Source organism: Streptomyces sp. NPDC003247 (assembly GCF_042888135.1).
In the GTDB taxonomy this organism is placed as follows: domain Bacteria; phylum Actinomycetota; class Actinomycetes; order Streptomycetales; family Streptomycetaceae; genus Streptomyces.
In genome coordinates this window covers 634,406-692,076 of the sequence record NZ_JBIAPF010000001.1, presented here as the reverse complement: position 1 = coordinate 692,076, position 57,671 = coordinate 634,406, and the positions used below count along the sequence as shown (strand labels likewise).

43 protein-coding genes and 2 pseudogenes (1 of these 45 cut by a window edge) are annotated in these 57,671 nt (G+C 72.9%); 21 read left to right on the top strand and 24 right to left on the bottom strand.

Annotated elements, in window-relative coordinates:
• Positions 1–25 precede the first annotated feature (25 nt).
• On the bottom strand, positions 26–1,282 hold the full coding sequence (locus tag ACFYWQ_RS02915; RefSeq protein ID WP_389512165.1) for an MFS transporter: 1,257 nt from the start codon (positions 1,280–1,282) through the stop codon (positions 26–28).
• Positions 1,283–1,426: 144 nt separating this feature from the next.
• Here ACFYWQ_RS02915 and recO point away from each other — a divergent pair, with 144 nt between their 5' ends.
• Both recO and ACFYWQ_RS02905 read left to right on the top strand, forming a co-directional pair.
• Positions 1,427–2,173, top strand: coding sequence for a DNA repair protein RecO (gene recO, locus ACFYWQ_RS02910; protein WP_389512162.1), 747 nt, complete (start codon positions 1,427–1,429; stop codon positions 2,171–2,173).
• A 34-nt stretch (positions 2,174–2,207) separates the two neighbouring features.
• Complete coding sequence (locus tag ACFYWQ_RS02905; protein ID WP_389512160.1) at positions 2,208–3,044, top strand: isoprenyl transferase; 837 nt, start codon at positions 2,208–2,210, stop codon at positions 3,042–3,044.
• Between the two features lie 121 nt (positions 3,045–3,165).
• Here the strand turns inward: ACFYWQ_RS02905 and ACFYWQ_RS02900 are convergent, their stop codons facing one another.
• The 4 genes from ACFYWQ_RS02900 to ACFYWQ_RS02885 are packed head-to-tail and all read right to left on the bottom strand — an operon-like array spanning position 3,166 to position 6,325.
• A complete protein-coding gene (locus ACFYWQ_RS02900) occupies positions 3,166–3,582 on the bottom strand; it encodes a Fur family transcriptional regulator (protein ID WP_389512159.1) in 417 nt (138 codons plus the stop codon).
• Between the two features lie 60 nt (positions 3,583–3,642).
• Positions 3,643–4,545 carry a metal ABC transporter permease gene (locus ACFYWQ_RS02895; RefSeq protein WP_389512157.1) on the bottom strand — a complete coding sequence of 301 codons (903 nt, stop codon included), beginning with the start codon at positions 4,543–4,545 and terminating at the stop codon, positions 3,643–3,645.
• Complete coding sequence (locus ACFYWQ_RS02890; protein WP_389512155.1) at positions 4,545–5,339, bottom strand: metal ABC transporter ATP-binding protein; 795 nt, start codon at positions 5,337–5,339, stop codon at positions 4,545–4,547. The genes ACFYWQ_RS02895 and ACFYWQ_RS02890 overlap by 1 nt, the downstream gene beginning before the upstream one ends.
• 17 nt (positions 5,340–5,356) lie before the next feature.
• The gene (locus ACFYWQ_RS02885; protein WP_389512154.1) at positions 5,357–6,325 is read right to left on the bottom strand and encodes a metal ABC transporter solute-binding protein, Zn/Mn family; all 969 of its coding nucleotides are present in this window, start codon (positions 6,323–6,325) and stop codon (positions 5,357–5,359) included.
• 217 nt (positions 6,326–6,542) lie between these two features.
• Here ACFYWQ_RS02885 and ACFYWQ_RS02880 point away from each other — a divergent pair, with 217 nt between their 5' ends.
• A complete protein-coding gene (locus ACFYWQ_RS02880) occupies positions 6,543–7,925 on the top strand; it encodes a glycine--tRNA ligase (protein ID WP_389512152.1) in 1,383 nt (460 codons plus the stop codon).
• Between the two features lie 209 nt (positions 7,926–8,134).
• Here the strand turns inward: ACFYWQ_RS02880 and ACFYWQ_RS02875 are convergent, their stop codons facing one another.
• Complete coding sequence (locus ACFYWQ_RS02875) at positions 8,135–9,670, bottom strand: FAD-dependent monooxygenase (protein WP_389512151.1); 1,536 nt, start codon at positions 9,668–9,670, stop codon at positions 8,135–8,137.
• Positions 9,671–9,785: 115 nt separating this feature from the next.
• Between ACFYWQ_RS02875 and ACFYWQ_RS02870 the strand changes: the two genes are divergently transcribed.
• Together ACFYWQ_RS02870 and ACFYWQ_RS02865 are read left to right on the top strand one after the other, a co-directional pair.
• Positions 9,786–10,808, top strand: a complete 1,023-nt coding sequence (locus ACFYWQ_RS02870; RefSeq protein ID WP_389512150.1) for an aldo/keto reductase — start codon at positions 9,786–9,788, stop codon at positions 10,806–10,808.
• A 26-nt stretch (positions 10,809–10,834) separates the two neighbouring features.
• Positions 10,835–11,434 (top strand): TetR family transcriptional regulator, encoded by a 600-nt coding sequence (locus ACFYWQ_RS02865; RefSeq protein WP_389512149.1) that lies wholly within the window; start codon positions 10,835–10,837, stop codon positions 11,432–11,434.
• A 124-nt stretch (positions 11,435–11,558) separates the two neighbouring features.
• Here ACFYWQ_RS02865 and ACFYWQ_RS02860 read toward each other — a convergent pair whose 3' ends face one another.
• Positions 11,559–13,004 carry an MFS transporter gene (locus ACFYWQ_RS02860; RefSeq protein WP_389512147.1) on the bottom strand — a complete coding sequence of 482 codons (1,446 nt, stop codon included), beginning with the start codon at positions 13,002–13,004 and terminating at the stop codon, positions 11,559–11,561.
• A 124-nt stretch (positions 13,005–13,128) separates the two neighbouring features.
• Between ACFYWQ_RS02860 and dusB the strand changes: the two genes are divergently transcribed.
• The gene (dusB, locus tag ACFYWQ_RS02855; protein ID WP_389512145.1) at positions 13,129–14,271 is read left to right on the top strand and encodes a tRNA dihydrouridine synthase DusB; all 1,143 of its coding nucleotides are present in this window, start codon (positions 13,129–13,131) and stop codon (positions 14,269–14,271) included.
• Between the two features lie 45 nt (positions 14,272–14,316).
• Here the strand turns inward: dusB and ACFYWQ_RS02850 are convergent, their stop codons facing one another.
• The 3 genes from ACFYWQ_RS02850 to ACFYWQ_RS02840 form a co-directional block, all read right to left on the bottom strand.
• Entirely contained in the window at positions 14,317–16,233 is a 1,917-nt protein-coding gene (locus ACFYWQ_RS02850) for a CDP-alcohol phosphatidyltransferase (RefSeq protein ID WP_389512144.1), read from the bottom strand.
• A gap of 397 nt (positions 16,234–16,630) precedes the next feature.
• Positions 16,631–18,568 carry a glycogen debranching N-terminal domain-containing protein gene (locus tag ACFYWQ_RS02845; RefSeq protein WP_389512142.1) on the bottom strand — a complete coding sequence of 646 codons (1,938 nt, stop codon included), beginning with the start codon at positions 18,566–18,568 and terminating at the stop codon, positions 16,631–16,633.
• A gap of 129 nt (positions 18,569–18,697) precedes the next feature.
• Positions 18,698–20,281, bottom strand: coding sequence for a hypothetical protein (locus ACFYWQ_RS02840; protein ID WP_389512140.1), 1,584 nt, complete (start codon positions 20,279–20,281; stop codon positions 18,698–18,700).
• 131 nt (positions 20,282–20,412) lie between these two features.
• On the opposite strand from ACFYWQ_RS02840, the gene ACFYWQ_RS02835 reads away from it, so the two are divergent.
• From ACFYWQ_RS02835 to ACFYWQ_RS02815, 5 genes are all read left to right on the top strand, one after another.
• Positions 20,413–21,633, top strand: coding sequence for an ROK family protein (locus ACFYWQ_RS02835; RefSeq protein ID WP_389512137.1), 1,221 nt, complete (start codon positions 20,413–20,415; stop codon positions 21,631–21,633).
• A 495-nt stretch (positions 21,634–22,128) separates the two neighbouring features.
• The gene (gene ppdK, locus ACFYWQ_RS02830) at positions 22,129–24,876 is read left to right on the top strand and encodes a pyruvate, phosphate dikinase (RefSeq protein WP_389512135.1); all 2,748 of its coding nucleotides are present in this window, start codon (positions 22,129–22,131) and stop codon (positions 24,874–24,876) included.
• Between the two features lie 271 nt (positions 24,877–25,147).
• Positions 25,148–25,573, top strand: a complete 426-nt coding sequence (locus ACFYWQ_RS02825) for a hypothetical protein (RefSeq protein WP_389512133.1) — start codon at positions 25,148–25,150, stop codon at positions 25,571–25,573.
• Positions 25,574–25,636: 63 nt separating this feature from the next.
• Complete coding sequence (locus tag ACFYWQ_RS02820; protein WP_389512865.1) at positions 25,637–26,323, top strand: ABC transporter ATP-binding protein; 687 nt, start codon at positions 25,637–25,639, stop codon at positions 26,321–26,323.
• Positions 26,320–28,620, top strand: coding sequence for an FtsX-like permease family protein (locus ACFYWQ_RS02815; RefSeq protein ID WP_389512131.1), 2,301 nt, complete (start codon positions 26,320–26,322; stop codon positions 28,618–28,620). The genes ACFYWQ_RS02820 and ACFYWQ_RS02815 overlap by 4 nt, the downstream gene beginning before the upstream one ends.
• Positions 28,621–28,754: 134 nt before the next feature.
• On the opposite strand, the pseudogene ACFYWQ_RS02810 reads toward ACFYWQ_RS02815, so the two are convergent.
• A pseudogene (locus ACFYWQ_RS02810) lies at positions 28,755–29,110 on the bottom strand (ASCH domain-containing protein).
• Positions 29,107–29,286: pseudogene (locus tag ACFYWQ_RS02805) on the bottom strand (hypothetical protein); the annotation flags it as partial. The pseudogenes ACFYWQ_RS02810 and ACFYWQ_RS02805, both read right to left, overlap by 4 nt.
• A 28-nt stretch (positions 29,287–29,314) precedes the next feature.
• Between ACFYWQ_RS02805 and ACFYWQ_RS02800 the strand changes: the two are divergent.
• Both ACFYWQ_RS02800 and ACFYWQ_RS02795 read left to right on the top strand, forming a co-directional pair.
• Positions 29,315–29,695: a hypothetical protein gene (locus tag ACFYWQ_RS02800; RefSeq protein ID WP_389512130.1), complete on the top strand. Its 381-nt coding sequence runs from the start codon at positions 29,315–29,317 to the stop codon at positions 29,693–29,695.
• Positions 29,692–30,510 (top strand): class I SAM-dependent methyltransferase, encoded by an 819-nt coding sequence (locus ACFYWQ_RS02795; RefSeq protein ID WP_389512129.1) that lies wholly within the window; start codon positions 29,692–29,694, stop codon positions 30,508–30,510. Before ACFYWQ_RS02800 ends, ACFYWQ_RS02795 begins: the two co-directional genes overlap by 4 nt.
• Before the next feature lie 100 nt (positions 30,511–30,610).
• Here the strand turns inward: ACFYWQ_RS02795 and ACFYWQ_RS02790 are convergent, their stop codons facing one another.
• From ACFYWQ_RS02790 to ACFYWQ_RS02770, 5 genes are all read right to left on the bottom strand, one after another.
• The gene (locus ACFYWQ_RS02790) at positions 30,611–31,549 is read right to left on the bottom strand and encodes a superoxide dismutase (RefSeq protein ID WP_389512127.1); all 939 of its coding nucleotides are present in this window, start codon (positions 31,547–31,549) and stop codon (positions 30,611–30,613) included.
• Positions 31,550–31,679: 130 nt separating this feature from the next.
• The gene (locus tag ACFYWQ_RS02785; protein ID WP_389512125.1) at positions 31,680–32,834 is read right to left on the bottom strand and encodes an alkaline phosphatase PhoX; all 1,155 of its coding nucleotides are present in this window, start codon (positions 32,832–32,834) and stop codon (positions 31,680–31,682) included.
• Positions 32,835–33,128: 294 nt separating this feature from the next.
• A complete protein-coding gene (gene nirD, locus ACFYWQ_RS02780; RefSeq protein WP_389512123.1) occupies positions 33,129–33,488 on the bottom strand; it encodes a nitrite reductase small subunit NirD in 360 nt (119 codons plus the stop codon).
• Positions 33,485–36,109: a nitrite reductase large subunit NirB gene (nirB, locus tag ACFYWQ_RS02775; RefSeq protein WP_389512121.1), complete on the bottom strand. Its 2,625-nt coding sequence runs from the start codon at positions 36,107–36,109 to the stop codon at positions 33,485–33,487. Before nirB ends, nirD begins: the two co-directional genes overlap by 4 nt.
• Complete coding sequence (locus ACFYWQ_RS02770) at positions 36,109–37,332, bottom strand: NAD(P)/FAD-dependent oxidoreductase (RefSeq protein ID WP_389512119.1); 1,224 nt, start codon at positions 37,330–37,332, stop codon at positions 36,109–36,111. The genes nirB and ACFYWQ_RS02770 overlap by 1 nt, the downstream gene beginning before the upstream one ends.
• Positions 37,333–37,555: 223 nt before the next feature.
• Here ACFYWQ_RS02770 and ACFYWQ_RS02765 point away from each other — a divergent pair, with 223 nt between their 5' ends.
• Positions 37,556–38,338, top strand: a complete 783-nt coding sequence (locus ACFYWQ_RS02765; RefSeq protein WP_389512117.1) for a sulfite exporter TauE/SafE family protein — start codon at positions 37,556–37,558, stop codon at positions 38,336–38,338.
• Between the two features lie 183 nt (positions 38,339–38,521).
• Here ACFYWQ_RS02765 and ACFYWQ_RS02760 read toward each other — a convergent pair whose 3' ends face one another.
• From ACFYWQ_RS02760 to ACFYWQ_RS02750, 3 genes are all read right to left on the bottom strand, one after another.
• Positions 38,522–39,163, bottom strand: coding sequence for a class F sortase (locus ACFYWQ_RS02760; RefSeq protein ID WP_389512115.1), 642 nt, complete (start codon positions 39,161–39,163; stop codon positions 38,522–38,524).
• 117 nt (positions 39,164–39,280) lie between these two features.
• Positions 39,281–39,811 (bottom strand): hypothetical protein, encoded by a 531-nt coding sequence (locus ACFYWQ_RS02755; RefSeq protein WP_389512113.1) that lies wholly within the window; start codon positions 39,809–39,811, stop codon positions 39,281–39,283.
• 244 nt (positions 39,812–40,055) lie between these two features.
• Positions 40,056–40,490, bottom strand: coding sequence for a gamma-glutamylcyclotransferase family protein (locus ACFYWQ_RS02750; RefSeq protein ID WP_389512111.1), 435 nt, complete (start codon positions 40,488–40,490; stop codon positions 40,056–40,058).
• 131 nt (positions 40,491–40,621) lie between these two features.
• Between ACFYWQ_RS02750 and ACFYWQ_RS02745 the strand changes: the two genes are divergently transcribed.
• Together ACFYWQ_RS02745 and ACFYWQ_RS02740 are read left to right on the top strand one after the other, a co-directional pair.
• Positions 40,622–42,313, top strand: a complete 1,692-nt coding sequence (locus tag ACFYWQ_RS02745) for a M4 family metallopeptidase (RefSeq protein ID WP_389512109.1) — start codon at positions 40,622–40,624, stop codon at positions 42,311–42,313.
• Positions 42,314–42,577: 264 nt separating this feature from the next.
• The gene (locus tag ACFYWQ_RS02740; RefSeq protein ID WP_389512107.1) at positions 42,578–44,377 is read left to right on the top strand and encodes a tannase/feruloyl esterase family alpha/beta hydrolase; all 1,800 of its coding nucleotides are present in this window, start codon (positions 42,578–42,580) and stop codon (positions 44,375–44,377) included.
• A 123-nt stretch (positions 44,378–44,500) separates the two neighbouring features.
• On the opposite strand, the gene ACFYWQ_RS02735 is transcribed toward ACFYWQ_RS02740, so the two are convergent.
• The 3 genes from ACFYWQ_RS02735 to ACFYWQ_RS02725 all read right to left on the bottom strand — a co-directional run bounded on the left by ACFYWQ_RS02735 (position 44,501) and on the right by ACFYWQ_RS02725 (position 48,235).
• The gene (locus ACFYWQ_RS02735; RefSeq protein ID WP_389512105.1) at positions 44,501–46,723 is read right to left on the bottom strand and encodes a molybdopterin oxidoreductase family protein; all 2,223 of its coding nucleotides are present in this window, start codon (positions 46,721–46,723) and stop codon (positions 44,501–44,503) included.
• A gap of 355 nt (positions 46,724–47,078) precedes the next feature.
• Positions 47,079–47,387, bottom strand: coding sequence for a hypothetical protein (locus ACFYWQ_RS02730; RefSeq protein WP_389512103.1), 309 nt, complete (start codon positions 47,385–47,387; stop codon positions 47,079–47,081).
• Positions 47,388–47,557: 170 nt separating this feature from the next.
• Positions 47,558–48,235: a vancomycin high temperature exclusion protein gene (locus ACFYWQ_RS02725; protein ID WP_389512101.1), complete on the bottom strand. Its 678-nt coding sequence runs from the start codon at positions 48,233–48,235 to the stop codon at positions 47,558–47,560.
• A gap of 237 nt (positions 48,236–48,472) precedes the next feature.
• Here ACFYWQ_RS02725 and ACFYWQ_RS02720 point away from each other — a divergent pair, with 237 nt between their 5' ends.
• The 5 genes from ACFYWQ_RS02720 to ACFYWQ_RS02700 all read left to right on the top strand — a co-directional run bounded on the left by ACFYWQ_RS02720 (position 48,473) and on the right by ACFYWQ_RS02700 (position 55,911).
• Positions 48,473–49,381 carry a sirohydrochlorin chelatase gene (locus tag ACFYWQ_RS02720; protein ID WP_389512099.1) on the top strand — a complete coding sequence of 303 codons (909 nt, stop codon included), beginning with the start codon at positions 48,473–48,475 and terminating at the stop codon, positions 49,379–49,381.
• A 246-nt stretch (positions 49,382–49,627) separates the two neighbouring features.
• Positions 49,628–50,938, top strand: coding sequence for a deoxyguanosinetriphosphate triphosphohydrolase (locus ACFYWQ_RS02715; protein WP_389512097.1), 1,311 nt, complete (start codon positions 49,628–49,630; stop codon positions 50,936–50,938).
• A 135-nt stretch (positions 50,939–51,073) separates the two neighbouring features.
• On the top strand, positions 51,074–52,339 hold the full coding sequence (locus ACFYWQ_RS02710) for an NAD(P)/FAD-dependent oxidoreductase (protein ID WP_389512095.1): 1,266 nt from the start codon (positions 51,074–51,076) through the stop codon (positions 52,337–52,339).
• Between the two features lie 52 nt (positions 52,340–52,391).
• Positions 52,392–54,296, top strand: coding sequence for a DNA primase (gene dnaG, locus ACFYWQ_RS02705; RefSeq protein ID WP_389512093.1), 1,905 nt, complete (start codon positions 52,392–52,394; stop codon positions 54,294–54,296).
• A gap of 289 nt (positions 54,297–54,585) precedes the next feature.
• The gene (locus ACFYWQ_RS02700) at positions 54,586–55,911 is read left to right on the top strand and encodes a sigma-70 family RNA polymerase sigma factor (RefSeq protein ID WP_389512091.1); all 1,326 of its coding nucleotides are present in this window, start codon (positions 54,586–54,588) and stop codon (positions 55,909–55,911) included.
• A 96-nt stretch (positions 55,912–56,007) separates the two neighbouring features.
• On the opposite strand, the gene ACFYWQ_RS02695 is transcribed toward ACFYWQ_RS02700, so the two are convergent.
• Positions 56,008–57,671 carry the 3' portion of an ABC transporter ATP-binding protein gene (locus ACFYWQ_RS02695; protein ID WP_389512089.1) on the bottom strand. The gene runs 265 nt beyond the window's last position, so 1,664 of the gene's 1,929 nt are visible here — the last part of the coding sequence; the start codon falls outside the window, past its right edge; it ends in the stop codon at positions 56,008–56,010.

The following is a 57,671-nucleotide window of genomic DNA, read 5'->3' as shown; positions in this document are numbered from 1 at the left end:
CGCCCCCGGACCGGACCCGGCCCGGCTAGGGTGCCGCCTTCTCCGCCTTCTCCGCCTCGGCGGCGGGCGCCGACGCGCGGAGCCCCGGTGCGCGCAGCAGCAGGGGTGTCGCGAGCAGGAGCAGACCCGCGGCGGCGACGGCGGCGCGGGCGCCGGTGAGGACCGCCAGGAGGCCCCACAGGGCCGTCAGGGCGGCGACGCAGGCCTTCTGGGAGACCGTCCACGCCGACAGCGTGCGGGTGACCCGGTCCGCGGGGGTCAGCTCCAGCCGGCTCGTCGCGAGGACGGGGTTGAAGACGCTCGCGCACCCGATCAGCCCGCACTCGACGGCCATGACGAGCGCCAGCCCGCCGGGCCCCGGCCGGACGAGGGCCAGCCCGAGCGTCCAGCACGCGCGCAGCGTCCCGGAGGTCAGCAGGACCCGGTGCCGCCCGTACCGGGCGACCAGCCACGGGGCCAGCCGGGAGCCGGCCAGGCCGGCGGCGCAGGGCACGGCGAAGGCGAGGGCGTACTGCCAGGGCGCGAAGCCGAGCGGCCCCAGCATCAGGACGGCCAGGGGCGGGGAGACGGCCAGGATCAGACCGTTGACCAGCACGGTGTTGAGGAACAGGGGCCGCAGGGTGCGGTGGGTGAGGAGATGGCGCCAGCCCTCCAGCAGCTCACCGGCGCGCGGGCGGCCCCCGGCGCCCTCGCGGACGGGCGGCGTCTCGTGCCCGCCGACCGCGCGCAGACCCGCCGCCGACAGCAGATAGCTCACCGCGTCCACCGCCACCGTCACCACCGGCCCCAGCAGACCGACCGCGGCCCCGCCGAGCGGCGGCCCGAGCACGGCGGCCGTCCAGGTCGTCGACTCGAACCGGCCGTTCGCGACGAGCAGGTCCTCCGGCGGGACCAGCGCCTTCAGGAAGGCCCCGCTCGCCGCCCGGAAGCAGATGTCCGCCGCGGCGACGACCACCGACACCACCAGCAGCTGCCCGAGCCCGAGCCCGCCGAGCGCGAAGGCCGCCGGGACGCTCAGCAGGGCCGCGCCCCGTACCAGGTCCGCGGCGACCATCACCGGCCGTTTGCGCCGGAACTCCACCCACGGCCCCAGCGGCACCGCCAGCACCGCCCCCACCGCGGGCCCCACGGCCGCCAGCGCCGCCACCCCGGCCGGCCCGGCGTGCAGCACCAGCACCGCGATCAGCGCGAACGCGTCGAACGCCAGCCAGGTACCGAACGTACTGACCGTGTACGCCCCCCACAGCCACCCGAACGACCGCCCCAGCGCACGCCCGGCCACCGCACCTCCACCCGTCCGCAGGAACCGGGCGATCCTAGTGGGTGCCGCACACGCCCCTCCCCGCGTAGGCGAGAATGGGCCCATGACCCCGCTCCGCGACGACGCCGTCCTGCTGTGCACCCAGCAGGGCCACGGCGGTGCGCGATGAGCCTCTTCCGCGACGACGGCGTCGTGCTGCGCACCCAGAAGCTCGGTGAGGCGGACCGCATCATCACCCTGCTCACCCGCAGCCACGGCCGGATCCGGGCCGTCGCCCGGGGCGTACGCCGCACGAAGTCGAAGTTCGGCGCCCGCCTCGAACCCTTCTCCCACGTCGACGTGCAGTTCTTCGCACGCGGCAGCGACCTGGTCGGGCGCGGGCTGCCGCTGTGCACCCAGAGCGAGACCATCGCCCCGTACGGCGGCGGGATCGTCAGCGACTACGCCCGCTACACCGCGGGCACGGCCATGCTGGAGACCGCCGAGCGGTTCACCGACCACGAGGGCGAGCCGGCGGTGCAGCAGTACCTGCTGCTCGTCGGGGCGCTGCGCACCCTCGCCCGCGGCGAGCACGCCCCGCACCTCGTCCTCGACGCGTTCCTGCTGCGCTCGCTCGCCGTCAACGGGTACGCGCCGAGCTTCGGCGACTGCGCCAAGTGCGGCATGCCCGGTCCGAACCGGTTCTTCTCGGTGGCCTCCGGGGGATCCGTGTGCGTCGACTGCCGGGTGCCCGGCAGTGTCGTACCGTCGCCGCGGACGCTGGAACTGCTGGGCGCGCTGCTCACGGGAGACTGGGAGACCGCGGACGCGTGCGAGGCGCGCTACGTCCGGGAGGGCAGCGGGCTGGTGTCCGCCTATCTGCACTGGCATCTGGAGCGCGGTCTGCGCTCCCTCCGGTACGTGGAAAAGTAAGCAGCGAAGAAGCAGCGAAGGAGACGAGAAGCACATGGTCGTACGCGGGTTCCTGGGGCGGCAGCGTCGGGAGTACAAGGCACCTGAGCCGCACCCGTCCGGCGCCCGTGCGCCGAAGCTCCCCGGCGAGCTGGTTCCCGAGCACGTGGCGATCGTCATGGACGGCAACGGCCGCTGGGCCAAGGAGCGGGGGCTGCCGCGCACGGAGGGGCACAAGGTCGGCGCCGAGCGCGTCCTCGACGTCCTCCAGGGCGCGGTCGAGATCGGCGTGCGGAACATCTCCCTGTACGCCTTCTCCACCGAGAACTGGAAGCGCTCGCCCGACGAGGTGCGCTTCCTGATGAACTTCAACCGCGACTTCATCCGCAAGACCCGTGACCAGCTCGACGAGCTGGGCATCCGGGTGCGCTGGGTGGGCCGTATGCCCAAGCTGTGGAAGTCGGTGGCCAAGGAGCTCCAGGTCGCCCAGGAGCAGACCAAGGACAACGACCTGCTCACGCTGTACTTCTGCATGAACTACGGCGGCCGCGCGGAGATCGCCGACGCCGCCCAGGCCATCGCCGAGGACGTGCGGGCCGGCCGCCTCGACCCGTCCAAGGTCACCGAGAAGACCGTCGCGAAGTACCTCTACTACCCGGACATGCCGGACGTGGACCTGTTCCTGCGGCCCAGCGGCGAGCAGCGCACCTCGAACTACCTGCTCTGGCAGAGCGCCTACGCCGAGATGGTCTTCCAGGACGTCCTGTGGCCCGACTTCGACCGCCGCGACCTGTGGCGGGCCTGCATCGAGTTCGCCTCCCGCGACCGCCGCTTCGGCGGCGCGATCCCGAACGAGGAACTGCTGGCGATGGAGGGCGGGACGTCCTCGTAGGGGACGCGTGCGAAGTAGGGGAAGCGTGCGAAAAAGGGGCGCCCGGTCCGGACCGGGCGCCCCTTTTTCGTGCCTCCGGTGCTTTCGGTGCCTCCGGTGACGCTTCCTGTGCTTCCTGTGCCTACTCCTGCGCCGCCGCGCAGTCGGAGCAGGTGCCGAAGATCTCCACCGTGTGCGCCACGTTGACGAAGCCGTGTTCCGCGGCGATGGCCTCCGCCCACTTCTCGACGGCCGGGCCCTCGACCTCGACGGCCTTGCCGCAGGCGCGGCAGACGAGGTGGTGGTGGTGTTCGCCGGTGGAGCAGCGGCGGTAGACGGACTCGCCGTCGGAGGTGCGCAGGACGTCGACCTCGCCCGCGTCGGCGAGGGACTGGAGGGTGCGGTAGACCGTCGTCAGCCCGACGGAGTCGCCCTTGTGCTTCAGCATGTCGTGGAGTTCCTGCGCGCTGCGGAACTCCTCGACCTCGTCGAGCGCCGCAGCCACGGCGGCACGCTGCCGGGTGGCCCGGCCCTTCACGGGCGATCCAGCGGTCGTCACCGTTGCCTCCTCACGTCTGCGCCTTGCCGGGGCCATTGTGCCAGCCCGGGCCGGGCGCGGTCAGACGCCGGCTCCGTCGCCCGCCTCCCGGGTGGCCGGAATCGTGCACTCCGAGGGGTCTCCGCCGGGCTGTGCCGCGGCGAGCGCGCGGGCGCGGCGGCGGGCCAGCGGGGCGGCCAGGGCGGTCAGGGCGATGAACGCCGCGATGGTCAGCAGCACGATCGTCGCGCCCGGCGGGACGTCCTGGTAGTACGAGGTGACCGTGCCGCCGATGGTGACGGTGATGCCGATGGCCACGGCGATCGCGAAGGTCGCCGCGAAGCTCCGGGTGAGCTGCTGGGCCGCCGCCACCGGGACCACCATCAGGGCCGAGACCAGCAGCAGTCCCACGACGCGCATCGCCACGGTCACCGTGACGGCCGCGGTGACCGCCGTGAGCAGGTTCAGGGCGCGCACCGGCAGTCCGGTGACGCGCGCGAACTCCTCGTCCTGGCTGACCGCGAACAGTTGGCGGCGCAGGCCCAGGGTGACGAGGACCACGAAGGCCGCGAGGACGCAGATCGCCGTCACGTCCGACTCCGACACCGTCGTCAGCGAGCCGAACAGGTACGAGTTGAGGTTGGCGTTGGAGCCGGTCGGCGCGAGGTTGATGAACATCACGCCGCCGGCCATGCCGCCGTAGAAGAGCATGGCGAGGGCGATGTCGCCGCGGGTGCGGCCGTACCAGCGGATCAGTTCCATCAGGATCGCGCCGAGGACGGAGACGGCCGTCGCCATCCACACGGGTGACCAGGACAGCAGGAATCCGAGACCGACGCCGGTCATCGCGACGTGGCCGATGCCGTCGCCCATCAGGGCCTGGCGGCGCTGGACGAGGTAGATGCCGACGGCGGGGGCGGTGATGCCGACCAGGACGGCGGCGAGCAGCGCCCGCTGCATGAAGGCGTAGTTCAGGAGGTCCATCAGCTCAGCAGTCCCGTGCGGATCGGTTCGGTGCCCGCCGGCGCGTGCGGGTGTACGTGGTCGTGGCCGGGCAGCGCGTGCTGGCCGACCGCGCGCGGGGGCGGGCCGTCGTGCGTCACACAGCCGTCGCGCAGGACGACCGCCCGGTCGATGAGGGGCTCCAGCGGGCCCAGCTCGTGCAGCACCAGCAGGACGGTCGTACCGGCCGCCACCTGCCCCCGGAGCGTGCGGGCGAGGACCTCCTGGCTGGCCAGGTCGACGCCCGCCATCGGCTCGTCCATGATCAGCAGTTCGGGTTCGGCGGCGAGCGCGCGGGCGATGAGCACCCGCTGGTGCTGGCCGCCGGAGAGGGCGTTCACGGAGTCCTTGGCCCGGTCGGCCATGCCGACGAGGTCCAGGGCGTGCCGTACGGCCTCGTGGTCGGCCTTGCGCAGGACGCCGAACCGGGCCCGGGACAGGCGGCCGGAGGAGACGACCTCGGTGACCGTGGCCGGGACGCCGCCGGCGGCGGTGGTGCGCTGCGGCACGTAGCCCACGCGCCGCCAGTCCCGGAAGCGCCGCCGCTCGGTGCCGAACAGCTCGATCCGCCCGGCGGTGACCGGGACCTGGCCGATGACGCTGCGCACGGCCGTCGACTTGCCGGAGCCGTTCGCGCCGAGCAGGGCGACGACCTCACCGCGGTGCACGGTGAGGTCGATGCCGCGCAGGACGGGGCGCGAGCCGAGTTCGGCGCGCACACCGCGCAACGAGATGACGGGGTCGCCCTGTGCGTCCCGTGCGGACTGTGCGTCCATGACGTCCTCCGTGGAGATCACTTGGTGCCCAGGGCCGTCTGGAGCGCCGTGAGGTTCGCTTCCTGGACCGCGAAGTAGTCGTCGCCGCGCGAGCTGTCGGTGATGCCCTCGATCGGGTCGAGGACGTCCGTCTTCAGTCCGGCGTCCTTCGCGAGGGTCTTGGCGGTCTTGTCGCTGACGAGCGTCTCGTAGAAGACCGTGGTGACGCCGTCGGCCTTGGCCATCGTCTGGAGTTCCTTGACGCGGGCGGCGCTCGGTTCCGACTCGGGGTCGAGGCCGCTGATGGCCTCCTCGGTCAGGCCGTAGCGCTCGGCGAGGTAGCCGAAGGCGGCGTGGGTGGTGATGAAGACCTTGGTCTCGGTGTTCGCGAGGCCGGTCTCGAACTTCGTGTTCAGCGCGTTCAACTTCGTGACCAGGGCCGCGGTGTTCTTCTTGTAGTCGGCGGCGTGGTCCGGGTCGGCCTTCTCGAAGGCCGCGCCGACGCCGTCGGCGACCTCGGCGTACTTGACCGGGTCGAGCCAGATGTGGGGGTCGAGGCCGCCCTCCTCGTGGTCGTGCCCGTCGCCCTCTTCCTCCGCGTGCTCGTCGGCGTGGCCGCCGACCTCGGTGCCGTGCTCCTCGAGCGTGGTGAGCGAGGCGGCGTCGATCTTCGTCCTGACCCCGGACTGGGCGACTGTGTCGTCGACGGAGGGCTGGAGGTCCTTGAGGTAGAGCACCGCGTCGGCCTCCTCGACCGTCACGCGCTGCTTGGCGCTGATCTCCAGGTCGTGGGGCTCCTGGCCGGGCTCGGTCAGGGTGCTGACCTCGACGTGGTCGCCGCCTATCTGCTCGGCGAGGAAGGCCATCGGGTAGAACGACGCGACGACGTCGAACTTGTCCGTGTTCCCGGCCGAGGCGCTCCCGCCGGAGCAGGCGGTGAGGGCGGTGAGGCCGAGGGCGGTGGCCGCGGCGACGGCGGTGCCCGGTATGAGTCGTCGTACGTTCATGACACTCATTTTCAACAAATATGGAAACCGTTGTCAACAAAGTCTTCACAGGTGCCCGGCCGGAGGCGGTACGGGGGCGTTCCGAGGGGGAGCGGGAGGCGGGGCAAGGTCATGAGGCGGTCCCCGATTTGGTCGAGGGGGAGCCCCCGCCGGTACCCTGAAGCATTCGCTGGAAGCATCTCGCTTCGTCGCCCGTCGTCGTAATGAAGAGAGCACCGTGGCCGCCGACAAGATCGACACCATCGTCAGCCTGAGCAAGCGCCGTGGCTTCGTATTCCCCTGTAGTGAGATCTACGGTGGCCAGCGCGCCGCCTGGGACTACGGACCGCTGGGTGTCGAGCTCAAGGAGAACCTGAAGCGCCAGTGGTGGCGCTACATGGTGACGTCGCGCGAGGACGTGGTCGGTATCGACTCGTCCGTCATCCTGGCCCCCGAGGTCTGGGTCGCCTCCGGTCACGTCGCCACCTTCACCGACCCGCTCACCGAGTGCACCTCCTGCCACAAGCGGTTCCGCGCGGACCACCTGGAGGAGGCCTACGAGGCCAAGCACAACCGCCTGCCGGAGAACGGCCTCGCGGACCTGAACTGCCCCAACTGCGGCAACAAGGGCACCTTCACGGAGCCCAAGCAGTTCTCCGGTCTGCTCTCCACCCACCTCGGCCCCACGCAGGACTCCGGCTCCGTCGCCTACCTGCGCCCCGAGACCGCCCAGGGCATCTTCACCAACTTCGCCCAGGTGCAGACCACCTCGCGCCGCAAGCCCCCGTTCGGCATCGCCCAGATGGGCAAGTCCTTCCGCAACGAGATCACGCCCGGCAACTTCATCTTCCGCACCCGCGAGTTCGAGCAGATGGAGATGGAGTTCTTCGTCAAGCCGGGCGAGGACGAGAAGTGGCAGGAGTACTGGATGGAGCAGCGCTGGAACTGGTACACCGGCCTGGGCCTGCGCGAGGAGAACATGCGGTGGTTCGAGCACCCGAAGGAGAAGCTCTCCCACTACTCCAAGCGCACCGCTGACATCGAGTACCGCTTCCAGTTCGGCGGCAACGAGTGGGGCGAGCTGGAGGGTGTCGCCAACCGCACCGACTACGACCTCGGCGCCCACTCCAAGGCCTCCGGCCAGGACCTCTCCTACTTCGACCAGGAGGCCGGCGAGCGCTGGACGCCGTACGTCATCGAGCCCGCGGCCGGTGTCGGCCGCGCGATGCTGGCGTTCCTCCTCGACGCCTACGTCGAGGACGAGGCCCCCAACGCCAAGGGCAAGCTGGAGAAGCGCACGGTCCTGCGCCTCGACCACCGCCTCGCCCCGGTGAAGGTCGCGGTGCTCCCGCTCTCCCGCAACCCCGAGCTCTCCCCGAAGGCCAAGGGCCTCGCCCAGGCGCTGCGCCAGCACTGGAACATCGAGTTCGACGACGCGGGCGCCATCGGCCGCCGCTACCGCCGCCAGGACGAGATCGGCACGCCGTTCTGCGTGACGGTCGACTTCGACACGCTCGAGGACAACGCCGTGACGGTGCGCGAGCGCGACTCGATGAAGCAGGAGCGCGTGTCGCTCGACCAGATCGAGGGCTACCTGGCCGCGCGTCTGATCGGCTGCTAGCCGCGACGCACACGTGATCGGCTGCTAGCCGCGACGCACACGCCGCACGCACGAGGCCGGCTCCGGCGGGGATTCCGCCGGAGCCGGCCTTTCGTCTGTCACGGGGGGTGTGTTCCCGCCCTGCTGCCGGCGGCTGGGCGGCGGGACCGGCCTGTCCTCTCGGCGCCGCCGCCCGGAACGCCTTCGCCGGTGCCGTGCGGGACGGCCGGCTACCGGTCCGAGCCGGTGAGGGCGGCCAGGGCGTCACGGAGGGCGGAGCCGTTCGGCGGGCGGTGGTCCCAGCGGGCGCCGACGTGGCCGTCCGGCCGGATGAGCAGTCCTCCGCGCCCGCCCAGGCCGCACAGGCCGGCGTGTTCGTCCGACAGCGGCTCGACGCGCAGCGGCCAGGCCGCGGCGGCCTGCTGTTCCCAGCCCGGGGGATCCGGCGTCAGCAGGGTGAACCACTCGCCGAACGCGTCGAGCGTGGAGCGGCCCGGCGCGAGCCAGAAGTGCGGCATGCGGTGGCCCGGCTCGGCGGTGGGGACGTAGTCCACGCCACCGTCGGACGCCGCGTCGGAGCCGTAGGCGACCCCGAGGACGAGGCCGAGTTGGGCGAAGTACCTCTCCGACCAGGGGAGCCCGACGCCGGCCGGCGCCGCGGCCCGGGCCAGGAGCTGTTCCCGGCGCCGGCTCAGCACCTGGAACATGAGCCGGGTGTGGGTCACCGCCTGGCGGAGCGACCGGTGGGCGACGGGCAGCCGTTCCGTCCCGTAGGTGTCCAGCAGGCCCGGTCCGGCCCACCCGCGCAGGACGCCCGCCAGTTTCCAGCAGAGGTTGTGCACATCGGCGACACCGGCGTTCATGCCCAGACCGCCGGCCGGGGGGATCGCGTGCGCGGCGTCGCCGGCCAGCAGGACCCGGCCGGCGCGGAGCCGCTCGGCGACGAACGCGTTCACCACCCAGTGCTCCACCCGCAGCACCTCGGCGCGTACGCCGGCGTCGGCGCCGAGGGCGTGTGAGACGAGGGCGGGCCAGTCGGCGCCGGCGGTGTCCTCGGGGGTGGGTGCGATCCAGGCCCAGCCTCCCTCGGGGTACAGCGGGAGGAAGGATCCGCGGGTGGTGAAGTACACCCCGGCGGGCTGGCGGGCGCGCCAGTGGCCGAGGTCGGCGTCGAACACGACGGTGGTGAGGCGCCCCACCGCGCCGGGGCCCGTGGTGCCGATCGCCAGCCGTTGCCGGACGAAGGAGTTGGCGCCGTCGGCGGCGAGGACGTGACGGGCGCGGACGCGGGTCCGCGTACCGCGCCGGCGGTCGAGGAGCACGGCCACGACGGACTCGGCCTCCTCGGCCAGGTCGACCAGCTCGACCCCGAACCGCACCGGTGCGTCCGCCGCGCCGAGAAGGGTGGGTTCCAGCCGGTCCTGCGAGGTCACCACGCCCAGCGTGGGGCTCTCGGGGACCGGTGCGCGGACGCCGATCATCGCCTCCGTGGCGAAGTCGCGTCCGTGCAGGGCGTCACGGAAGCGGACGCGGCCGTACTCGGGCGGGAACGCGCGGGCCGTGATCGCGGGGGCGACGCCGAGCCCGCGGAAGATCTCCATCGAGCGCACGTTGACCAGCCGGGACCGGGGGAAGGGCGACAGCTCGCCGTGCTTCTCGACCAGCAGGACCGGTACGCCCCAGCGGGCCAGGAGCGCCCGTGCGGTGAGCCCCACCGGCCCACCGCCGACGACCAGTACCGCCACCTCGGCGTCCGCTGCGGACATGTCGGGCTCCACCCGTTCCATCTTCCGCTCCCCGCGGCCGGCCGCAACACGATCGATGACAGATAACAGCTGACAGATATTGAAATCTGTCAGCCCTGCGTGCCAAGCTGTTCCCATGACCACACCCACGCGCACCCTAGGCACCACCGGCCCCCAGGTCTCCGCCCTCGGCCTCGGCTGCATGGGCATGTCCGCGATGTACGGCGACACCGACCGAGCCGAGTCGATCGCCACGATCCACGCGGCCCTGGAAGCCGGCGTGACCCTGCTCGACACCGGCGACTTCTACGGCATGGGCCACAACGAACTGCTCATCGGCGAGGCCCTGCGCACCGCCCCCGCGGCCCGCCGCGAGCAGGCGCGGCTGAGCGTGAAGTTCGGCGCCCTGCGCGCCCCGGACGGCAGCTGGAGCGGCTACGACGGCCGCCCCGCCGCCGTGAAGAACTTCGCCGCCTACTCCCTCCAGCGCCTGGGCGTCGACCACATCGACGTCTACCGCCTCGCCCGCCTCGACCCGGCCGTCCCGATCGAGGAGACGGTCGGCGCCGTCGCCGAGCTGGTGGAGCAGGGATACGTCCGGCACATCGGCCTCAGCGAGGTCGGCGCCGAGACCATCCGCCGGGCGGCCGCGACCGCGCCGATCGCCGACCTCCAGATCGAGTACGCGATCATCTCCCGCGGCATCGAGAGGGAGATCCTGCCGACCCTGAGCGAGCTGGGCATCGCCGTCACCGCGTACGGCGTTCTCTCCCGGGGCCTGATCTCCGGCCGCCTCACCGCGGACCGGCAGTTCGCCGCGCACGACTTCCGGGCCCACTCCCCGCGCTTCCAGGGCGACAACCTCCGGCACAACCTGGAGCTGGTGGAGGCCCTCAGGAAGATCGCCGAGCAGAAGGGGGTGACGGTCGCCCAGATCGCCTTCGCCTGGGTGCTGGCCCAGGGCCCGAGGCACGGCACGGACATCGTGCCGCTGGTCGGCGCCCGCACCCGGGAGCGCCTGGCCGAGGCGCTGGGCGCCCTGGACGTGCCGCTGGACGCGGCCGACCTGGCCGCGATCGAGGCGGCGGTCCCCGCGGACGCGGCGGCCGGCGACCGCTACCCGGCCGCGTTCATGGCCGACCTGGACAGCGAGCGCTGAGCCCTGCGCCGGGTACGGTCTCTTCCATGGCACCGACCACCGAGACCCTGACCGCCGAGCGCATCCTCGAAGCGACGGAGGAGGTGCTGCGCCGCCACGGCCCGGCCAAGGCGACCGTGGTCGACGTGGCCCGCGCGCTCGGTGTCAGCCACGGCAGCGTCTACCGGCACTTCCCCACGAAGGCCGCGCTGCGCGAGGCGGTCACCAAGCGCTGGCTGGACCGCACCTCGCGGGCGCTCGCCGGCATCGCGTCCGACGACGACCGCGACGCGGAGAGCCGGCTGCGCGGCTGGCTCGCCGCCCTGTTCGAGGCCAAGCGCCGCAAGGCCGGCGACGACCCCGAGCTGTTCGCCACCTACAAGGTGCTCGCCGGCGAGAGCGGGACGGCGGTCGACGAGCACGTCACCGACCTGATCGGCCAGCTGACCCGGATCGTCGAGGCCGGCGTGACGGCGGGTGCCTTCACCGCCGCCGACCCGGCGGACACGGCCCGCGCGGTCTTCCACGCCACGGGCCGCTTCCACGACCCGGGCTACACCCGGGAGTGGGAGCAGCCGGAGATCGAGGCGGATTTCGAGGCCGTCGTGGAGCTGGTACTGCGGGGCATACGGGCCGAAGGCCGGTGACCGGCGGTGCCGTCCCGGTGCGCCACGGCGGTGAAGGGCTCACGTGGGGTGAGGGCTCACGCGGGGTGAAGGCTCACGCCGGATGAGGGCTCACACGGGGTGAAGGCTCACGCCGGATGAGGGCTCACGCCCCCACGCCCGCCGCCTCCCGCACCTCCTGCGACTCCAGCCGGTCCGCGGTCCGCTCGGCCGTCCGCCGGGCCCATCGCCCGCTGCTGACCGCGCCCAGCACCAGCACCGCGAACCCGCACACGGCGAGGATCCACCAGGCGGGGACGGCGGCGGAGACGAAGGTGTCGCGGTAGGGCGAGGAGCCGATGCCCGCGGCCAGGACGGCGCCCACCACGGCGACCCCGAGCGTCTGTCCCAGCTGGCGGCTGGTGGAGGCGACGGCCGCCGCGACGCCGGCCTGGGTGCGGGGCATCCCCGACACCGCCGTGTTGGTGATCGGCGCGTTCACGAAACCGAAGCCGATGCCGAAGAGCACGTACCCGAGGAAGAGGGTGACGTTCGAGGTCTCCGCGTCGAAGGCGGCGAACAGGACCCCGCTCAGGGTCATCGCGAGCCCGGCCACCAGCAGCGGCAGCCGCGGCCCCCGGCTTGCGACGAGCCGCCCGGACAGGGGGGCGCACAGGAACGTCGGGACGGCCATCGGCAGCATCCACAGTCCCGCGTGCAGGGCGTCCAGGCCCCGGACGTTCTGGAGGTACAGCGTGGACAGGAACAGGAACCCGCCGAGCGCGGCGAACGCGCTCATCGCGATCACGGTGGCCCCGCTGAACGGCGCCGACCGGAAGAACCGCAGGTCGATGAGGGGATCGGCGCGGCGCGGCTCGTACCGCAGCAGGCCGAGCAGCGCGGCCAGCGCCACCACCGCGAACGGCACGCTCACCGCGGCCCCCGCCTCCGGCGCCTCGATGATCGCGTACGTCAGGGAGCCGAAGAGCACGATGACCAGCAGCTGGCCGACCGGGTCGGGGCGGCGGGCCTTGGGCGCCCGGGACTCGGGGACGTACCGCAGGGTCAGCAGGAGGGCCGCGAGTCCGACGGGCAGGTTGATCCAGAAGATGGAGCGCCAGCCCACCGACTCCACGAGCAGCCCGCCCACCAGCGGGCCGGCGGCCATCGAGATGCCGACCACCGCGCCCCACACGCCGATGGCGCGGGCGCGTGCGCGCGGGTCGGTGAAGGTGTTGGTGATGATCGACATGGCGACGGGGTTGAGCATCGAGCCGCCGACCGCCTGCACCGCGCGGGCCGCGATCAGCAGCTCCAGGTTCGGCGCGAGGGAGCAGAGCAGCGAGCCGAGCGAGAACACGACGAGCCCGGCCAGGAAGACCTTCCGGCGGCCGATGCGGTCGGCGGTGGAGCCCGCGAGCATCAGCAGCGCGGCCAGGACCAGCGTGTACGCGTCGATCGTCCACTGGAGACCGGCTGTGGAGGCGTGCAGGTCGCGCTGCATGGCGGGCAGGGCGACGTTGAGGACGGTGTTGTCGAGGCTCACGATCAGCAGGCTCATGCAGCAGATCGCGAGGACGAGCAGACGTCGGCGATGGCTGAGCTCGGGCATGGAACCCATCGTACGCCCACTTCGATAGTGCGGCTAACTAATGACTATTGCATGATCATGGCGGGGGAGGCCGGGCACCGGCCCGCGTGCGGGTGGATGGAGAATCGTGCGGGAGAATGGGGGAATGCCCACGACCGCCTCGCCCGTGCAGATCGGCCCGCACACCGTCCGGCCGCCCGTCGTCCTCGCCCCCATGGCCGGGATCACCAACGCGCCCTTCCGCACCCTGTGCCGGGAGTTCAGCGGCGGCAAGGGCCTGTTCGTGAGCGAGATGATCACCACCCGGGCGCTGGTCGAACGCAACGAGAAGACCATGCAGCTGATCCACTTCGACGCGACCGAGACGCCGCGCTCGATCCAGCTGTACGGCGTCGACCCGGCGACCGTCGGCAAGGCCGTCCGCATGATCGCCGAGGAGGACCTCGCCGACCACATCGACCTGAACTTCGGCTGCCCGGTCCCCAAGGTGACCCGCAAGGGCGGCGGATCCGCGCTCCCCTACAAGCGCAACCTGCTCCGCGCCATCCTGCGCGAGGCCGTGAGCGGCGCCGGCGACCTGCCCGTCACCATGAAGATGCGCAAGGGCATCGACGACGACCACATCACCTACCTGGACGCCGGCCGGATCGCCGTCGAGGAGGGCGTGACCGCGATCGCCCTGCACGGCCGCACCGCCGCCCAGCACTACGGCGGCACCGCCGACTGGGAGGCCATCGCCCGGCTGAAGGAGCACGTGCCGGAGATCCCGGTCCTCGGCAACGGCGACATCTGGTCGGCCGAGGACGCCCTGCGGATGGTCCGGGCGACCGGCTGCGACGGCGTCGTCGTCGGACGCGGCTGCCTGGGGCGGCCCTGGCTCTTCGCCGACCTGGTCGCCGCGTTCGAGGGGCGCACGGACGACCTCGCACGGCCCGCCCTGCGCGAGGTCGCCGACGTCATGGTCCGGCACGCCGGTCTCCTCGGCGAGTGGATCGGCGACGAGTCGAAGGGCGTCGTCGACTTCCGCAAGCACGTCGCCTGGTACCTGAAGGGCTTCGCGGTCGGCTCGGAGATGCGCAAGCGGCTCGCGATCACCTCCTCCCTGGAGGAACTGCGCGCCGGACTCGACGAGCTGGACCTCGACCAGCCCTGGCCCACCGGCGCCGACGGGCCCCGCGGCCGTACCTCCGGCAACAACCGGGTGGTGCTGCCGGACGGCTGGCTGAAGGACCCGTACGACTGCGCGGGCGTGGGCGACGACGCGGAGCTGGACACCTCCGGCGGCTGACCGGACGGGACCGGCCGCGCGGATCCCCCCACCTCGGCGGCCCGGTCAGTCCGTGCCGGGGTGCGGGGTCGAGCCGTAGGCCAGCAGGAAGCGGTCGCGGAAGGAGCTCATCTTCCACACCGGGGCGTCCTGCGCGGGCTTGAGTCCCTCCGTCCACCCCCAGTCGGCGATCTTGTCGAGGACCTTGGGGTCCTTGGCGACGATGGAGACCGGCACGTCCCGGCCGGCGTCGTTGCCGCTGACGCGGGCGATGGGCTGGTGGTCGCCGAGGAAGACCAGGACGGTGTCGTCGGTGCCGTAGCGCTCCAGCCACTGGGTGAGGGCGGTCACCGAGTACTCGATCGACCTGCCGTACTCCCGGCGGGACGCGGCGGAGTCGTCGATGACGTCGGCCGCGTCCTTCCCGGCCTTCTGGATGCCCTCGAAGACCGAGCCGTCGCCCAGTTCGTCCCAGCCGACCATCTCCGGGATCGGCGCCCAGGGCTGGTGGCTGGAGGTCAGGACGATCTCCGCCATCAGCGGCCGGTCACGGTCCTTCCCGTGCTCCAGCCGCTGGAACGCCTCCAGCGCGTACTGGTCGGGCATCGTCGACCAGCTGAACTTCGGCCCCCGGTAGCCCAGCCGGAAGGCGTCGTAGACCGTGTCGAGGCCGTAGAACGCCGCCTCGGGCCAGCCCTTCTGCACGCCGGGCATGATGCCGACGGTGTCCCAGGCGCCGGTCTTCTGGAAGGCCTTGGTCAGGCTGAGGTGGTCGCTGGCCATGACGGTGCGGTAGCGCTGCTGGGTGTCGACCCACAGGCCCGACAGCGCGGTGGAGTGGCCGAGCCAGCTGCTGCCGCCGAAGGTCGCCGAGGTCAGCCAGCCGCTCCGGGCCTGGAAGCCGGCCTTCGCCAGGGCCTTGGTGCTCGCGTCGAGGGTGCTGTCCACGCCCGGCGCGGTGACCGGGTTCTCGATCGCCACGCGGCCGTAGCTCTCGATGAAGGTGAAGATCACGTCCTTGCCGCGCAGACCGGGCACGAGCTGTGCGGGCGGGGTGCCGCCGAAGGTGTCGGTGCGGGCCTCCGCGGCGAACGCGGCCTCGTCCCGCAGGGTGTCCCGCACCCGCTTCGCCTCGGAGGTGAGCGTGTCCGCGACACCGGCGGAGGCGACCGGCAGCCCGGCGTACTGGAGGCCCAGGACGGAACACGTGATCCAGACGGTGCCGGTGACCAGCGTGGCCCGGGTCGCCCGCTGCGGGTCGCGCGCCAGCAGACCGGCCAGCCGGACCGTCGCCAGCGCCAGGACCGCGCACACCAGCACGACGAGCAGGAACACCCCGGCCGTGGCGGCGAGCGCCGTCGTACGGCCCATCGAGTCGGCGACGTACGACTGGGCGTCGTCGAGCAGTTCCCAGTCCAGGACGAGGTTGAAGTCCCGGCCCAGGTATTCCACGAACCCCATGTCGAGCAGATTCAGCACGGTCAGCGCCCCGAGGAACACCCCGGTCACCGCCGCCACGGCGACCCGCGGCCGGCGGGGCAGCGCCAGCAGCACCGCCGCCCCCACGACCACCTCCCCGGGCAGCCGCAGGAACCGGTCGGGGCGCAGCGCGAAGACCCGGTTCGGCAGCAGCACCGCCCCGAGCACCAGCACGACGGACAGCACGGTCGCCGTCCACCACACGGTCCGGGCGGCCCGCGGGTGACGGGTGCGCCAGGCACGCCGGTGCGCGATCCGGTCCCGGAAGGAGCGCGACCCGCCCTGCGGCTGGGCGGCCGCCTCCTGGGACTCCTCGGGGGCGCCCCCGGACTCTCCGGTGGAGTCCCCGGCGTCCCGGGTGGAGCCTTCGGACTCCCCGGTGGAGTCCCCGGAGTCCCGGGTGGAGCCTTCGGGCTCCTCGGGGTTCGCGGTGTTCCCGGTGTTCCCGGCGTCTTTGGGGTCCCGCAGGTCGGGCAGCTGACGAGAGCGAGTGAAGACGGGCACCCGAAGGTCCTTCCGTACGAAGCCGGGCGGAGCGGCGGATCCGGGGTGGGAACCGGATCCGCCACCGTTGCGTACGGCCTGCTCGCCGCCGGTGTTCACCCCGCCGGGCCCACGGTCGGCAAACACCCGGCAAACGCCCGGCCGAGCGGCCCGGCAAACGCCCGCCGAGCCGTCCGGCCGAGCCGCCCGGCGAGCTGTCCGGCCGAGCTGTCCGGCCGAGCTGTCCGGCCAAGCTGCCCGGCCAAGCTGCCCGGCCAAGCTGCCCGGCCGAGCTGTCCGGCCAAGCTGCCCGGCCGAGCTGTCCGGCCAAGCTGCCCGGCCGAGCTGCCCGGCCGAGCTGTCCGGCCGAGCTGTCCGGCCGAGCCGCCCGTCACCGGCGCGCGGCCGGGCTATCGCCTCACGCCCCGCCCACCGCCGTGAGGAGCGCCAGCGGGGCGGCCGCCGACCGGGACTCCCGGACGCACGCGTGCGGGTAGGGCACCGGCTCGGCGTGCGTGTCCCGGCCGTAGCCGGCGAGGACCTCGGGCAGCCGGTGGCCCGTCACGGTCGCCGCGTCGACCAGGGCGTGGGCGACCGTACGGGCCTCGTCGTGCAGGCCGTAGCGGGCCAGACCGAGCGTGATCAGCGCGTTGTCGTGCGGCCAGACCGAACCCCGGTGGTACGACAGCGGGTGGTACGCCGGCTGTCCCGCCGCCAGCGTGCGCACGCCCCAGCCGGAGAAGAAGTCGGGCTCCAGCAGGCGCCGCCCGACGACCTCCCCGTACTCCTTGTCCAGCAGCCCGGACCACAGCAGGTGCCCGGCGTCCGAGGCGAGCGCGTCGACCTGCCGGCCCCGGCCGTCCAGCGCGAGCGCCGGGAAGGAGCGGTCCCGCATCCAGAAGTCCCGCTGGAAGCGGTCGCGCAGATCGGCGGCGGCCTGCTCCAGCAGCGCGGCGTACGTCTCGTCCTGCCACACCGTGCGCGCCACCCACGCCGTGCGGCGCAGCGCGTCGTACGCGTACCCCTGGGCCCCCGCCGCCGTCACCGGGCCGCTCGGGCGGGTGCCGTCGGCGGAGCAGATGGAGCCGGGGGAGTCCTTCCAGTTCTGGTTGGCGAGGCCGCCCCGGTCGGCGCGGTAGACCAGGTAGCCGCGCGAGGTGAGCCCGCCGTGGTCGAGCATCCAGCCGACGGCGGCGCGGGCGTGCGGTTCGAGGCGGCGGGCGAGGGCGGCGTCGCCGGTCTGCTCGACGTACGCGCCGAGCAGCACGAGGAACAGGGGGGTGGCGTCGACCGAGCCGTAGTAGCGGCCGTAGGGGACCTGCCGGAAGTGGGCGAGTTCGCCGTGCCGCACCTCGTGGACGATCTTGCCGGGCTGGGCGACCGACTCGGGGCCGGTCTCGGTGGCCTGGGTCGCGGCGAGCGCCGGGAGCGTGGCGGCGGCCAGGTGGGGGCGGTACGGGAGGGCGAAGAGGGACGTGAGCAGGGCGTCGCGGCCCAGCAGCGTCAGGAACCAGGGGGCGCCCGCCGCCGGGACGCGCAGTTCCTCCCCGTCCGGGCCGGTCGCCGGCACCTGGAGCGCGGCCAGATCCGCGAGGCCGCGCGCGCACGCGGCGGCCAGCTCGGGCCAGCCGGTCGGGAAGGCGACGCCTTCCACGAACTCGCCCTCCTGCGCAAGAAGCTTTTCGGTCAAGCATGCCGGGGAGCGGGGTACGCGCAGGGCCCGCTTCTCGCCGTGCGGCCGCGCCATCACCCGGAGGGTCAGCTCGGCCGTGCCGTGCGGCTCCAGCTCCAGCGTCCACACCAGCCGGCGGGCACCGGTGCCGGTCTCCTCGACGCCCTCCGGGCCCGGCTCGGCGGTCACCGTCGTGACGGACCGCCACTCCCCGCGCCGGTAGGTGAACTCCACGCCGTGGTCCAGCACCTCGCGGCGGCGGACGGCGCCGGTCTTGGCGTAGGTGCGGTGGTCGGAGCGGAGTTCGAACTGGTCGGTGAAGTCGGCGTCGACGGTCAGCGCCAGCCGGACCGTCAGCGGCACCGGGCGGTTGCTGACGACCCGCAGCAGCTCCACGAACGAGCTGTCCCCGACCGCCTGTTCGCGGAAGAGCGTGCACGAGGGCGGCTCGGTACGGCCGCCGCGCGGGACGAGCACACAGCGCGCGGTGTCCCCGTCCGCGACCGGTGAGAGCACCTCCGGCACGGCCCCGTCGACCGTGAGCTGCCAGCGGCTGAGGTGCCGTGCGTCCCTGACGAACAACCCGTCGGGAGAGCCGGCGCTCCGTACGCCGCTGATGTCCCCGCGGTCACCGACGGCGGCGAACGTCCCGCCGTGCACGAGCAGATGATGCCGGTCCGTCATCCCCGGTCCCCTCCCTTGAGTGCGGTGTCGTTCGAGTGGTGCGGATGGTGCGGATGGTGGTGCCAGTGGTGCGGGCGGTGCGAGTGGTGCCGGTGGTGCGGGTGGTGCCGACCGGTCGGTCTGGTGGTGCTAGTGATGCGTGTGATGCCGATCGGTCTCGTGGCGCCGGCCGTGCTGATGGTCTGCGTGACGAGCGCTGTCGTCGGTGGGGTCGGTGCGGTCGGTGCGGTCGGTGCGGCCGGGGCGCTCGGGGCCGTCGAGGCCGTGCGGGGCGTCCGTGTCGTGCAGCAGGTCGAGGGCGAGGGCGGCGGTCCAGCTGAAGCCGGTCGCCCCGCAGGCCTCGCCGGTGTACGGGTCGACGTACTCGGCGAAGTCCGACGCGCCCGCGACGTCCAGCACGGCCTCGCGCAGCGCGTCCGCGTGCGCCCGCTCGCCGTGCGCCCTCAGGCCCCGCTCCAGCAGCCAGTTCGTGTTGAACCAGGCCGGGCCGCGCCAGTAGCGGTGCGGGTCGAAGGCCTCGCCGAGCAGGTCGTAACTGGCGGCGAGGCGGGTGGTGGTGCCCAGCCCGAAGCGCGGGCCGCGCAGCGTGTCCACGAGGGCGGCGGCGACCTCGCGCGGCAGGCCGGGCAGCAGCAGCGGCACCAGGCCGGAGACCCCGCGCTCCCGGATCAGCCCCCCGCCGCGCAGGTCCCGGCAGAGGAACATGCCCTCCGCCGGATCCCACAGCCGGTCCACGAGCGCCGCCGTCAGCCGCTCCGCGCGCGCGTGCCGGGCGGTGCCGGTGGCGCCCAGCTCCCGCGCGATACGGGCGAGCGCGTGCTCGGAGGCGATGAGCAGGGCGTTGAACGAGGGATCCTCCACGGCGAAACCACCGCCACCCCCGCCGCCACCGCTCCCCCCACCCGGCCCGAGGCCACTCCCCCCACCCGGCCCGCCACCGCTCCCCCCGCCCGGCCCGTCCCGGTACCCGCCGTCCCGGTAGTCCGTCGCCAGCCGCACGTACCGCCCGTAGTCCAGGTCCGTCGGCCGGTCCTCGGCGGCCCCGTGGTGCAGGTCGGCGCGGCGGAAGGAGCGGGTCGGGGCGGGGGTGATCCGGGAGAGCGGGGCGTCCCAGGAGGGGGCGTTGTCCATGCCCTGCTCCCAGGGGTGCACTACCGACACCAGCCCGCCCCCGCCCAGGTCCCGCCGGTGCAGCAGATAGCGGTGCCAGGCGGCCAGCCGGGGGTACACCCGGGCGAGGAAGCCGCGCGCCCGGGACAGGCCCGGGTCGGCGCAGTGCACCAGCCAGGCCGCCAGCGCGTGCACCGGTGGCTGCACGATGCCCGAGGTCTGTACGGTGCGCGGGGCGCCCGCAGCGCGCCCCGCGGTCGAGGAGCGCCAGAAGTCGGGGCTCGGGAAGTACGCGTCGAGCGGCACGGAAGGGTTGAAGACGATGTGCGGGATGCGCCCGTCGCCCCACTGGGCGGCCAGCAGCGTCTCCAGCTCCGTCTGGGCCCGCCGCGGCGAGACGTGCCGCAGCCCGATCGCGATGAACGCCGAGTCCCAGGACCACTGGTGCGGGTACAGCCCCCGCGAGGGCACCGTCGACGCTCCGGTCCAGTTGCCCCGGAGGACCTCCACCGCCCGGACGTGCAGCGACCCGGCCGGGACGGCAGGATCGTATACAGCGGCGCTTCCCGCGGGGCGGGCGATGAGCTGGGCGGTGCGATCCACTCGGGGCTCCCCGAAGAACGACGACGACGGCACGGTCGACCCGGTGCGGCAGTGGCTACCGTAGGGTTACGTCTATTTAACACGCAAAACCCACTATGTAATGCAAGCTTGGGAAGCACAAGGGGGTGCGCATGACCGGACGGCCGGGACGGACCGGCAGAGGCGGCGGTCAGGCAGGCGCCGGAGATCTGCTCGCACTGGTACGCACGGGACGGGCGACGACACGCGGTGCCCTCCAGCAGGCCACCGGCCTCTCCCGTGCGACGGTCGGCCAGCGCCTGGACCGCCTCTTCCGCGCGGGCTGGCTGCGCGAGGGCGCCGGCGGCCCGGTCGACTCCCCGCTGGGCGGCCGCCCCTCCATCACCCTGGAGTTCGACGACGCGCACGCCGTCGTCCTCGCCGCCGACCTGGACACCCGGCACGCGCGCGCGGCGGTGCTCTCCCTGACCGGCGAGCTCCTCGCCGAACACTCGGGCGTGCTGGCGGTCGAGGAGGGCCCGGACGTCGTCCTCGGCGAGCTGGGGGGCTGGTTCGCCGAGCTTCTGGAGAAGGCGGGCCACCGCGCGGACGAGGTCTGCGGCATCGGCATCGCCGTCCCCGGCCCGGTCGACAGCGAGGCCGGCCGGGTCGTCCAGCCGCCGATGATGCCCGGCTGGGACGGCTACGACATACGCGGCCGCCTCGCCAGGGCGTTCACCGACCGCACGGGGGCACCCCCGGTGCCGGTCCTCGTCGACAACGACGCCAACCTCATGGCGTACGGCGAACAGCGCACCGCCCACCCGGACTGTTCGGCGTTCGTGCTGGTGAAGGTGTCGACCGGCATCGGAGCGGGGGTCGTGGTCGACGGCGCGGTCTACCGGGGCGTGGACGGCGGGGCCGGGGACATCGGCCACATACGCGTCGGCACCGAGGCGCTGTGCCGCTGCGGCTCCCGGGGCTGCCTCGCGGCCGTCGCGAGCGGGGGCGCCGTGGCCCGGCGGCTGGCGGAGAGCGGGGTCCCCGCGGCCTCCGGCTCGGACGTGCGCGATCTGCTCGCCGCCGGGCACCCGGAGGCGGCCGCGCTGGCCCGGGAGGCCGGACGGCAGGTGGGCGACGTGCTGGCGACCGTCGTGACGCTGCTCAACCCCGGGGTGCTGATGATCGCCGGTGACCTGGCCGGCACCCCCTTCGTCACGGGCGTGCGCGAGCTGCTCTACCAGCGGGCGCTGCCACGCTCCACCGCCCGGCTGGAGGTGGTCACCTCGCGGCTGGGGGAGCGCGCGGGACTGGTGGGCGCCGGGGCGCTGGTCGTGGAGCACCTGTACGCGCCGGAGCGGGTGGAGGAACGCCTGCTGGCGATGGGCTTCTGATACCGGGCCGGGGGGATTCCGACACCGGGAGGGGGGATCCCGGCACTGGGAAGGGGGGCTTCCGGCACCGGGCCGTGTCGTCCGTGTTTCCGTCCCGAACCGGCGTCCGCATGGTGGAACCGGGCCATCTGTGGAAGCGTGATTCTCGCCACCCTGGAGCCTCCCTTGATAGGGGTAGCGCTCAGATGAGCGGTTCGCGCGCGACTGCACTTCTCCAAGGGGTGGCACTGAGTGCCACCCTTTGATCGTTCATCGATCGAAATCAAACGCGCCGCGACCCGCTCATCTGAGCGTAAAAACGGGGTTGTGGGCCTGTCTGTGTTCAAGAAGTGAAAACATCGGCTGCTCAGCGCTTGCTCAGCCTTGACTTTCGATCCCGTGGCGGACGACGGGTTACGAGCGTATGACGCACAAGTAGACGTACCCAGGCGCCTTCGATCTGGGTATGTTCCTGGCCGTCAGGGCAGCCACCGCGTCCTCGAGGAGTCGAGACCCGTGTCGGAAAACAAAGATCCCCACGTAGCTCAGCCGGCAGCGAGCGTTGAGGGCGTGAAGTTCGTCTACGACTTCACCGAGGGCAACAAGGACCTCAAGGACCTCCTCGGTGGCAAGGGCGCCAACCTCGCCGAGATGACCAACCTGGGCCTGCCGGTTCCGCCCGGCTTCACCATCACCACCGAGGCCTGCAAGGTCTACCTCGACAGCGGCGAGGAGCCGGCGGCACTGCGTGACGAGGTGAGTGCGCACCTCGTCGCCCTCGAGGAGCGGATGGGCAAGAAGCTCGGCCAGGCCGACAACCCCCTGCTCGTCTCGGTCCGCTCCGGTGCCAAGTTCTCGATGCCCGGCATGATGGACACGGTCCTCAACATCGGCCTCTCCGACAAGTCGGTCCAGGGCCTGGCCGCGCAGGCGGGCGACGACCGCTTCGCCTGGGACTCCTACCGCCGGCTGATCCAGATGTTCGGCAAGACGGTCCTCGGTGTCGACGGCGAGCTCTTCGAGGAGGCCCTGGAGGCGGCGAAGGCGGCCAAGAAGGTCACGGTCGACACGGAGCTGGAGGCCGCGGACCTCAAGAAGCTGGTCACCAAGTTCAAGAAGATCGTCAAGACCGAGGCCGGGCGGGACTTCCCGCAGGACCCGCGCGAGCAGATGGACCTCGCGATCAAGGCGGTCTTCGACTCGTGGAACGGCGACCGGGCGAAGCTGTACCGGCGGCAGGAGCGCATCCCGCACGACCTGGGCACGGCAGTGAACGTCTGTTCGATGGTGTTCGGCAACCTGGGGCCGGACTCCGGCACCGGCGTCGCCTTCACCCGTGACCCCGCCTCGGGCCACCAGGGCGTCTACGGCGACTACCTCCAGAACGCCCAGGGCGAGGACGTCGTCGCCGGCATCCGCAACACCGTGCCCCTGGCCGAGCTGGAGCGGATCGACAAGAAGTCCTACGACCAGCTGCTCGGCATCATGGAGACGCTGGAGAACCACTACAAGGACCTCTGCGACATCGAGTTCACGATCGAGCGCGGTCAGCTGTGGATGCTCCAGACGCGCGTGGGCAAGCGCACGGCCGGCGCCGCCTTCCGCATCGCCACCCAGCTCGTCGACCAGGGCCTGATCGACGAGACCGAGGCCCTCCAGCGGGTCAACGGCGCGCAGCTCGCGCAGCTGATGTTCCCCCGCTTCGACGAGCACGCCAAGACCGAGCAGGTCGGCCGGGGCATCGCCGCCTCGCCGGGCGCGGCGGTCGGCAAGGCGGTCTTCGACTCGTACACGGCCGTCAAGTGGTCCCGCTCCGGCGAGAAGGTCATCCTCGTCCGCCGCGAGACCAACCCCGACGACCTGGACGGCATGATCGCCGCCGAGGGCATCCTGACCTCGCGCGGCGGCAAGACCTCCCACGCGGCGGTCGTGGCCCGCGGCATGGGCAAGACCTGCGTCTGCGGCGCCGAGGAGCTGGAGGTCGACACCAAGCGCCGCCGCATGACCGTCCCCGGCGGCCACGTGGTGGAAGAGGGCGACGTCATCTCCATCGACGGCTCCACCGGCAAGGTCTACCTCGGCGAGGTCCCCGTCGTCCCGTCCCCGGTCGTCGAGTACTTCGAGGGCCGTATGCACGCCGGCGCCGACGACGCCGACGAGTTGGTCGAGGCCGTGCACCGCATCATGGCCTTCGCCGACCGCAAGCGCCGGCTGCGGGTCCGCGCGAACGCCGACAACGCCGAGGACGCGCTGCGCGCCCGCCGCTTCGGCGCCCAGGGCATCGGCCTGTGCCGCACCGAGCACATGTTCCTCGGCGACCGCCGTGAACTGGTCGAGCGCCTGATCCTCGCGGACACGGAGGCCGAGCGCGAGGAGTCCCTGAAGGAGCTGCTCCCGCTCCAGAAGCGGGACTTCGTGGAGCTCTTCGAGGCGATGGACGGCCTCCCGGTCACGATCCGTCTCCTCGACCCGCCGCTGCACGAGTTCCTCCCCGACATCACGGAACTCTCGGTCCGCGTCGCCCTCGCGGAGTCCCGTCAGGAGCCGCACGAGAACGAGCTGCGCCTGCTCCAGGCGGTCCACCGCCTGCACGAGCAGAACCCGATGCTCGGCCTGCGCGGTGTCCGGCTGGGCCTGGTCATCCCCGGCCTGTTCACCATGCAGGTCCGGGCCATCGCCGAGGCGGCGGCCGAGCGCCGCAACGCCAAGGGCGACCCGCGCGCCGAGATCATGATCCCGCTCGTCGGCACCGTCCAGGAGCTGGAGATCGTCCGCGAGGAGGCCGACCAGGTCGTCGCGGAGGTCGAGGCGGCGACGGGCGTGACCCTGAAGCTGTCGATCGGCACGATGATCGAACTGCCGCGGGCCGCGCTGACCGCCGGTCAGATCGCCGAGGCCGCGGAGTTCTTCAGCTTCGGCACGAACGACCTCACCCAGACGGTCTGGGGCTTCAGCCGCGACGACGTGGAGGCCTCCTTCTTCACCGCGTACCTGGAGAAGGGCATCTTCGGCGTCTCCCCGTTCGAGACCATCGACAAGGACGGCGTGGGCTCCCTGGTGAAGGCCGCCGCCGAAGCGGGCCGCCGCACCCGCCCCGACCTCAAGCTCGGCGTCTGCGGCGAACACGGCGGCGACCCCGAGTCCGTCCACTTCTTCCACGAGGTCGGCCTCGACTACGTCTCCTGCTCCCCCTTCCGCATCCCGGTGGCCCGCCTGGAGGCGGGGCGCGCGGCGACGCAGTCGGAGGGCAGCGACCACCGCTGACCCGGGCCCGTCCCCGACGGACCCCACCCGACCCCGGAGCCGCCGCGGTCCCCGACCCTCAGTACCGATCGGGGCGGCTCCGGCATGCAAGAGGAGGGCGACACCCTGTGCGGGGGTGTCGCCCTCTGTGCTGTTTCCGGGCGGTGGCTGGTTATCGATCACCTGATGTGATGGCGGGTCGACGACTGAAGGTTTCTTCTTGTGATTGATCCATTACCTTCTGTGATCACCCGGGGGGTGATGGAGCCTCCCGGTGACCGAGAGGTGAGGGATGAAGAAGCTCCTGGTGGGCGCGGCCGCGGCGGTGCTGTTCTGTACGGGTGTGGGGACGGCGGCTGCTGATGCGTGGCATGAGCTGCCCGACATGCATCCGGACGGGGTGCTGTTCTTCGAGGGGCAGTACCAGTTCAATCCGCCGGAGCGGAACCACGGTGCCTTCGAGTGGAGGGGGAAGTTGCAGGACGCCCTGCCGGACGACGGGCACAACGTGTACATGCAGGCGCGCGCCGAAGGACACGGCTGGTCGCGTTACAACGGCAAGCAGCGGCGCACGGTGTATCTGCACCACTCCAACTGGGACGGCGCCCAGCGCTACACGGACAACGCGGAGATCCGGGCGTGCCGTGACCGTGGAAGCCTGCGGCCCGACAACTGTTCCCCGGTGGCAGAGCGCCGCGGTCCGAAATGGACGCGCTGACACTGTCTCGGACTCCGAGGCCCGGGCGGATGTCCGGGCCTCCGCTCGCCATAGGGGAAGAAGATCAATACGTCAGAAGTCCTGTCGGCCGAAGGTGTCGAGCTCTGTTACGGCGAGACGCGAGCCGTCAGGGATGCGCAATTCACGGTCCGCCGCGGCGAGGTCGCGGCGATCACCGGGCAGAGTGGGTCCGGTAAGTCCTCGTTGCTGTACTGCCTGGCCGGGGTGCTGCCCGTGGCGCGAGGAGAGGTCCGCTTCGAGGGGCGCTCGCTCGCGGAACTGGACGACGAGGAACTCAGCGCGCTGCGCCGGGAGCGGTTCGGATTCGTGTTCCAGTACGGAGAGCTCCTGCCCGAGCTGACGGTCGAGGAGAACACGGCTCTGCCTCTGCGCCTGGCAGGCCAGCGCAAGGCCGAGGCGCTGGCCGCCGCGGGTGAGGTTCTCGGGCGGCTCGGGCTGGCGGACCTGCGTCAGCGTCGGCCTTCGCAGGTCTCGGGCGGGCAGAGCCAACGGGTGGCCGTGGCCCGTGCGCTGGTCCACCGTCCTGCCGTGGTGTTCGCGGACGAACCCACGGGATCGCTCGACAGCGCCAACGCCACGGCCGTGCTCGACGAGTTCCTGGCGCTGGCCCGGTCTCAGGGCACTGCTGTGGTCCTCGTCACCCACGATGCCGACGTGGCGGCTCGCGCGGACACGCACTACATCATGCGTGACGGTGCACTGGCCTGTCGGGCCAGGGAGGTGTCGTGAGGGAACTGCTACTGGGACTGCGCCTGTTGCTGGGCAGTGGCCGGGGCAGCCGGGCACGGTTCCTGCTGATGACGCTCGGCGCCGGGGTCGGCGTGTGCTGCCTCGCCCTGGTTCTGGCCATTCCCGGCATCCTCGCCGCGCAGGACGCACGGCAGATGGCACGCGATCCGGACTGTGTGCGAGGCCGGACACTTTGTGGGTCCGGTGATCGAGCGGCCCTCCAGCTCATGCACACGGATCCCTACGGTTCGCGCCCCCTGACCCGGGTCTTCCTCGCCAGGGGAACGGATCCCACCGAACCTCCGCCGGGTCTCGACGTGTTCCCCGCCGCCGGCGAGGTGTTCGTGTCGCCTCGGCTGCACGAGATCCTCCGGGACGAACCGAGTGCCTCGCAGCTCGTCCCGGGCAGGGAAGCCGGACAGATCGCCGCCGCAGGACTGGCTCGCCCCGACGAGCTCTACGCCTACATCGGCGTCGACCGGAGGGACCTTCCGCAGGGCGAACGCATGTCGGGCTTCGGCAGGGACTACGTTCGGACGCCCACCGTGGAGGACTCGACCCTCGACATCGTGCGCTTCACGCTCTCCGGCGTGGTCCTGCTTCCCCTCGCGGTCTTCCTGGCCGTGTGCGCCCGGCTCTCCGCCGCCGCACGGGACCGACGGCTGGCCGCGCTGCGGCTGCTGGGGGTGAGCAGGAAGGGCGTCCAGCGAGTCAACGCCGCCGAGACCGTCGCGGCCGCGTTCCTCGGCGCCGTACTGGGCCTTGCCACGTTCTGGTTCGTCAACCAGCTCGTCGCGCGGGTCGGACTGCCCGGCTTCACCTGGTATCCGTCCGACGGATCGCTGTCCGCGTCCACGGTCGTCGTCTGTCTGGCCGGGTGTCCTGCGCTGGCCTGGTTCGTGGGACGGCTCGGTGGCCGGCGAGCGGCTGACAACCCGCTGGCGGTACGGCGTGGTGCCGTCGCCAAGGCCCCGTCCAAGTGGGGGCTGCTTCCGCTGATCCCCGGGCTGGGCATCGTGACGGGATACTGCGTCGCCGGCGCGACCGGACACGCCCCGCGCGACACGAGCCTCTCGTCCGTCCTCATGCCGATCGCGGTCGTGCTGGTCGGCGTCGGGCTCGTCATGGCCCTGCCCCTGCTGTCGGGGGTGCTCGCACGACGTGTCGCTCGATCGGCCCGTTCGCTCTCCCTCGGGCTCGCCATGCGGCGCAACGAGGTGGAGCCCGGCGGTGCGTTCCGCGTGGCGACCGGTCTGGTCCTCCTGGTGTTCGGCGCCTCCCTGGTGCAGGGCGTGCTCATCGAGCTCGATCAGGTGACCAGGCACACCGCATCCACCCAGACGTACCGCGTCGAGCTGGACACCGTCACACAGGAGCAGCAGCGGGCCATGAAGGAGGTGCCGGCGGGCCGTGGGCATGTGCTCGACGCGAACTCATGGCGGGATCCGGCAGACACCAGGATCTGGTCTCCCGCGATTCAGGCAGTGGTGGCCACGTGTGATCAACTGCGTGACCTGGTGCCCCGGGTCGGCCGTTGCGTCGACGGGCGGCCCAGCCGGCTGGTGAACGCCGCCAATCCCTCCCTGGACGCGGAAGACAAGCCGGGATCCGTCTTCCCTTTCCATGTGCGCGATGAGAAGAAGCAACTCCGTGTGATCAACGTGAGAGTGCCACAGGAGATCGTCACCTACGACGACGACTCGGGTCTGTCGCCTCTCAGCAGCGGCCAGGTACTTCTGCCTCCCGGCATGCTGCCGACCGGCTTCCGCCCTGAGGGCGCCGTCCTCGTCTTCGTCAGCAGCTCCGCTCCCGAGACGGTCCGCACCGTCCTGGACAGCATCGGCGGTATCAACCCGACCGCGAAGGTCTGGACTCCCGGCATCAACGTCGAGGCGCTGGAGCAGGTCGCCATCGTCAAGACCCTCCTGGCCGTCGGCATGGTCCTGGGCCTGGTCATCGGCGTGGCCGCCTACCTCGTCGCCGCGACCGACCGGGCCGTCGAGCGGCGCCCCCAGGTCACCGCGCTCGCACTGATCGGCGCGCGTCCCCGCACCCTGCGGGCCGTGCAGGTCACGCAGGTGGTGGTACCGCTCGGCGTGGGACTCGTGCTGGCCCTGGTCGCGGGCAAGGCAGCCGAGTCGAGTTATCTCGTCACCGGCGGCGGGGACATCTTCTGGGACGGTGCCGGGGTGCCCCTGCTGGTGGCGTCCGCTCTGGGGGTCGTGCTCATCGCCGCTCTCGGGTCGCTCCCGCTGGTCGGCCGCCGTATCGACCCGGAGTTGATCCGGCGGGACTGAGGATGCGGGACGGAGGGGCGGCACCCTGGGCGAGGGTGTCGCCCTCTCGCCTTGCCATCTGCGCCTGAGGCGTTTCCCGGAAACCACCTGCCGAACGGGTGGAGGCGTTCCATCGCCACACCTTCGCTCACGCTTCAGCGACTGGCACGCGCGATCTCGATGGCGAGGGCGCCGAGAGCTTCCTTTTCCGGCGGGTAGATGGCGCGCATGTTCGCGAGCTGCTGTTCGCGGGTGGCGGTCGGGTTGACGTTCGCCGGTCCCTCGCCGTCGAGCAGGGCCTCGAAGTCGGGGTACGGCGTGACCCGCTTGACCTCCACGTCGCAGGTCTCGTCCGTGCCCTTGATGCGGAAGCGGATGGTGTCGCCGGAGGTCAGGACGGCGAGGTGCGGGTACTTCACCCGCACCTCGATCGTCTTGGTACCCCGGCGACAAGTTCGAAGTACTGCCGGTAGAGGTCGAGTTCGTGGACGCGGGCGGTGGCGTCGGTCATGGCGCGGGAACGCTCCTGGTGGCTGGCATGGTTATCATGCGGCCGATTTCGGCTGCCGAGTACGAGCGGAAGAAGTGGCGGGGGCCGGACAGCAAGGTACCGGTCATGGCCAGCAGCCGTTCGGCGTACTCCGCGACGGTGCCGGGCCACCGACGGGTGTCGAACATCCAGTCAGCGGTGTGTTCGGACAACTTCGTCTACGCGGTGACGACCCATCTGGCCTTGGGCGGGCCTGAGCACGTCCGGCAAGCCATTGCCGGCGCGGACACGGCGATCCGGCTCTACCGCAGCGCCGAGGACGACGACCGGTCGGTCGGCGACCTGTTCGCCGCCCATGTCGATCTTGCCCGTGCTCATCTGCTCCTGGGCGACCTGGACGGTACCGAGGCGATGCTCGGATTCGTTCTCGGCTCCGAGCCGGAGCGCATGTCGGCCGGCATCGTGCGTCGGCTCATCGCTCTGGGCCGGGAGTTGAGCGGGCCGCAGTACGGTGGAGCCGCGCAGGCGGCACACCTGCGCGAACGACTCCAGCACACGGCCGCCCTCGCCTCACCCGCCGCCCATCCTCCGGAGCTGCCGACGTGACCGAACCGTCCGCCGCACACGACGCCGCAGTCACTGATCGGGGTCGCCTCGCCGGAAGCGCCTACAGCAGCGACCGGGATCTGGCCGCCCGCCAGTCGCTCTACCGGTGGCAGACGCCCCGTCACGATCTGCCCGGCATCGTCGCCGAGAAGCTGAGCGGTGTGCGCGGGCGCGTGGTCGATGTGGGCTGCGGCAACGGCACGTTCATGCAGCGGCTCCGGCGGGACCGGCCCGACCTGCACCTGCTCGGCCTGGACATCGCGCCCGGCATCCTCACCGGCGTTCCCGGCCCGGTCGCCGTGGCGGACGCGACGCGCCTGCCGCTGGCCACGGGGAGTGTCGACGCCGCCTTGGCACTGCACATGCTGTACCACGTCCCGGACATCCCGCAGGCGGTCAGGGAACTGTCCCGTGTGGTGGCCCGCGACGGGCTGGTGATCGCCTCCACCAACAGCGGCCGGGACAAAGCCGGACTCGACGACCTGTGGCAGCGGGCGGCGGGCGACGTCCTCGGCGTCGAGCGCGGACCTGCCCGCATCTCGCTCAGCGCCCGCTTCACCCTGGAGAAGGCCCCGGCCTTCCTGGGGGAGGGGTTCGGCCGTGTGGAGACGATCGAACTGCCCGGCACCATCACGGTCCGCGATCCCGAGCCGGTCATCGCGCACATGGCCTCGTACCAGGCGTGGGCGGACCAGCACGATGTGCCTTTCGAGGCCACGATCGAGCGGGCCCGCACGGTCCTCGTCGAGCACATCGCCCGGTACGGGACCTTCGAGGTCACATGCCTGGGCGGCATGCTCGTCTGTCGTCGCTGAGTGCCGCCCCGTCCCGTCGGCGTCGGCATCGTCATGCCGGCGGGAGAGGGGTGGTGGCCGGGCGGCCTGCCGTCGGGTTCCGGGACCGCCCGGCCCTGCTCTAGAGCGGCACCCCCACCCCCGTGAACGTAGTCTCCGGGGTCTGGGGGCTGGAAAAGCGGGCGTTGACTACGTAGAGGCGGTTGTGGTGGTGGGCGGTTGTGGTGGGGACGTCGAAGTGGGGGGAGGTGATCGTGCGGGTGAGGGTGGCGGTGGTGGCCGTTCTGTCGAGGGTCCAGGCGGTGATCTTGTTCAGGCGGTTCTGGACGACGTACAGGGTGCGGCCGATGCGCAGGAGGCCGTCGCCGTTGGTGACGTCGGGTGCGCCGGTCAGGGTGATCACGGTGGCGTGACCGGTGCGGAGGCTCACGCGGTAGAGCCGGCCCGCGTTGACGACGATCAGGCCGCGGCCGTCGGCGGTGGCCACGAGGCCGTTGGCGCTGTTGGTGCCGGCGGGGGCCTGGACCCATTCGCCGGTGAGGGGGAGCGCGCGCACCGCGCCGCCGCGGCCGCGCGGGACGCCGTACAGGACGGCGTCGCGGGAGTCGGTGAACCAGGCGCGGTCCCGGTGCAGGACGACGTCGTTGATGAAGGGCGCCGCGTCGCGGGTGAGCTGGTGGGTGGCGAGCACCTCGCCCGAGCGGGAGTCGATGACCCTCGCGGTTCCCCCGGCGCCGCCGCTGACGTACAGCAGGCCGTCGTCGTCCAGCTTCAGGCCGATGGACGCGAGGCCGGTGCCGCCCGCGTGGAGCACGGTGCCCTCGCCGGTGCGCAGGTCGGTGCGGTAGACGCCGCCGTGGGCGCGGGAGCCCATGTAGGCGTACGGCCCGCCGCCGATGGTGATGCCTTCGGGGAGCCAGCCGTCGGGGAGCGGGAACACCGTCGGCCAGGTCGCCGTGCCGGTGCGGGGCGTCGCCTCGGCCGGGGCCGCCGTGGCGGTCAGGGCGAGGGCGGCCAGGGCACCGCCGAGGACGGTGCGGCGCGAGGGGGCGGGAGTCATGTCGGTGCCTCCGGGAAGGGGTCGGGCGGCGGACTCGTCATGCGCGACGTCGCCTCCATCGTGCACTCGCGCACCGCATGACGAGCCGCCGTTTCGCTGTCGAGTTCCTGTCAACCGACTATGTCGTCGGCTATGCCCGGAACGGCCCGGTCACCTCGTACGTGATGCCGCCCGACGAACTGCCCGACGTGCCGCGCTGGCTGGAGAAGTACAGGCGGGTGCCGTCGGGGGAGAAGGCCGGGCCGGTGATCTCCGAGGCCGACTGGCCGTCGATGCGGAGGAACGGGGCGACGACGTCGTCCGGGGTGATCACGCAGATCTCCATGTTCCCGCCGTCCTCCGCCACGAACAGGTCGCCGGAGGCGGCGCCGGTGACGTTGTCGACGCCCGTGAGGGGAGCCGTGCCGGACGTCACCAGGGAGTCGTCGTAGGCGAGGTCGATCGTCTGCGCCGCCGCGTCGTACCGCCAGACGCGGTTGTCGCCCTTCGTCGTGAACCAGCACGTGCCGTCGGCGTAGTAGCAGCCCTCGCCGCCGTTGAAGCGCTTGGCGCCGGAGACCTGGTTGCGGGTCGCGGTGGCGCCGGTGGGGTCCGGGACCGGGGACCAGGTCACCGGGCCGCTCGTCGCGCTCCCCGCCACCAGCACCTCCAGCGTGCCGGCCGACAGGTCGCCCCACGTCGTCGGGCGGAAGCGGTAGAAGCAGCCGTCGGTGACGTCCTCGGTGAGGTAGATGACCCCGCGGACCGGGTCGGCGGCCGCCGCCTCGTGCTTGAAGCGGCCCATCGCGTCCCGGCGCACCGCCGCCTGCACGCCCCAGGGGTCGGTCTCGTAGACGTATCCGCGGTCGACCTCCTCGCAGGACAGCCAGGTGTTCCACGGCGTCTTCCCGCCCGCGCAGTTGGTGCGGGTGCCGGAGAGGATGCGGTACGCGCCGGTCACCGTGCCCGTCGACGAGAACCTCACCGCGCTCGCGCCGCCCGAGGGGTTGATCTCCGAGTTGGAGACGTAGATCCAGCCGGTGCCGTCCGCGTAGCAGGCGCCGCCGTCGGGCGCGTCGTGCCAGGTGTACGAGGTGCCGGACACCGTCTGCCCGGAGCGGGCGATCACCCGGCTGGTGAAGCCGCTCGGGAGGAGGATGCCGTTGGCGTCCGCCGCGCCGAGCGCCCCGTACGGTCCGGTGCCGGGCTGGGCCGGCGCCGCGTACGCGGCGCCGCGCCAGAGGGTTCCGCCGAGCACGGCGGACCCGCCGATGACGGCCGCACGCAGGATGGTACGACGTTCCACGCTCACTCCCAGGGGGTGTCGTGACCGCCCCGCCGCCGGTCGGCCGCGGGGTCGTGCGGTCAGGGAGGCTATGAGTGCGGGGTGGCCGTGTCGTGCACACGTCGTAACGGGGTGGTGCCGGGAGCGAGGACAGCGGTGTCCGGCCATCGGGCCATCGGGCCATCGGGTCGTGGGGTGACGCGATGGTCCCGTCACGGGCCGGTCCGGTGAACCCGAACGGCCCGGGCGCCGTCGCGGCGGTCGGGGAGACCGCCGGGACCGCGTCCGGGCCGGTGGTGGGGCGGGGGACGGCCGTCAGGCCGCCCGCACCTCGTAGGTGGTGATGCGGACCGTGTCGTCGTCCAGGCACCGCCCGCTCCGCAGGTCGAAGCGCTGCTTGAGCAGGGGCGAGGCGACGAACGGGCTGCCCTTCTGGGCACCCATCAGGCCGCGGGAGAGGACCGCCGCGCCGCCGAACGGGTCGCGGTTGTCGACGGCGTACAGCTCGCCCTTGCGGTCGCGGAACAGGGCGACCTGGCGGCCGTCCGGCAGCAGGGCGGCCACGCCCCGGCCGGGGACGAGCTGGTGCAGGTCGCAGACGGTGAACCAGTCGCCTGCCGGGGAGTCCAGCTTCAGCTGGACCTTCAGGTCGGTCGTCTCGGGTGCCAGGGTCATCGCTGGGCGCTTCCTTCCAGGACGTCTTCCGTGGGACGCATGCCGATGGAGAGCAGCGGCAGGTCGGGCTTGATCTGGTCGCGCTCGGGGACGAAGCCGACGACCGGGTCCGGGGTGTCGGGCGCGTTCACGAAGGACACGAACCGGGCCAGCTTCTCGGGGTCGTTGATGGTGGTGGCCCACTCGTCCGCGTAGTGCGCGACGTGCGCCGCCATCAGGGTCTCCAGCTCCTCGCAGATGCCGAGGGAGTCCTCCACGACCACGTCCCGGACGTGGTCCAGGCCGCCGGGGATCCGCTCCAGCCAGGTGGAGGTGCGCTCCAGGCGGTCGGCGGTGCGGATGTAGAACATCAGGAACCGGTCGATCAGGCGGATCAGCTCGGCGTCGGACAGGTCCTGGGCGAGCAGGTCCGCGTGGCGCGGGGTGGCGCCGCCGTTGCCGGCGACGTACAGGTTCCAGCCGTTGGCCGTGGCGATCACGCCGAAGTCCTTCGACTGGGCCTCCGCGCACTCGCGCTGGCAGCCGGAGACCGCCGACTTCAGCTTGTGCGGGGAGCGCAGGCCCCGGTAACGCAGCTCCAGGTCGATCGCCATGCGGACGGAGTCCTGGACGCCGTAGCGGCACCAGGTCTGCCCGACGCAGGACTTCACCGTCCGCAGCGACTTGCCGTAGGCGTGCCCGGACTCGAAGCCGGCGTCCACCAGGCGGGTCCAGATCAGCGGGAGCTGTTCGACGCGGGCGCCGAACATGTCGATCCGCTGACCGCCGGTGATCTTCGTGTAGAGGCCGAAGTCACGGGCGATCTCGCCGATCACGATCAGGCCCTCGGGCGTGATCTCACCGCCGGGGATGCGCGGGACGACCGAGTACGAGCCGTTCTTCTGGAGGTTGGCGAGGAAGTGGTCGTTGGTCTCCTGGAGGGCCGCCTGCTCGCCGTCGAGGACGTAGCCGCTCGCGCCGATCGTCGGGGCGAGGGAGGCGATGATCGAGGCGACCGCGGGCTTGCAGATCTCGCAGCCGTCGCCGCCCCGGGCGTCCTCGCGGCCGTAGCGGTCGAGGAGGTCCTGGTAGGTGTTGATGCGCAGGGCGAGGACGATCTCGTAGAGCTCCTCGCGGGTCTGCGAGAAGCAGGCGCACAGGCCCTTGTCGACCACGACGCCGCTCGCCTCCAGCTCGGCGGTGACGAGCTGGCCGAGGACCTTGACGCAGGAGCCGCAGCCGGTGCCGGCCTTGGTGCACTTCTTCACCTCGGGCACGGTCGTGCACTGGTGGTCGGTGACCGCGCCGCGGATCGTGCCCTTGGAGACGTTGTGGCAGGAGCAGATGATCGCGTCGTCGGGGAGGGCGGACGGGCCGAGCTGGGCCGGGGCGCCGGCGCCGGCGGGCAGGACCAGCGCCTCGGGCGAGACCGGCGGGACCGAGCCGGTGAACGCGCGCAGCGTGCCGTACGCCTCCGCGTCGCCGACCAGGATGCCGCCGAGCAGCGTGCCGTCGCGGCCGATGACCAGCTTCTTGTACAGGCCCGAGCGGGAGTCGGAGTAGACGACGTCGAGGCAGTCCTCGGTGGTGCCGTGCGCGTCGCCGAAGGAGGCCACGTCCACGCCGAGCAGCTTCAGCTTGGTGGAGAGGTCGGCGCCGGTGAAAGCGGCCTCGTCGGCGGCGATCGTCGCGGCGGCCGTCTCGGCCTGCTCGTACCCGGGGGCGACCAGGCCGTACACCCGGCCGTCGGCGGCGAGCGCGCACTCGCCGATCGCGAACACGTGCGGGTCGGCGACCGTGCGGCACTGCTCGTCGACGCTGATGCCGCCGCGCTCGCCGACCGTCAGACCGCAGTCGCGGGCCAGCTGGTCGCGGGGGCGGACGCCGGCGCTGAACACCACGAGGTCGGTGGAGAGTTCGGAGCCGTCGGACAGCTTCATGCCGGTGACCGCGCCGGACTCGTCGACGACGATCTCCTGCGTGCCCACGCCGGTGTGGACGGACAGGCCCATGTCCTCGATGGTGCGCAGCAGCGCGGCGCCGCCGCCCTTGTCGACCTGGACGGGCATCAGGCGGGGCGCGAACTCCACGATGTGGCTGGTGAGTCCGAGGCCCTTCAGCGCGCCCGCGGCCTCCAGGCCGAGCAGACCGCCGCCGACCACCGCACCGGTCGTCGCCGTCTTGGCGTACTCCTCGATGGCGAGGAGGTCCTCGATCGTGCGGTAGACGAAACAGCCCTGGGCGTCCTTGTTCGGGACCGGCGGGACGAAGGGGTAGGAGCCGGTGGCGAGGACGAGGGTGTCGTACTCGAAGACCTGGCCGGACCGGGCCGTGACCTTCTTCGCCGTACGGTCGACCGTCTCCGCCGGGTCGCCCACGTACAGCTCGATGCCGTGCTGCTCGATGAACGCCATGTCGGTCATGGAGAGGTCCTCGGGGGTCTTCCCCGAGAAGTACGAGGTGAGCTGGACGCGGTCGTACGCGGGGCGAGGCTCCTCGCACAGCACGACCACGCGGTGCGTGGCGGTCAGGCCGCGCTCGGCGAGCGCTTCGAGGAAGCGCTGGCCGACCATGCCGTGGCCGACGAGCACGATCGTGGGGCGGGGGCCGGTCCCCACAGGTGCGGTCGTGGTCGTGGACATCAGGAGCCTCCATCGTTGGTGAGCAGGTGGAGCAGAGGGGCGCCGTTGCGCGGGAGCGGCTCTGCTCCCTCCCAGGCGCGCGCGAGCGCGCCGACGGTGCCGAGTTCGCCGACGAGGACCCCGCCGACCAGGCGGTCGTCGCGGACGACGACCTTGCGGTAGGTGCCGCGGGTGGCGTCGGCGAGCTGGACGACGTCGTCGCCGGGGCGTGCCTCGGTCTCGCCGAACGCGGCGAGGTCGAAGGCGGTGGTGCCGTTGAGCGTGAGGCGGGTCAGGGAACGGGTGCCGGTGTAGCGGGCGCCGGTGTTCCCGGCGGTGCCCGCGAGCAGCTCGGCCAGGACGTCGGCCTGTTCCAGGGCGGGGGCGGCGAGGCCGTAGACGTTCCCGTCGTGCTGGGCGCAGTCGCCGATCGCCCGGATGTGCGGGTCGGAGGTGCGCAGTTCGTCGTCGACGAGGACGCCCTTGTGGACGGCGAGCCCGGCCGTCTTGGCGAGGCCGGCGCGCGGGTGGACCCCGCAGGCCAGCACCACCAGGTCGGCGTCGAGGGCGTATCCGTCGGCCATCTCCACCGAGCGGACCGCGCCGCCGACGCAGCGCACGTCGCGCACCCGGCACTCGGTGTGCACCTCGACGCCGAGGTCCTTCAGGTGCCGCAGGACGAGCCGGGAGGCGCCCGGGTCGAGCTGGCGTTCCATCAGCCGCTCGGACTGCTGGGCGAGGACGACCTGCGCGCCGCGCACGGCGAGCGCGCGGGCCGCGGAGACCCCGAGGAGTCCGCCGCCGATGACGACGGCCCGCGCGCCCGGCCGGACCGCCTTGGACAGGCCCAGACAGTCGTCCATGGTCCGGAACGCGTGCACCCCCTCGGGCAGGACGTGGTCCGGGGTGAACAGGCCGCGCAGCGGCGGCAGTACCGGGTTGGAGCCGGTCGCCAGCACCAGCGTGTCGTATGCGATCTCCGAGCCGTCCGCGCAGGCGACGGCGCGCCGTTCGCGGTCGATGCCGGTGACGCGGGCGCGCACCAGTTCGGCCGGTGCGGGCAGCGCGATCACCTCGGGGGCGTACCGTCCGGCCAGCACCTCGGCGAGCAGGACCCGGTTGTACGGGACGTGCTCCTCCTCGCCGATCAGCAGGGCGGGCGTGCCGAGCTCACCGAGCCGCCGGGCGAGCCGTACGCCCGCGAGGCCGGCGCCGATCACCACCACACGCGAATTCGAGGTCATGCCGTCGAGCGTGCGGTGCGGAGGTTACCCGGCCGCATCACGGTTGTTTCCCGCGAGGAACGCTGCCCTCAGCGGGGGCGGCGGACAGGTGTGAGGGTTTTCGGCGGGCGGCGCCGGGCGGCGGTGAGGACAAGGGACGCGGGTGCGCCGGAGGGGTCCGCAACCTCAGGACCTGCTCAGATCGGTGGACGGGACATGTATCCGGCCCCGTAGGGTCGCGTCCATGCCCGACATATCCATGACCATGGTGGCCGTCCTCTGTGTCGCCGCCCTCGCGGCCGGCTGGATCGACGCCGTGGTCGGCGGCGGCGGGCTGCTGCTGCTCCCGGCGCTCCTGCTCGGCCTGCCGGCCGGCAGCCCGGCCGCGCACGCGCTCGGCACCAACAAGGCGGTGGCCATCGTGGGCACCGCCGGGGCGGCGGTCACGTACGCCCGCCGGGCGCCGGTCGACGTGGGGACGGCCGTCCGGATCGGGCTCGCCGCGCTCGCCGGGTCGTCGGCGGGGGCGTTCTTCGCGGCCGGGATGAGCACCGACGTGCTCAAGCCGGTCATCATGGTGGTGCTGCTGGGAGTGGCCGCCTTCGTCATCCTGCGCCCCGCGTTCGGCACGGCCCCCGCGACCGGACCGGCCGGACCGCGCCGGATCCTCGCCGCGATCGGCCTCGCGGGCCTCGGCATCGGCTTCTACGACGGTCTCGTCGGCCCCGGCACCGGCACCTTCCTCGTCCTGGCGCTGACCGCCGTGCTCCACCACGACCTGGTGACCGCCTCCGCCACCGCCAAGATCGTCAACTGCTGCACCAACGCCGGCGCCCTCGCGATGTTCGCCTGGCAGGGGGCCGTGCTGTGGCAACTGGCGGCACTGATGGCCGTGTTCAACCTGGCGGGCGGCATGCTGGGGGCCCGGACGGCGCTGAAGAAGGGCAGCGGCTTCGTGCGCGTCGTGCTGCTGACGGTGGTGTTCGCGCTGGTGGCGAACCTGGCGTACGAGCAGTGGTGGGCGTGACGTCCACGGTGGGCGCTCCTGCGGCCTCCTCCGGGCAATTGCCGTCTTAGGTGCGGTACTTGGCCGCCGGTCGTCCCCCCGGCGCCTCGGCTGCGGACGCCCTCCGGCACCCCGCCGCAGGGCGCCTGGCCGGCACCTCGGCGGCGGGCGTTCCTCCGGCCCCCGGCGGCGGCCGCCCCCCGGTCAGCCCGCGCGACTGTCCGTCAGGTGGGCGAAGACCACCACGTTCGCCTGGTAGCCGGTGGTGCGGGAGTAGCCGCCGCCGCAGGTGATGACGCGCAGTTCCGGGCGCTTCGCCGCGCCGTACACCGTCGTGTCGGGGAAGTCGCGCGCGTCGTACATCTCGACCGCGTCCACGGTGAACACCGCGACCGTGCCGTCGCGCCGGTCGACCTCGATCGTGGCGCCCCGCTCCAGGGCGCCGAGGTCGTAGAAGACGGCGGGGCCGTCGGCGGTGTCGACGTGGCCGGCGACGATCGCGGTGCCGGTCTCGCCGGGGGTGGTGCCGGACTCGTACCAGCCGGCGAGGTCGTCGTCCTCGGCGGGCGGTACGTCGAGGCTGCCGGAGGCGGTCAGTCCCAGGCCCATGAGGGGGGCGTCGACGCGCAGGGACGGGATGCGGACGCGGTCGGGCGGGGAGGGCGGCAGCGGGGGAGCGGGCGCGGGCACGGGCGCGGAGTGCGGGTCGGCGCGGTCCGGGTGGGCCTGGGCCGCGGACGGCCGCGGCGGGGCGTGCGTGCCGGCGCCGCTGTGCAGCAGCCACGCACCCGAGCAGAGGGCGACCGCGGTGACGGCCGCTATCGCGGAGTTGCCGACCCTGCGCATGCGAAGCGCTCCTCTCGTGGACGGAGGCCCCCGTGCCCCCTCCGGGCCGCGAGGGGCGTCGGACCCGGAGGGGGAGGGGACATGCGGTACCGGCCGACGGACAGCGGAGGGTGTCCGTCAGATCCCGTCGCCTCTCGCCCGGCGATGCAGGAGCCAGGTACCGCCCGCGGCGGCGACGGCGAGAGCCGCCACACCGGCCGCGGTCTGCACGGGATCGGGGCCCAGTGCGCCGCCGACCCCCGTCTTCACGCTTCCCCGCGGATACACCTGCTGCGGCACGGCCGTCAGCGTCACCACCAGGTCCCCGGTGACCTTCCGCCCGTCCGCGGCGCACTCCGCGACGATCTCGTACGTGCCCGGCTGCGCGCTCGGCGGCACCCGGAACCGCCCGACCGCCTCGCTCTCCCGCGCGCCGGGCGCCAGTGTGAAGCGCCCGGCGCCCACCGCGCCGGCGTCGCCCGCCGCCGTCGGCGGGGACCCGCACGCCGCCGTCTCCACGGTGACCTCGTCTCCCGGCACCACGCTGGAGGGGGACACCTCCAGCCGGCCGGTGCCGCTGCCGGCGGCCCAGGCGGGCGCGGCGACGGCGCCCGCGGCGGCCACGGCGAACACGCTGCCGGTCAGCAGACGGACGGCGGTACGTCGCATCGGTGCTCCTCCGAGCTCGTCCAGGGCACGGCCGGCGGCATCCCCATGTGCCGCTGCGTCGGTCGCGTCCCTGCCCTTACGAGGTAAGTCCCGGCGGTGCGAACGCGCTTGTCGGGAGAGCGTCGGGACATGAGGTGAACGGGGGGCGGGACGGGTGACCGCCGGGGCGTTCGGGCAGGTCACCGCCGTGCGACGGGTGTCTCGCGGAAAACCGCGGGACGAGGGTGTGAACGGGTGACCGGCCTCACCGCACGGTCCCGCCGCGCCCCCTCCACTCCCCGCCCGGGATCGGCTCGCCGTGCGTCCTCAGCCGGGCCGCCACGCCGGGCGCGGCGACGTACACCCAGGCCCGCACCGGTCGTCCGGCGCCGCCCGGGAGCACCTCCCGGGCCACCCGCTCGTACAGGTTGCGCGGGTCGCCCGGCCGGTACTCCTCCAGGCGGTCCAGGTCGGCGAGGAGGCGCTCGTAGAACCGGGGGAGCGCGGTGACGAGGTCTCCGGTGACGAGCCCGCCGGACTCCTCCACGGCGTACGGGTAGCCGGGGCCGTCGTAGAGCACCGCGCCGCGGAGGCGGGCGGGCTCCTCGGCGAGGGTGCGGCCGTGCAGCAGGAGGCCGTGGTTGACCTCGCCGGGGCGCAGGGTGCCGTAGACGAAGAAGGGCAGTTCCGAAACGCTCACGGAAACGATTCTCTCCTCTCACCGCTCCCGCACGTGAGCGCTATGGACATGACATGTCCGCGGCCTCTTGAATCTCAGGACCACGTCAGCGCCACCCCCCACGCGCCCCTGGCGCCTTCCTGAGGAGACCGATGCGCCGGATACGGCAGCACGCCCGAGGCTCCCGTCTCACCACCGCAGGCATCGCCGCCACCACGGCCGCCCTCCTGGCCGCCGCCCTCACCCCCGCGACCGCCGCCACCCCCACCGGCGGCGCCCCCGCCGCCGCTGCCGCCGCCGGCGCGGCGGACCGCCCGGACCGGGCCACCGCGATCGGCAACGCGGCCTCGGCCCTGGCCGCGCACGCCGCGAGCCTGGGACTGACCGCCGCCCAGGACACCTCCGTCCGGGACGTCGTCGTCGACCCGGACGGCGCCCAGCACGTCCGGTACGACCGCACCTACCGCCGACTCCCCGTGCTGGGCGGGGACTTCGTGGTGCATCTCGCCCCCGACGGCACGTACCGCGGCGCGGACCGGGCGACGCGCGGCACGGTCTCCCTCTCCACCGTCACCCCCGCGCTCCCCGCCCCGAAGGCCGCCGACGCCGCCGCCGACGCCCTGCGCGCCGTCCACCTCGACGAGACCCTGAAGCAGCTCACCGCCGAGCCCCGCCTGGTCGTCGACGCCCTGCACGGCGCCCCGCGGCTGGCCTGGCGGACGGAGGTCGCCGCCCTGGACGCCCTCGGCAACCCGGTCGCCCGCGCCGTGCTGACCGACGCGGCGACCGGCGCCGAGATCGACGCCTGGGACACCCTGGAGTCCGCGACGGGCGACGGGCAGTCCCTGTACGGCGGCACGGTCCCGCTGGAGACGACCCCGTCCGGCTCGGCGTACCAGCTCAAGGACCCCACCCGCGGCAACACGTACACCGGTGACGCCGCGGGCCGCACCGACCTGTGCGTCCTCGGCGTCTGCGTCAGCCGCGCCCCCTCGACCGTCTTCACGGACGCCGACAACCACTGGGGCACGGGCGCGGCCGCCGACCGCGCGACGGCCGCCGTCGACGCCCAGTACGGCACGGACATGACCTGGGACTACTACCAGGAGGTCCACGGCCGCAACGGCATCGCGGGCGACGGCAAGGGCTCCTACAACCGCGTCCACTACGGCAACGGCTACAACAACGCCTTCTGGGACGACAGTTGCTTCTGCATGACGTACGGCGACGGTGACGGCACGCAGCTCGGCCCGCTGGTGTCGCTGGACGTGGCCGGCCACGAGATGACCCACGGCGTGACCTCCGCGACGGCGAACCTGGCCTACTCCGGCGAGTCCGGCGGTCTGAACGAGGCGACCTCCGACATCCTCGGCACGCTCGTGGAGTTCCACGCCGGCAACGCCTCCGACCCCGGCGACTACCTGATCGGCGAGAAGATCGTGCGCTCCGGCTTCGGCCGGGACGCCCTGCGCTTCATGGACCGGCCGTCCAGGGACGGCAGCTCCGCCGACTACTGGAGCAGCACGGTGGGCGACCTCGACGTGCACTACTCCTCGGGCGTCGCCAACCACTTCGCGTTCCTGCTGGCGGAGGGCAGCGGCGCCAGCACCGTCAACGGCGTCTCCTACGACTCGCCGACCTTCGACGGCTCCACGGTGACGGGCATCGGCCGGGACAAGCTCGGCAGCATCTGGTACCGGGCGCTGACGGTGTACATGACGTCCTCGACGGACTACGCGGGCGCCCGCACCGCCACCCTCGCCGCGGCCCGCGACCTCTACGGCGCCGGCAGCACCGAGCAGGAGGCGGTGGCGGCGGCCTGGAACGCGGTCAACGTCACCTGACCGCCTCCGTACGGACGAGACGACACGGCGCAGGCCGGTGCCCCGGACGGGGTGCCGGCCTGCGCCGTGCGGCGTCCGAGGCCCGGGGCGGCGTCCGAGGCTCGGGAGGGGTGCGATGGCCGGGGCCCAGGAGGTGTGCGGGGCTCGTGAATCCCGACCCAATTGTTGCGCAAATTGTTGACGATATCGCCGACGTGAATGACGCTACCGCCTCGAAGCACCATCGCTCGCCCCGAGCGAAGCACCCATACGAGAGGGGAACCCATGCGCTGGTCCTTCGGACGGTCACTCGTCCGTGGCAGAGCGAGAGCGGTCGCCGGCGCCTGCGCGGCCACGCTGCTCGCGGCAGTGCTGGTACCGGTCAGTGCCGCGGGATCCGCCGCGGCCCCGCAGACCCGCCGCGTGTACACGGCGGACGGACTGGAGAAGCTGCCCGCGGTCAAGCCCGTACGGGCCTGCGCCGACGTGACCGGTCTCGACCTGGACGGGGTCACCGACGCGGCGGTCACGATCCGGTCCGCGAAGGTCGTGACCACCGGTGCGGCCGCCCCCTACTGCGAGGTGCAGGGCACCGTCGCCCCGGCGAACACCATCGTCCTGCGCCTGCCCGTCGAGGGCTGGACGCAGCGCTACGTCCAGACCGGCTGCGGCGGCCTGTGCGGCACCGCCTCCATCAACTACGGCCAGGCCTCCACCTGTCCCGTCGTCCAGGACGGCACGGTCGCCAGCGCCACCACCGACATGGGCCACCAGGGCCAGAACGACGGCTCCTGGGCCCTGGACCCGCAGGCGCAGATCGACTTCGCCTACCGGGGCGTCCACGTCACCGCCCAGGTCGCCAAGGCGGTCATCAAGCGGTTCTACGGCCAGCGGCCCGCCTACTCGTACTTCACCGGCTGCTCGGACGGCGGCCGTGAGGCGCTGATGGAGGCGCAGCGCTACCCGGACGACTTCGACGGCATCGCCGCCGGAGCGCCCGCCAACAACATGGTCGTCCAGAACACCTTCCACCACGCCTGGAACGTGCTCACCAACAAGGACGAGAACGGCGACTACATCCTGCTCGCCGACAAGCTGCCCCTGATCCACCGGGCCGTGCTCGACGCCTGCGACGCGCTGGACGGCGTGACGGACGGTCTCCTCGACGACCCGCGCCGCTGCGACTTCGACCCGCGGACCCTGGTGTGCGCGTCGGGCCAGGACACGTCGACGTGTCTGACCGCGGCGCAGGCCGGCGTGGTCCAGCGGCTGCACGACGGCGCCACGGACGCGCAGGGCAACCGCCTGGAGATCGCCATCTCGCACGAGTGGGGCTCGGAGCTGGAGTGGACGCTGTTCGTCCCCACCGCCCAGGGCCAGACCGTGGCCAGCGAGAACTTCGTGACGTCCTTCGCCCGCTACCTCGCCTACACCAACGCCCCGGACCCCGGCTTCCAGCTCTCCGACCTGGAGTTCACGGCCGAGTCGTTCTGGAACACCGTCCAGTCCTCCGCGTACCTCTCCGCGACGGACCCCGACCTCGGCGCCTTCCGTGAGAGCGGCGGCAAGCTGCTGCTGTGGCACGGCTGGAACGACCAGCACATCTCCCCGCAGGGCACGCTGGCGTACTACGACGCCCTGCGCGAGACGATGGGCGCGAGCACGGTCGACCGGTTCGCCGAGCTGTACATGTTCCCCGGGGTGGCGCACTGCGGCGGCGGTGACGGCCCGAACACCTTCGACGTCCTCACGCCGGTCATGGCCTGGGCGGAGAGCGCCACCCGGCCGGGGAAGATCGTCGCGTCCAATGTCTCCTCCGACGGGACCGTGACGCGCACCCGCCCGGTGTACCCCTACCCCCAGGTCGCGCGCTACGACGGCACGGGAAGCGTCGACGACGCCGCCAACTTCGTCGCGTACACGCCGTCGACGCGCGGCGACGCCGTGACCGGAGCCGACGACTACGACTGGCTCGGCGCCCGTCTCTACTCCCACGGCTACCAGACCTGGTGCCGGGTGGTCGACGGCAAGCTGGAGTGCCGTCCGAGCCGGACCTGGCTGACGGCACGGGCGAGCGGCGCGTAGCGGCTCCGCCCAGGGCAAGAACGGACCAGGGACGGTGTCCCCCCGTGGGGCACCGGCCCTGGTCCGTGGTCCTTCCGGCCTCCTGCCGTGGTCCCGGCCCCCGTCCCTCCCCTGGGGCCGCGGCTACGGCTGTGGCCCCACGGCCTCCACCCGCACCGCGCACACCTTGAACTCCGGCATGCGTGACGTCGGGTCCAGGGCCGGGTTGGTCAGGGTGTTGGCGCGGCCCTCGCCCGGCCAGTGGAAGGGCATGAAGACGGTGTCGGGGCGGATGCCGGTGGTGATGCGGGCCGGTGCCACCGCGCGGCCCCGCCGCGAGACCACCGCCACCGGATCGCCCTCGGCGGCGCCCAGCCGGTCGGCGAGCCGGGGGTGCAGTTCCACGAACGGGCCGGGCGCGGCGGCGTTCAGCTCGTCCACGCGCCGGGTCTGGGCCCCGGACTGGTACTGGGCGACGACCCGGCCGGTGGTGAGCAGGACGGGGTACTCGTCGTCGGGCTCCTCGGCGGCGGGCCGGTGCGAGACGGGCACGAAGCGGGCCCGGCCGTCCGGGGTGGCGAACCGGTCGAGGAAGAGGCGGGGCGTGCCGGGGTGGACGGCCGCCCGGGAGCCGTCGTCCCGAGCGGGGTCGTCGGCGTCCCGTGCGAGATCGTCGGCGTCCCGTGCGGGGTCGTCGGTGTCCGCGTCGAGTGAGGCGTCCTCGCTGTCGAGCGCGGCGTCCTCGCTGTCGTCCGTGCCGCCGCCCGCCGGGCAGGGCCAGAACACCCCGTTCTCCTCGGCCAGCCGCCGGTAGGTGATCCCGGAGTAGTCGGCGGGCGCGCCCGCGGTGGCCCGGCGCAGTTCCTCGAAGACCTCCTCGGGATCGGTCGGGAACCCCTTCTCCACGCCCAGCCGGGCGGCCAGCCCGTGCAGGACCTCCAGGTCGCTGCGCACGCCCTCGGGCGGGGTGAGGGCCTGCCGCCGCAGCAGCACCCGCCCCTCCAGGCTGGTCGTGGTCCCGGTCTCCTCCGCCCACTGGGTCACCGGCAGGACCACGTCCGCGAGTGCCGCGGTCTCCGACAGCACGACGTCGCAGACCGCCAGGAACTCCAGCGACCGCAGCCGCTCCTCGACGTGCGCGGCGCGCGGCGCGGACACCACCGGGTTGGACCCCATCAGCAGCAGCGACCGCACCTCCGTGCCCAGCGCGTCCAGCAGCTCGTAGGCGCTGCGCCCGGGGCCGGGCAGCGAGGCCGGGTCCACGCCCCACACCTCGGCCACGTGACGCCGCGCCGCCGGGTCGTCCAGCTTGCGGTAGCCGGGCAGCTGGTCGGCCTTCTGGCCGTGCTCGCGTCCGCCCTGCCCGTTGCCCTGGCCGGTCAGGCAGCCGTAGCCGGACAGCGGGCGTCCGGCCCGTCCGGTGGCCAGGCACAGGTTGATCCAGGCGCCCACGGTGTCGGTGCCCTTGGCCTGCTGCTCGGGCCCGCGGGCCGTCAGCACCATCGCGGCCTCGGGCTCGCAGAACAGCCGTACGGTCTCGCGGAGCTGGGGGACGGACACGCCCGTGATCCGCTCCACGTACTCCGGCCAGTGGGCCATCGCCGCGGCCCGCGCGTCCTCCCAGCCGGTCGTCCGCTGCCGTACGTACTCCTCGTCGACGCGGCCCTCGGCGACCACCAGGTGCAGCAGACCGAGGGCGAGGGCGAGGTCGGTGCCGGGGCGGGGCATCAGGTGCAGGTCGGCCTGCTCGGCGGTCCTGGTGCGGCGCGGGTCGACGACGATCAGGGTGCCGCCGTTCTCCCGCAGCTCGTTGAAGAAGCGCAGCGACGGCGGCATGGTCTCCGCGAGGTTCGAGCCGACGAGGATCACGCACCCCGTCCGCGGGACGTCCTCCAGCGGGAAGGGCAGCCCGCGGTCCAGGCCGAAGGCCTTCGTCCCGGCGGCCGCCGCGGACGACATGCAGAAGCGCCCGTTGTAGTCGATCTGCGAGGTGCCCAGCGCGACCCGGGCGAACTTGCCGAGCGTGTACGCCTTCTCGTTGGTCAGCCCGCCCCCGCCGAACACCCCGAGCGCGTCCGGCCCGTGCGCGGCGCGCACCCGGGACAGTTCGCCGGCGATCCGGTCGAGCGCCTCGTCCCAGGAGGCGGGCCGCAGCGTGCCGCCGGAGCGCACCAACGGGGAGGTCAGGCGGACGCTCGGGGACAGCACCTGCGGCGCCGTACGGCCCTTGCCGCACAGCGCTCCCCGGTTCACGGAGAAGTCGGTGCGCTCGACCACCTCGACGCCCCCCTGTGGCAGGGGCGACAGATTCATCCCGCACTGCAAGGCGCAGTACGGGCAGTGGGTGGGCGTCGAGGTGGTCTGCATGCGTTTCAGCGTGCTTCGGCCGTGTTACGCGCCGTGCGGCGTCCTGTTACGGCGGTGTGCTGGTGACCTCCCCGGGGGCGCCGGCCCGGCGTGAGGCGCGGGCGCCCCCGGGGACGGGGCGGGAGGGGACCGCCCCGTCGAACGCCCCGCCCGGGAAGCCGGGACGGAACGAGCCGGGCCGGGAAGCCGGGACGGGGGCGCAGAGGCTGGGAGGGCCGGGCCGGGGAGTCGGGGTGGGGCGGGCCGGGGAGGAAGCGGCCGCCACCACCCCCCTCCCCGGCCCGGTCGGCCGGGTGGCGCGCCCGGCCGGTCGGGTGGCGCGTCCCGGTGGGCCGGGCGCGCGCCGGTCAGGTGGTCAGCACTCGTAGGCGTAGTACGGCTCGTCCCCCGGGTCCAGACCGATCGTCTCGGTCGCGCCGGGGCCGATCTGGATACACGACGGGTCCCACCCGTCGACCTCGACGCTCGCGGTGATCACGTGGCCGCAGGCGTTGCGGATGTGCGCCCACCACTGGCCGTAGCTGCCGAGCTTGGCGCAGCCCGGTTCCCTGACCTGCGCGGAGAGCTGGTCCACGGTGGTGGCCGAGGCGGTCCCCATGGCCGCCGGCACGGCGAACAGCGCCGCCGCGACGGCCGTGACGAACGCCGAGCGAAGTCCCGTCATCAGGTGTCCTTTCCCCCAAGGGCGGCGACGGCCGGACCCGCCGCCGCACACCGAGGACACTAAAAGTGAGGGGACGGTCACAGAAAGTACGGGAGGGTCTTTTCATTCCCCCGGGTGAAATGCGCTCGTCAAACCCGACCCGTCGAGAATGTCCGTATCCGTCCGCGCGTTCATTCGGCCGTGGCCAACGCCCGCGCCACCCCCGTCTCCCGGGGGCCGAGGAACCGCGGATCGGGCTCGAACACCACGTCCAGCGCGGCCTTCCCGGCCGCGAGGATCTCCCGGGCTCCCCCGTAGTACCAGGTGACGTCGTGCGCGGCGGCCACGCCGACCCCGTACGACTCGACCCCCGCAGCCCGGCACAGGGCGACCGCCCGGCGGATGTGGAAGTCCTGGCTGATGAGGACCGCGCGGTCCACCCCGAAGATCTTCCGGGCCCGCACACAGGAGTCCCAGGTGTCGAAGCCCGCGTAGTCGCTGACGATGCGCGCGTCCGGCACCCCGTGCTCCGTCAGGTAGGTCCGCATCGCGTCCGGCTCGTCGTAGTCCTCCCGGCTGTTGTCGCCGGTGACCAGCACGACCTCGATCCGCCCCTCGCGGTACAGCTCGGCCGCCGCGTCCAGCCGGTGCGCGAGATACGGCGACGGCTCCCCGTCCCACAGACCGGCACCGAAGACGACGGCGACCTCGGTGCGCGGCGCGTCGGCCGTGGTGCCCAGCCGGTCCGCCGTGGAGACGTACAGCCAGGTGGCCGGCAGCAGCCCCAGCACGCACGCCCCCATCACGCCCTGCACCAGCCGCCGCCACCCCGTACGGGTGCGCGGCAGCCGAGGTCGGCGTATCTCCATGCGGTGCTCCCTGCTGCCCGGGCCGGATCCGTTCGCCCCGGCCGCCTCCGACCGGGGAAGACGCACCCGGCGCCGATCGGGTTCTGCGCCCGGCGCGTCACCCGGGTCACACCCGCGCCGCCCCCCGGCCCCGCCCACACGCACCTCACATCCGCCCCGCCCCCGCGGTGAACCCCCGGAAAATAGTCGTGACGGTCGCGCAACGGGGGTGCAACCTCCCGCCGTGAGGATGGCTCCATGACGGCGTCGCCCACCCTGTACGACGAGTCCGCCCCCCGCCCCGGCAGCCCGCTGACCGGTGGCGCCCACCTCGACAGTACGGCGCACATCATGAACCGGATCAGTGACCAGCTCACCAGCCAGCTCGGCCTCGTCTCCCTCGACGGCCGCCGGCGCCCCGGGGCGCCCGCGCTGGTCGTCGTCGCCCACGGCAGCCGCGACCCGCGCGCCCTGAGCACCGTCCGCACCCTGCTCGACCGCGTCCGCGCGCTGCGCCCGGGGCTGCCCGTGCACCTCGGCCACATCGAGCTGAACGAACCCCTGCTCGCCGACACCCTCGCCGGCCTGGAGGCCGACGGCACCGCGTCGGCCGTCCTCGTGCCGCTCCTGCTCAGCCGCGGCTACCACGTCGGGCGGGACATCCCCGAGGCGGCCGCCGCCGTGTCCGTCGACACCCGGGTGGCCGCGCCGCTCGGCCCGCACCCCCTGCTCGTCGACACCCTGCACGCCCGCCTCGTCGAGGCCGGCTGGAGCACCCGGATGACGGACGCCGAACGCCGGGGCAGCGCGGTCGTCCTCGCGGCGGCCGGCTCCCGCGACCCCGACTCGGCCGTCGACACCCGCCGCACGGCCCAGCTGCTCGCCGCACGCCTCGGCGTCCCGGTCGTCCCGGCCTACGCCACGACGACCACCCCGACGGTCCCCACCGCCGTACGCGCCCTGACCGCCCGGGGCCGTCACCGCATCGCGGTCGCCTCCTACTTCACGGCCCCCGGCCGCTTCGCGACGGAGAGCGCGGAGGCCGCCCCCTGGATCGCCTCGGCCCCCCTGGGCACCCACGAGGCGATGGCCCGCCTGGTCCTGCACCGCTACGACCAGGCACGGGCGATCCCGGCCGGCACGAGACCACACCTGGCGTCCGCTTAGCACGAGACCTCAACCGGCGTCCGCCGGGAACGAACGGCGAGGCAGCCCACCCAGGGGCGCGGGGAACCGCGCGACAAGCCACGAACGACCCGCACCCGCCCGACCACGATCACGCACCCGCACGACCATCACGCCCCCGCCCGACCACGATCACCCGCCCGACCGCGATCACGCCCCCGCCCCGACGCCTCCGCGACCGCGCGTCATCACCTCACCCGTACGGTCGGGCACCCGTACTGTCGGGACATGGAAGGCACCAGCACGACAGAGACCGCACCCCCCACCCCCTACGACCCCGCGTCGACGGCCCGCTGGGCCCCCGAGCACGACAAGCGTCCGGGCCGCACCGCCTTCCAGCGGGACCGGGCACGCGTACTGCACTCCTCGGCGCTGCGCCGACTCGCCGGCAAGACCCAGGTCGTCACCCCGGGCTCCGGCGGCCGGACCGGGGACGCCACCCCCCGCACCCGTCTGACCCACTCCCTGGAGTGCGCCCAGGTCGGCCGGGAGCTGGGCGCGGCCCTCGGCTGCGACCCCGACCTCGTCGAGGCCGCCTGCCTCTCCCACGACCTCGGCCATCCCCCCTTCGGCCACAACGGCGAGCAGGTACTGAACGACCTCGCCCACGACTGCGGCGGCTTCGAGGGCAACGCCCAGTCCCTCCGGCTCCTCACCCGCCTCGAACCGAAACGGTTCATCACCTCGCCCGCGGACCCCGACGACGTCGTCAGCGTCGGCCTCAACCTCACCCGCGCCACCCTCGACGCCGCCGTCAAGTACCCCTGGCCCCGCGGCGCCCACCCCACCGACCCGCGGTCCCCCAAGTTCGGCGTCTACGAGGACGACCGTCCCGTCTTCGACTGGGTCCGCGAGACGGCCCCCGGCACCCGCGCCTGCTTCGAGGCCCAGGTCATGGACTGGTCCGACGACGTGGCCTACTCGGTGCACGACGTGGAGGACGGCCTGCACGGCGGCCACATCGACCCCGCCGGCCTGCACGCCGAGCCGGAGCGCCGGGACGTCTTCCGCGTCGCCGCCCGCCGGTACGCGCCCGCCGGCACCGACCCGGCCGAACTGGCCGCCGCCCTCGACCGCCTCCAGGACCAGCCGTGGTGGCCGCACGGCTACGACGGCACGGCCGTCGCCCAGGCCCGGCTGAAGGACGCCACCAGCCAGCTCATCGGCCGCTTCTGCCTCGCCGCCGAGACAGCCACCCGCGCGCGCTACGGACCGGGCCGCCTCACCCGCTACCGCGCCGAGCTCGTCGTACCGCGCGAGACCCGGCTGGAGTGCGCGGTCCTCAAGGCCCTCGCCGACCTGTACGTCATGCAGCGGGCCGAGCAGGCCCGGCTCCGCGCCGACCAGCGGATCGTCATCAGGGAACTGGCCGACGCGCTCACCGCCCGCGCCCCCGACGGCCTCGACCCCCAGTTCCGCGCGCTGTTCGACCGGGCGCCCGACGACCGGGCCCGCCAGCGGGTCCTCGTCGACCAGATCGCCTCCCTCACCGACGCCTCGGCGCGCGCCCTCCACGCGAGACTGACGGGGCGCATGTGACACATAAGTGACGGTCCATGGCCTGATCGGGTCACGTCCTCTTCCCCCCTCACGGTGCGTGCGGGACGCTCGTGGGGCGGCAAGCTCAGCGTTCACTGGGGGGACACCCCCCGGACCCCCTGTAGGAGGCATCACGTGGTCGACGCGGACCAGACATTCGTCATCGTCGGAGGAGGCCTGGCCGGGGCCAAGGCGGCGGAGACGCTGCGGGCCGAGGGCTTCACCGGCCGCGTGATACTGATCTGCGACGAACGCGACCACCCCTACGAGCGCCCACCGCTCTCCAAGGGCTACCTCCTCGGCAAGGAGACCCGGGAGAGCCTCTTCGTGCACGAGCCCGCCTGGTACGCGCGCAACGACGTCGAGCTGCACCTCGGCCAGAGCGTCGACGCGATCGACCGCACGGCGAAGACGGTCCGCTACGGCGACGACGGCACCCTCGTCCACTACGACAAGCTGCTGCTGGCCACCGGCGCCGAGCCCCGCCGCCTGGACATCCCGGGCACCGGCCTGGCCGGCGTCCACCACCTGCGCCGGCTCGCGCACGCCGACCGCCTCAAGGGCGTCCTGGCCGCCCTGGGCCGCGACAACGGCCACCTCGTCATCGCCGGCGCCGGCTGGATCGGCCTGGAGATCGCGGCGGCGGCCCGCGAGTACGGCGCCGAGGTCACCGTCGTCGAACCGGAGCCGACCCCGCTGCACGGCGTGCTCGGCCCCGAGCTCGGCGCCGTCTTCGCCGAGCTGCACCGCGAGCACGGCGTCCGGTTCCACTTCGGCGTCCGCCTGACGGAGATCGTCGGCCAGGACGGCATGGTCCTCGCGGCCCGCACCGACGACGGCGAGGAGCACCCCGCGCACGGCGTCCTCGCCGCGATCGGCGCCGCCCCGCGGACCGCCCTCGCGGAGGCGGCGGGGCTGGAGCTGGCCGACCGCGCCCACGGCGGGGGCGTCGCCGTGGACGAGCGGCTGCGCACCTCCGACCCCGACATCCACGCCGCCGGCGACGTCGCGTCCTTCCCGCACGGCCTGTTCGGCACGACCCTGCGCGTCGAGCACTGGGCCAACGCCCTGAACGGCGGCCCGGCCGCCGCCCGCGCCATGCTCGGCCGGGACGTCACCTACGACCGGGTGCCCTACTTCTTCACCGACCAGTACGACCTCGGCATGGAGTACAGCGGCTGGGCGCCGCCGGGGTCGTACGACGAGGTCGTGATCCGGGGGGACGCGGGCAAGCGGGAGTTCATCGCGTTCTGGCTCCGCGAGGGGCGGGTCCTGGCCGGGATGAACGTGAACGTGTGGGACGTCACAGAGCCCATCCAGGCACTGATCCGCGCGGGCGTACCCGTCGACACCGAGGCCCTGGCCGACCCCCACGTGCCGCTGGACGGCCTGGGCGTCTGACCGTGCCCCGGCCCACCCCGGGGATGTCGGTCCGCCCCCGTAGAATTCACGCGTGGCAGGACGGATCAACGACGAGGATGTGAAGGCGGTTCGGGACGCGGTCCCGATCGACGCCGTGGTGTCCGAGTACCTCCAGCTGCGGAACGCGGGCGGCGGCAACCTCAAGGGCCTGTGCCCCTTCCACGACGAGAAGTCGCCGTCCTTCCAGGTCAGCCCCAGCAAGGGACTCTTCCACTGCTTCGGCTGCCAGGAGGGCGGCGACACCATCACGTTCGTGATGAAGGTCGACCACCTCACCTTCTCCGAGGCCGTCGAGCGGCTCGCAGCCCAGGCCGGCATCACCCTGCGCTACGAGGAGGGCGGCTACAACCCCTCCCACCAGCGCGGCGAACGCATCCGCCTGGTCGAGGCCCACAAGATCGCCGCCGAGTGGTACGCGGAACAGCTCGCCACCAGCCCCGAGGCCGACACCGGCCGCCTCTTCCTCGCCGAGCGCGGCTTCGACCAGGCCGCCGCCGTCCACTTCGGCGTCGGCTACAGCCCCCAGGGCTGGGACCACCTCACCCGCTACCTGCGCGGCAAGGGCTTCACCGACAAGGAACTGCTCCTGTCCGGCCTCGCCCAGGAGGGCCGCCGCGGCCCCATCGACCGCTTCCGCGGCCGGCTGATGTGGCCGATCCGGGACATCGGCGGCGAGGTCGTCGGCTTCGGCGCCCGCAAGCTGTACGAGGCCGACACCGGCCCCAAGTACCTCAACACCCCCGACACGGCGATCTACAAGAAGTCGCAGGTCCTCTACGGCATCGACCTCGCGAAGAAGGAGATCGCCAAGGCGTCCCGCGCGGTCGTCGTCGAGGGCTACACCGACGTCATGGCCTGCCACCTCGCCGGCGTCACCACCGCCATCGCCACCTGCGGCACGGCCTTCGGCGGCGACCACATCAAGATCCTGCGCCGGCTGCTGATGGACAACGGCAGCGCGCGGGTCATCTTCACCTTCGACGGCGACGCGGCCGGCCAGAAGGCGGCCCTGCGCGCCTTCGAGGACGACCAGAAGTTCGCCGCCGAGACGTACATCGCCGTCGCGCCCGACGGCATGGACCCCTGCGACCTGCGTCTGGCCAAGGGCGACGACGCGGTCTCCGACCTGGTCGAACCCCGCACCCCGCTGTTCGAGTTCGCGCTGCGCCAGATCGTCTCCCGCTACGACCTCGACACCCCCGCCGGCCGGGCCGCCGCGCTCGACGAGGCCGCCCCCGTCGTCGCCCGCATCAAGAACAGCGGCGCCCAGCACGAGGTCGCCGTGCAGCTCGCCGGCATGCTCGGCATCCTCGACACGCAGTTCGTCGTCAAGCGCGTCGCCCAGCTGGCCCGCTGGGCCCGCGAGCGCGGCGGCAAGGCCCCCGAGCCAGCCCGCGGCGGCCGGGCCCAGGCGTACGAGGCCGCCCCCCGGCCCGCCACCAGCGGCCCCGCCCTCACCCTGCGCAACCCCGTCTACGCCACCGAACGCGAACTGCTCAAGCTCGCCCTCCAGCGCCCCGAGCTGGTCTCCCCGGCCTTCGACGCGTACGGCGTCGACGAGTTCACCGCCGCCCCCTACGCCGCCGTACGCCAGGCGATCCTCGACGCGGGCGGCGCCGAGTACGGCGTGGCGGACGGGCAGGAGTACCTGGTCCGGGTCCGCGACACCGCCCCCGACGACACCGTCCGCGCCATGGTCACCGAGCTGGCCGTGGAGCCGATCATGCGGCGCGCCGTCGACGACGTGTACGCGGGCACGGTCCTGGTCCAGGTCCGCCGCCGGGCCGTGGAACGCCGGGTCCGCGACGTCCAGTCCCAGCTCGCCCGCCTCGCCGCGGGCGGCGACCCGGCCCACCTGGCCGCCGTACAGAACGAACTGTGGGTCCTCCAGCAGTACGACCAGGCCCTGCGCGCCCACGGAGCGGCCGCCCTCTAGACCCGCCCCGGACCGGACCTCTGGATCCGCCCCGGACCGGCCGCCCTCTAGACCCGCCCCGGACCGGACCTCTGGATCCGCCCCGGACCGGCCGCCCTCTAGACCCGCCCCGGACCGGCCCCTTGGGCCCGCCCCGGACCGGACCCTTGGACCCGCCCCGGACCGGTTCCCTGGACCCGCCCCGGACCCCCGGTGACCGGCACGGTCACCGTCCGGTCACGGACCGCAGGCAAAAAGTCACCGCACGCCCCTAGGGGCGGCGATGTGTCGTACCCCACACTGGGTCCCGGTGCCTGAGTCCTCGGAGCGCGGCCGATCCGTCCCCGGCGGGTCCCACACCCCCGCGGTTCCACCCATCGCGTACGGGACGGACAGCGGCGAGGCCGCCCACTCCGCCCTCGAAGCAGCGCTGCCACACCTCTCGGCAGCGGACATCCTGGAGGTCGCCCCCGTGCAGACCCGGACCCTCACCCACACCGACACGCGCACCCGCGGCACGGAACCGGACACCGAGACCGACGTCCTGGTCGTGGTCCCGCCGCAGCACCGTGCCGTGCACCACCCGGAGACGGCGCCGGACGCCGGAACGGAGGCCGGCACGGTGCCCGAGCCCGGCACGGAGCCCGAGGACCCGCCCGCCGAGGCGCTGCGTGAGGCCCCCGAGCCCGACGGGGCGCCCGTCCCCCGGACGGCCGAGACGGCCGGACCGTCCTCGGACCTGTTCCGCCAGTACCTGCGGGAGATCGGCCGGATCCCGCTGCTCACCGCCGCCGAGGAGGTCGAACTCGCCCGCCGCGTCGAGGCCGGCCTGTTCGCCGAGGAGAAGCTGGGCACCACCCCCGACCTGGACAGCGAGCTCGCCCTCGACCTCGACCGGCTGGTCGTCATGGGCCGCATGGCCAAACGCCGTCTCATCGAGGCCAACCTGCGCCTGGTGGTGTCGGTGGCGAAACGGTACATCGGCCGCGGCCTGACCATGCTCGACCTGGTCCAGGAGGGCAACCTGGGCCTGATCCGGGCGGTCGAGAAGTTCGACTACGCCCGCGGCTACAAGTTCTCCACGTACGCCACCTGGTGGATCCGGCAGGCCATGTCCCGGGCGCTGGCCGACCAGGCCCGCACCATCCGCGTCCCGGTCCACGTGGTCGAGCTGATCAACCGGGTCGTCCGGGTCCAGCGCCGCATGCTCCAGGAACGCGGCTACGAGCCGACCGCCGCCGAGGTCGCCGCCCACCTGGACCTGCCGCCGGAGCGCGTCGGCGAGGTCCTCCGCCTCGCCCAGGAACCGGTCTCCCTGCACGCCCCGGTCGGCGAGGAGGACGACGTGGCCCTCGGTGACCTCATCGAGGACGGCGACGCGGCGAGCCCCGTCGAGTCGGCGGCGTTCCTGCTGCTCAGGGAGCACCTGGAGGCCGTCCTGTCGACGCTCGGGGAACGCGAGCGCAAGGTCGTCCAGCTCCGCTACGGCCTGGCCGACGGCCGCCCGCGCACCCTGGAGGAGATCGGCCGCATCTTCGGGGTGACGAGGGAACGGATACGGCAGATCGAGTCCAAGACCCTCAGCAGGCTCCGGGACCACGCCTTCGCGGACCAGCTGAGGGGCTACCTGGACTGACCCGGGCCCGAGGGGGAACCGCCGCGCGGGGCGGCCCCCCTCGGGCCCGGGCGACAGCTCCGGGGCGTGTCCGCGGCGTGATCCGAACGCCAGGCCCTAGTCGACCTCGGCCACCGCCTCCGCGAACTGCGCCTTGTACAGCCGGGCGTAGGCCCCGTCCGCCGCCAGCAGGTCGGTGTGCGCCCCCTGCTCCACGATCGACCCGTTCTCCATGACGAGGATGGTGTCGGCGTCCCGGATCGTCGACAGCCGGTGCGCGATCACGAACGACGTCCGCCCGTGCGCCAGCTTCGCCATCGCCTTCTGGATCAGCACCTCGGTCCGTGTGTCGACGGAACTCGTCGCCTCGTCCAGGACCAGGATCACCGGGTCGGACAGGAACGCCCGCGCGATGGTGATCAGCTGCTTCTCACCGGCGCTGACCCCGCTGCCCTCGTCGTCGATCACGGTGTCGTACCCGTCGGGCAGGGTGCGGATGAACCGGTCGGCGTGCGCCGCCCGGGCCGCCTCCTCGATCTCGCCCCGGCCGACCTCCCGCGACGCCCCGTAGGCGATGTTCTCCGCGATGGTGCCGCCGAACAGCCAGGTGTCCTGGAGCACCATGCCGATCCCGGCGCGCAGCTCGTCCCGCGACATCCGCGCGATGTCGACGCCGTCGAGGGTGATGCGCCCGCCGGACACGTCGTAGAACCGCATCAGCAGGTTGACCAGGGTGGTCTTGCCCGCCCCCGTGGGGCCGACGATCGCCACCGTGTGGCCGGGCTCCACCACCAGCGACAGGTCCTCGATCAGCGGCTTGCCGGGGTCGTAGCGGAACGAGACGTGCTCCAGCGCCACCCGCCCGCGCAGCTCCTCGGGCCGTACGCCCGCCACCGGGTCGGGCTGCTGCTCCTCCGCGTCCAGCAGCTCGAAGATCCGCTCGGCGGAGGCGACGCCCGACTGCACCAGGTTCGCCATCGACGCGACCTGCGTCAGCGGCATCGAGAACTGGCGCGAGTACTGGATGAACGCCTGCACGTCACCGATGGACAGCGAGCCGGACGCGACCCGCAGACCGCCGACGACGGCCACCAGCACGTAGTTGATGTTCGACACGAACATCATCAGCGGCTGCATGATCCCGCTGTTGAACTGCGCCCTGAACCCGGCCTCGTACAGCGCGTCGTTCTGCTCGGCGAACTGCCGCGCCGACTCCTCCTGCCGGCCGAACACCTTCACCAGCGTGTGGCCGGTGTACATCTCCTCGATGTGCGCGTTCAGCTTGCCGGTGGAGCGCCACTGCTGCACGAAGTGCGGCTGCGACCGCTTGCCCACCTTCGCGGCGACCAGCGCCGACAGCGGCACGGTGACCAGCGCGACCAGCGCGAGGATCCACGACACCCAGAACATCATCGCCAGCACCCCGACGATGGTCAGCAGCGAGTTGACGAGCTGGCCCATCGACTGCTGGAGGGTCTGTCCGATGTTGTCGATGTCGTTGGTCGCCCGGGACAGCACCTCGCCGCGCTGCCGCTGGTCGAAGTACGACAGCGGCAGCCGCGACAGCTTCGTCTGCACGTCCTCCCGCATCCGGTACATCGTCCGGTTCACGGCCCGGTTGACCAGCCGTGTCGCCACCGCCATCAGCAGACCGGCGACGAGGAACACCCCGAGGGCGAACAGCAGCACATGGCCGACGGCCCCGAAGTCGATGCCCTGGCCCGGGGTGAAGTCCGTGCTCCTGAGCATGTCGGCGACCTGGCCCTCGCCGCGCTGCCGCA

Excerpts from the sequence above, each read along its gene's own strand:
- recO (WP_389512162.1), top strand. The coding sequence starts at position 1,427 with ATGAGCCTCTTCCGCGACGACGGCGTCGTGCTGCGCACCCAGAAGCTC.
- ACFYWQ_RS02905 (WP_389512160.1), top strand. The coding sequence starts at position 2,208 with ATGGTCGTACGCGGGTTCCTGGGGCGGCAGCGTCGGGAGTACAAGGCA.
- ACFYWQ_RS02895 (WP_389512157.1), bottom strand. The coding sequence starts at position 4,545 with ATGGACCTCCTGAACTACGCCTTCATGCAGCGGGCGCTGCTCGCCGCC.
- ACFYWQ_RS02890 (WP_389512155.1), bottom strand. The coding sequence starts at position 5,339 with ATGGACGCACAGTCCGCACGGGACGCACAGGGCGACCCCGTCATCTCG.
- ACFYWQ_RS02885 (WP_389512154.1), bottom strand. The coding sequence starts at position 6,325 with ATGAACGTACGACGACTCATACCGGGCACCGCCGTCGCCGCGGCCACC.
- ACFYWQ_RS02875 (WP_389512151.1), bottom strand. The coding sequence starts at position 9,670 with ATGTCCGCAGCGGACGCCGAGGTGGCGGTACTGGTCGTCGGCGGTGGG.
- ACFYWQ_RS02870 (WP_389512150.1), top strand. The coding sequence starts at position 9,786 with ATGACCACACCCACGCGCACCCTAGGCACCACCGGCCCCCAGGTCTCC.
- ACFYWQ_RS02865 (WP_389512149.1), top strand. The coding sequence starts at position 10,835 with ATGGCACCGACCACCGAGACCCTGACCGCCGAGCGCATCCTCGAAGCG.
- ACFYWQ_RS02860 (WP_389512147.1), bottom strand. The coding sequence starts at position 13,004 with ATGCCCGAGCTCAGCCATCGCCGACGTCTGCTCGTCCTCGCGATCTGC.
- dusB (WP_389512145.1), top strand. The coding sequence starts at position 13,129 with ATGCCCACGACCGCCTCGCCCGTGCAGATCGGCCCGCACACCGTCCGG.
- ACFYWQ_RS02845 (WP_389512142.1), bottom strand. The coding sequence starts at position 18,568 with ATGACGGACCGGCATCATCTGCTCGTGCACGGCGGGACGTTCGCCGCC.
- ACFYWQ_RS02835 (WP_389512137.1), top strand. The coding sequence starts at position 20,413 with ATGACCGGACGGCCGGGACGGACCGGCAGAGGCGGCGGTCAGGCAGGC.
- ACFYWQ_RS02825 (WP_389512133.1), top strand. The coding sequence starts at position 25,148 with ATGAAGAAGCTCCTGGTGGGCGCGGCCGCGGCGGTGCTGTTCTGTACG.
- ACFYWQ_RS02790 (WP_389512127.1), bottom strand. The coding sequence starts at position 31,549 with ATGACTCCCGCCCCCTCGCGCCGCACCGTCCTCGGCGGTGCCCTGGCC.
- nirD (WP_389512123.1), bottom strand. The coding sequence starts at position 33,488 with ATGACCCTGGCACCCGAGACGACCGACCTGAAGGTCCAGCTGAAGCTG.
- nirB (WP_389512121.1), bottom strand. The coding sequence starts at position 36,109 with ATGTCCACGACCACGACCGCACCTGTGGGGACCGGCCCCCGCCCCACG.
- ACFYWQ_RS02770 (WP_389512119.1), bottom strand. The coding sequence starts at position 37,332 with ATGACCTCGAATTCGCGTGTGGTGGTGATCGGCGCCGGCCTCGCGGGC.
- ACFYWQ_RS02765 (WP_389512117.1), top strand. The coding sequence starts at position 37,556 with ATGCCCGACATATCCATGACCATGGTGGCCGTCCTCTGTGTCGCCGCC.
- ACFYWQ_RS02760 (WP_389512115.1), bottom strand. The coding sequence starts at position 39,163 with ATGCGCAGGGTCGGCAACTCCGCGATAGCGGCCGTCACCGCGGTCGCC.
- ACFYWQ_RS02755 (WP_389512113.1), bottom strand. The coding sequence starts at position 39,811 with ATGCGACGTACCGCCGTCCGTCTGCTGACCGGCAGCGTGTTCGCCGTG.
- ACFYWQ_RS02745 (WP_389512109.1), top strand. The coding sequence starts at position 40,622 with ATGCGCCGGATACGGCAGCACGCCCGAGGCTCCCGTCTCACCACCGCA.
- ACFYWQ_RS02740 (WP_389512107.1), top strand. The coding sequence starts at position 42,578 with ATGCGCTGGTCCTTCGGACGGTCACTCGTCCGTGGCAGAGCGAGAGCG.
- ACFYWQ_RS02735 (WP_389512105.1), bottom strand. The coding sequence starts at position 46,723 with ATGCAGACCACCTCGACGCCCACCCACTGCCCGTACTGCGCCTTGCAG.
- ACFYWQ_RS02730 (WP_389512103.1), bottom strand. The coding sequence starts at position 47,387 with ATGACGGGACTTCGCTCGGCGTTCGTCACGGCCGTCGCGGCGGCGCTG.
- ACFYWQ_RS02725 (WP_389512101.1), bottom strand. The coding sequence starts at position 48,235 with ATGGAGATACGCCGACCTCGGCTGCCGCGCACCCGTACGGGGTGGCGG.
- ACFYWQ_RS02720 (WP_389512099.1), top strand. The coding sequence starts at position 48,473 with ATGACGGCGTCGCCCACCCTGTACGACGAGTCCGCCCCCCGCCCCGGC.
- ACFYWQ_RS02715 (WP_389512097.1), top strand. The coding sequence starts at position 49,628 with ATGGAAGGCACCAGCACGACAGAGACCGCACCCCCCACCCCCTACGAC.